Raw genomic sequence first — 43,519 nt, forward strand, 5'->3', positions numbered from 1 at the left:
GACCTGTGTAAACCCCAATGTGCCCCCCCGGTAGCGCAAAAGCATTAACCTGGTCGGATTCGAACAAGACGACATCCCATTGCAAAGATTGATCAGGCAAAACGGCAACAATGCGTTTTGCAACACAATTAACGTAGTCTGTTTGCGCTTTATTTTGACTGATTTTCTCGCTTTGCTTCATGGTGTCAAACGACTGTGCACCCATCTGCTGCATTTGCGCATCAGAAAACAATAAGGTTTGCCCACGTCCGGTCGGGGATTGGTTATTAACACATCCCGCCAATAATGCTGATACTACTAAGGCTAGTGCAATCGGTTTCATGGTATCGTCCTTTAACATGTATTGAGCCAAACTCAACCCTTAATCTGTTTATTTTATACTATTACTGAGGGCAATGGCACCACAGCAATGAGCGCTTAAGCGGGGTTATCGCGAAGATTTACGCTTACTAAAATCACTAATACTTCGTTTATTTGCCGTACGGCGGTTGGCTTGTTTATCGCGTGGCGCACGTTTGCTGTTATCACTAACGGCTTTATCTGTAACAGCAAAACCGCTAAGTTCATTTAACGGTAATGCTTGTGCAGTGAGGATTCTTATCGCGTCTAGGTAATCCATTTCGGCATGGCTCACTAACGATACAGCAACACCACTAAGCCCTGCTCGCGCCGTACGTCCTATACGGTGCACATATACAGAGGCTTGTGGTGGTAAGGTCATATTAATCACGACAGGTAGTGCATCAATATGAATACCACGCGCGAGCACATCGGTAGCCACTAAGACATTAAGTTGCTTATTTTTGAACAAGGCTAATGTTTGGCTACGCAGCGTTTGCTCTTTATCGCCGTGCAATGCTGCACAGCTAATACCAGCCTTAAGCAGTTTTTTACATAATCCATCGGCATCATCTTTGGCATTAACAAAAACCAAAACTTGTTGCCATTGATTTTTCGTAATGAGCTGAATTAACGCCTGGGCTTTGCTGCCTTTATTGACGTGGTAAAGCGTCTGAGCAATATCATCTACTGCACTGTTCAATGCCTGAGCTTCAATACGCAGGCTTTTTGTTGATAAGAGTTGCTCAGCTAATTCATTTAATGCCGTTGGCATGGTGGCCGAAAACAATAATCGCTGCCCAGCGGGCAGTGCTGTAATGATGGCCTTAATGTCATTAATAAAGCCCATATCAAGTAACCTGTCGGCTTCATCGAGTATCAAGCTTTGCACATTACTACATTGAATTACACCTTGTTGTATTAACGCCAGCAAACGCCCTGGAGTGGCCACAATCACATTAGCGGGCATGCTTAATCGTTCAATTTGCAATTCAATCACTTCACCACCACACATTACATCAACTTGCAGATGTAATGGGTTAGCTAATGGGGTTAAGTTTTGCATAACCTGAGTGGCAAGTTCTCTCGTTGGCACCACAACTAGCGTTGATAAACCTGAAATACCTTGCTGACTCATTCGCTGCAAAATAGGCAAACCATAAGCATAGGTTTTGCCGCTACCCGTTTGCGCTAAAGCCAATACATCCTGGCCATTCAATATGGCCGGGATCGCCACTTGTTGAATACGACTTGGCTCAGTAATACTGGCTGGTAATGCTTTCAATAGCGTAGCGCTGAGTGAGAATTGAGAAAATAACATTGATAACGCCTAATAATGACTACGAACTGAAGATGGCCTATTGTACACGTCAATAAAAAAGGCTGCTTACCAAAGTAAGCAGCCTTTCATAGTCGCTAAGAGGTTGCGATTAACTGTTTAAGTCTTGAAAGAACTTTTTTACGCCATCAAAAAAACCTTCAGCTTTTGGGCTGTGCTTTTTTGATTCGCCAGTTAATGTCGCTTCAAACTCACGCAACAATTCTTTTTGTTTCTCATTCAAGTTAACCGGAGTTTCCATCACCACTTTACACAGCAAGTCACCTACTGCGTGGCTGCGGACCGACTTAACACCTTTACCGCGTAAACGGAACATACGCCCAGTTTGGGTTTCTGTTGGTATTTTAAGGCTCACTTTACCATCAAGTGTTGGTACTTCAATTTCGCCGCCCAAAGCCGCTTTACTAAATGAAATAGGCACTTCACAGTATAAGTTGTTAGCATCACGGGTAAAGATTGCGTGTTCACGCACACTGACCTGAACGTATAAATCACCAGGAGGTGCACCAAACTCGCCCGCTTCACCTTCACCAGTTAAACGAATACGGTCACCGGTATCAACCCCAGCAGGAATTTTAACAGACAGCGTTTTGCTCTTTTCAACACGGCCTTCACCATGACATTTACCGCATGGGTCTTTGATAATTTTACCGCGACCATGACAGGTAGGACAGGCTTGCTGCACCGCAAAAAAGCCTTGGCGCATTTGCACTTGGCCTTGGCCATGACAGGTACCACATGTGGTCGCCGAACTGCCTTTTTTAGCACCGCTGCCATCACACAGATCACACGCGGCCAGTGTTGGAATACGTAACTCTTTCGTTAAGCCACGTACGGCTTCTTCTAATGACAATTCTAGGTTGTAACGTAAATCGCTGCCGCGTGCAGCTTGTCGTTGCCCGCCACCACGACGACCGCCACCAAAGATGTCACCGAATACGTCGCCAAAGATATCGCCGAAATCACCTTGACCACCGCCGTGTCCACCACGATTAGGATCAACACCGGCATGACCAAATTGATCATAAGCCGCTTTCTTGTCACTGTCGGTTAAAATTTCGTACGCTTCTTTAATTTCTTTAAAGCTGGCTTCAGCGGCTTTGTCACCCGGATTACGATCTGGGTGAAACTTCATCGCTAAGCGCTTGTACGCTTTTTTAATTTCGCGTTCACTGGTGTCACGTCCAACACCGAGAACTTCGTAATAATCACGCTTTGACATAGTGTTCTGTTTCTCGAAGGTATGAGTAAGTCGCTAAACTTAATTTATACAAACGGGCGTGTGAGGATAACCCCAACGCCCGCTTCAATGGTAACTAACTGAAATGGTTAATTACTTTTTGTCGTCTTTTACTTCTTCGAACTCAGCGTCAACAACATCATCAGCAGGCTTTGATTGACCAGCATCGTGTGCTTGGCCTTCTGCGCCGCCTTGAGCTTGCGCTTTAGCTTGAGCAATTTCCATTAACTTAGCAGACGCTTCTATAAGTGCCTGAGTGGCTGTGTCCATTGCTTCTTTATCTTTGCCTTTGATAGCAGTTTCTAGCTCAGTGATTGCCGCTTCAATCTTTTCTTTTTCGTCGCTGGCTAAATCGTCGCCCGCTTCTTCAACTTGCTTCTTAGTTGCGTGTACTAAGCCATCAGCCTGGTTACGTGCTTGAACCAACTCTTCAAACTTGGCATCTTCGTCAGCGTGAGCTTCTGCGTCACGAACCATTTGTTCTACTTCTTCGTCTGATAGACCAGAGTTAGCTTTAATGGTGATGTTTTGCGCTTTACCGGTTTTCTTATCGGTTGCAGATACTTTTAAGATACCGTCTGCATCGATGTCAAAAGCCACTTCAATTTGTGGTTGACCACGTGGTGCAGGCTCAATCCCTTCTAGGTTAAATTGACCTAGAGATTTGTTGTAGCTCGCTTGCTTACGCTCACCTTGAAGTACGTGAATCGTTACCGCACTTTGGTTGTCGTCTGCTGTTGAGAACGTTTGGCTTGCTTTAGTCGGGATAGTGGTGTTCTTCTCGATAAGCTTAGTCATTACGCTACCCATGGTTTCGATACCAAATGATAACGGTGTTACGTCAAGTAATAGTACGTCTTTTACTTCACCAGAAAGTACACCAGCTTGAATAGCCGCGCCTACTGCAACAGCTTCGTCTGGGTTAACGTCTTTACGTGGCTCTTTGCCGAAGAAGTTTGTCACCGCTTCTTGTACTTTAGGCATACGAGTCTGACCACCAACTAGAATCACTTCGTTGATGTCTGATACTGATAAGTCAGCATCTGCAAGTGCCACTTTTAACGGCTCTAATGTACGTTGAATTAAGTCTTCTACTAATGACTCTAATTTAGCACGAGTGATCTTAACCACTAAATGCTTAGGACCTGTTGCATCTGCAGTGATGTAAGGCAGGTTTACTTCAGTGTGGTTAGTGCTTGAAAGTTCGATTTTTGCTTTTTCAGCCGCTTCTTTCAAACGTTGCATTGCTAACGGATCTTTGCGTAGATCTAAGCCCTGGTCTTTTTTGAATTCATCAGCTAAATAGTTGATTAAACGGTTGTCAAAATCTTCGCCACCTAGGTGAGTGTCACCATTGGTTGCTAATACTTCAAATGTTTGGTCGCCATCGTTGCTGTCGATTTCGATGATAGAGATATCGAATGTACCACCACCTAAATCGTATACCGCAACAATGTTGTCGCCTTGTTTCTTGTCAATACCGTACGCTAACGCAGCCGCTGTTGGCTCGTTGATAATACGCTTAACATCTAGACCTGCGATACGGCCAGCATCTTTCGTTGCTTGACGTTGTGAATCGTTAAAGTATGCAGGAACGGTAATAACCGCTTCGGTAACTTCTTCACCTAAAAAGTCTTCTGCAGTCTTTTTCATCTTTTTCAAGATTTCAGCAGAAACCTGTGGTGGCGCCATTTTATTGCCACGAGATTCAACCCACGCATCGCCATTATCTGCTGCGATAATTTTGAATGGCATGATGTTAACATCACGTTGAACTTCGTCATCTTTAAAACGACGACCAATTAAACGCTTAATAGCAAAAAATGTGTTTGCAGGGTTAGTCACTGCTTGACGTTTTGCTGGTTGGCCAACAATCGTTTCTTCATCGGTATAAGCGATGATTGAAGGCGTTGTACGATCGCCCTCTGCGTTTTCAATTACGCGTGCTTTGCCGCCATCAAGGACAGCCACACAAGAGTTTGTCGTGCCTAAGTCGATACCAATAATTTTGCCCATGGGGTCCTCCAGAATTGACGCTATTACGTCACAAATATGTTATTTGATGTTGATATGGGGATGAACAACGTATTTTTCAACCTGTCGGTTGCTAAATTGGCTGTTCACATTTAGCCACTCATATCAGCCTTGATACCTATATTGGGACAGCAAAATGAATTACAAGGGTATTGATAAAAAATTTATGCCATTTTGCTGATATACCCAAACAACCTGAAGATGCTCGATTTCAGCAAGAATTTACACGCGTTTAGGCAAGGCATTGATTGCGGGTAATGGTTGTTCCCTTTCCAAAATCAATAACGCAGCATAAACGCGTGTAAAACTTGCCCTTTGGGAGTTTCACCGTGTTTCCCTGATTATTAAATCAAGAGCGTTGTTGCGCTAATTTATAAGGTGCCTACATTACCGCATTAACGCGCCTAGTATTGAAAACACGGTGAAGCTCTGAAACACGTATCTTCAAGTTGATTGGGTATATGAGCCGAGTCCATGCGGGTATCAACAAAGGTTTAGCTGGGGTTATTGCCCAGACAAAATGAATTTTAAGCGTATATCCTGCTAAATGTTTGATAAAAAACAGTATCAGAGTTATAACAGAATGTAAGGAAATAAAGGCCAAGCGGAAACAGAGGATATGCGGCAATGGGACTGCCAAGGTGGAATTTAAGCGACAGCGCTGAAAGAAAACTACGCATTGTTATTTTAACAATTGTAGGCTTAATTATGGCCTATGAAAAATTTTACGGTGTCAGTAGTACCCAATACCCGGCAATGTACTTATGTGTATTTGCCCTTATCGCAACCTTTATGACCAATGCAATTCAACGCCGTTATTTTACTTATGTCATGGAATACGCTCAAGCTTTTCGCATTGTTGCCATTCTAATGACCTGCGCCTTTTTCATCATTTGGTTATTTACCACCTATGAGCGCTTTACCTTACCAGCCACACCAAGCCACCTTATTTACACTTTATAAGCGATGATTTGCACAATAAAACAAGGGCGCTAACTTGCGCCCTTATGGTTTGAGCTAATTAATATATTTTATTGCCTGCTAGTATAATCGCCCCAGGCAAGCCACTTATAAGTGGTTAATGCATCGAGTGCCATCGGTCCGCGCGCATGCAATTTTTGCGTACTCACCGCAACCTCTGCACCTAAACCGAATTGAGAACCATCGGTAAAACGAGTACTGGCATTGACATAGACAGCAGCAGAATCAACCTGATTCATAAAGTGGGCTGCTGCGTGTATATCGTCAGTTAAAATTGCCTCAGAATGACCACTCGAATATTGCCTAATGTGCTCAACAGCTGCATCGATATCATTCACCACTCTTATGCCTAACGTGAGTGATAACCACTCAGTTGAAAACGATTCGTCGTGCGCTGGTGTCACATCAAAACCTAAGTCATCTAAATACGGTAATGCATGAGCACAGGCGTGAAAACGTACGCCTAGCGAATGTAGATGCGAGGCGATATTAGGGATAAATGCTGCGGCAACATCCTGGTGTACTAATAAGGTATCTAATGCATTACACACAGTAGGCCGCTGCACTTTTGCATTCGCGATAACATCGATAGCCCGCACTAAGTCTGCTTGTTTATCGACAAACAAATGACAAATACCAATGCCGCCTAAAATCACCGGAATACTCGACTGCTCGGCACATAAACGTTGCAAGTTTTGCCCTCCACGAGGAATAATCATGTCGACGTATTTATCTAAGCGCAGTAAACCGCTAACAATGCTTCGGTCAGGTGAGTCAATCAGTTGTACTGCATCCTGGGGTAACTTTTGACTTGCTAACGCTGAGCGAATAACCTCACTTAATACTTTATTTGATGTGAGCGTTTCTTTACCACCGCGTAAAATAACCGCATTACCGGTTTTAAGGGCTAACACCGCAATATCGACAGTCACATTAGGCCGAGCTTCATAAATCACCCCAACCACACCTAGTGGCACACTACGACGCGTTAACCGTAAGCCGTTATCAAGCACGCGGCTTTCAGCTTCATTTCCAACGGGGTCGGCAAGTGCTATCACGTTATCAATATCAGCAATAATCCCTGCCAGACGGCCTTCATCAAGCATTAACCGATCAATCATTGCCTCGGTTAAACCATTACGTTTCGCATTGGCAACATCTTGCGCATTAGCATGTAATATTTGCTCTTTATGCTCGCCCAATTGATGGGCTATTTCGGTTAACAAAGCCGATTTTTGCTTGGCCGATAATGCCGCTAACGTAAAACTTGCGTTTTTTGCGCGCTGACCAAGTTGGGTTAAATATTCTGTTTCGGTGGCAGACATATGCTTATCCTTAATTATCGAGTACAACCATATCATTACGATGAATGATGGCATCTCCGTAGTCATAACCTAGCAAAGGCTCAATATCATTTGAGTGCTTGCCACTAATTTTAGTTAAATCGTTAGCGCAGTATCGGCTCATCCCTTTGGCCAATATTCTTCCTTGTTGATCGACAATTAATAAGGTGGCTCCACGTTCAAACTTACCTTCTACAGCGATGATCCCTTTAGACAATAAACTGCGACCATTTGCCACCACCGCAGTAGATGCCCCTGCATCAACAATTAACTTACCTTGAGTGGCCGGGCCCGCTAAAATCCACTGCTTACGGCTTTCTAACGGATTTTCGATAGCACTAAAATGGGTACCAACAGATTCTCTAGCGGCAACTTTGGCAATCACATCTGGGTGATGGCCCGACGCAATCACCACTTCGATCCCCGCACGACGAGCGATATCGGCAGCCTCTAGCTTGGTAGCCATGCCGCCAGTGCCTAACCCCGACACTGAGCCGCCAGCTAATAAACGTAAACTGTCATCGATATTGGCCACTTGCTTAATCAGTTGAGCATCTGGGTTAGTACGCGGATCTGCATCAAACAAGCCTTTTTGATCGGTCAATAAAATCAGCAAGTCAGCATCACATAGCAAAGCTGCACGTGCAGATAAGTTATCGTTATCACCAACTTTAATTTCATTGGTCGCCACGGCATCATTTTCGTTAATAATCGGGATAATATTGTGAGCTAATAAGGCATTTAAGGTGTCTCGCGCATTAAGGTAGCGCTCACGGTCCTGCAGATCGGCACGGGTCAGTAATAATTGCCCCACATGTAAACCGTAAATACTAAACAGTTGCGACCAGGCTAAAATTAACTGACTTTGGCCTACTGCGGCCAGTAATTGCTTATTGGCCATGGTGTCGGGAAATACCGGGTATTGTAAGTGTTCACGCCCAGCGGCTATTGCACCAGATGTACACAATACTACCTCAACGCCGGCTCGCATTAACATGGCCATTTGCCTCGCTAACTCTACCATATGCGCTTTATCAAGCTTTTTACTGCCCGATGTCAGCACACTCGTCCCCAACTTCACCACCACACGCCGATAACCCATGACTTCACTCAGTTAACTAAAATATTCGAATTATTTTTATACCCAATAAAGTGAATAATTCATAGTGAAAGCCGCTAATACAGGGCTTTTTTTATTTTTAAGCCATAAAAAAGGGGCCACAGGCCCCTTAAGTCATTTGTGATACAATAAGCTCACCGCGTAATGATGTTGATGGCGAGATTAGCTATAAGCAAATTTAACCAAAAATAATCCAGCAACAACGAGCACTCCAGCATTCAAATCTTTAAAGCGACCGGTCAGCAATTTGATCACCGCGTAAGAGATAAAACCAAGACCAATCGCATTGGCGATGGAGAACGTTAATGGCATAAGCAGACACGTCACGACAACAGGCGCCGCTTCGGTTAAATCTTCCCACTCAACATTAACTAAGCCTGACATCATTAAAATAGCAACGTAAAACAATGTTCCAGCAGTGGCATAAGCAGGCACCATACCCGCTAAAGGCGAAATAAATAATGCCGCAATAAACAACAGTCCAACAATAACAGCCGTTAAACCGGTACGTCCGCCAGCACTCACACCTGCTGTACTTTCAATGTAACTGGTCGTGGTTGATGTACCTAGCGCCGCACCTGCTATAGTTGCCACACTGTCTGCAGTTAATGCTCGTTTAACCCTTGGTAAACGACCTTTTTCGTCAAGTAAACCGCCACGTTGAGCCACTGCCACTAAGGTGCCAGAGGTATCAAATAGGTCGACAAATAAGAAAGCAAAAATAACCGACAACATGCTCACTTCAAGCACGCTAGACAAGTTCATTTTCATGAAGGTTGGCGCAATAGAAGGCGGTAATGAAACCAAGCCATTATATTGCACATCGCCAAATAACAAACCTAATACCGTCACAATTAAAATGCTAAAGATAACCGCCGCTTTTAAGCCGCGCTGTACCATCGCAATAATTAAGAAAAAGCCTAATGCCGCCATTATTGCAGGGAATGAAGTAATGTCTCCCATCGTCACTAATGTGGCGGGACTTGCCACCACAATACCGGCACTTTTAAGGCCAATAAGCGCTAAAAACAACCCAATACCTGCAGCAATACCAAAACGCAATGACATCGGGATGCTGTTAACAATCCACTCACGGATTTTAACCAACGATAAAATTAAAAAGCACACGCCAGACATAAACACCGCACCTAATGCGGTTTCCCAGCTATAGCCCATCTCACCCACTACTGTGTACGTAAAAAAGGCATTCAATCCCATGCCAGGTGCCAACGCAATAGGATAATTGGCTAACAAGCCCATCACCAAACAACCTACCGCAGCGGCTAAACAAGTAGCAACAAATACTGCGCCATGATCCATTCCGGCGTCAGCTAACATCATTGGGTTAACAAAAATAATGTATGCCATGGTTAAAAATGTCGTTATACCTGCGACGACTTCTTGCTTCAGGTTGGTGTTGTGCTCTTTTAATTTAAATAGTTTTTCTAACATGGAACAGGGTTCCTTGGGTAAGGGTTAAAATTAAATAATTGCTTTATTGAAATAGGTAGGATTTAGGCGATTCATTAACCGTGACTAAAATCATAAAATTAGCGTCAAGAAAGCTGACTAACGTTATATACCCAAACAACCTGAAGATGCTCGATTTCAGCAAGAATTTACACGCGTTTAGGCAAGGCATTGATTGCAGGTAATGGTGTTCCCTTTCCAAAATCAATAACGCAGCATAAACGCGTGTAAAACTTGCCCTTTGGGAGTTTCACCGTGTTCCCACTACGTTGTTGCGCTAATTTATAAGGTACCTACATTACTGCATTAACGCGCCTAGTATTGAAAACACGGTGAAGCTCTGAAACACGTATATTCAAGTTGATTGGGTATAGGACGTGGATTATAAGTACTTACAGAGATGATAGCTATAATTGGCCATTTTGTTGAAAGATTACAGTGTTTTATATAGCGGACTAAACATTCGAGATAAATTACAGGCAAAAAAAAGCCTACTCAGAAGAGTAGGCAGACATGTTACAAGCATCCCATATGGGGAAAGGAAAGCTAGCACCACTTAACGTGATGTGGCGATAAATTAATTAATTTACCACCTTGTCTAAAACCGTCAAACGAGACGAACAAAAGGTTGATGGATATTAAAGCTACTTTAAGAGGGTCAATTCTTAAAATTTCATGGCGAAAATACCGCCACGTAAAACTGATACATCAGCAAACCAAGTGTTTTGCCAATAAATTTTGCTGTTACCTGTATAAGACATGGTCTTCTCCTGAATAAAGTTAAGTTGCATAAACCTAGTAAAGCTTGGCTCGGTTCCTTGGAACGTACATTTCTCAAATCCGTTGAGACAACTTGTCACTCAGATCCCTGGAGGCTATATCCATCCTGGATTAACTAGAGCCGAAAAGCACATTGCTTGTCGACGAAATGAATTATACAAAATCGTAATTTAATTACAAGTATTATTTGCTTTAATTCACAAAAAACGCTTAAAAAGTGATTTTATTACAAACGTTTCGTATTGAAACTATGTACAACTATTGTTAACCTAATGTAACCAGGTAACAAAAATCAATAAAAACAGCTAATTAAAACCAATACCATCACACATCAACGAACTGTAATAAAGCAACCAAAGGGTTCGCAGTTGGCTTACCGTAAAGCGGATCGGCCTCAACAGCACTGCCTGCGATATCAATATGAGTAAATGCCAGCGATGTTTGCTGTAAACCAGACGCTTTTAACAAGAAAGCCGCAGGATATTGATGACCGCGCGCAGTAATCGATGACGGACCATTATTCGATGACACCACATCGGCCGCACCATTCTTGTCTGCAACTTTGTCAAAGTCTTCTGGGCGCAAGCGCGACACTTCAAATGGTTCTCCCCATTGTTCACCTACATCGGCCAACAATGTTGCTAAGCCCTGTTGCTTAGCCACATTATTTTCAACTAGCGCGGTGTAACCGCCATAGGCTCTCACTACATGCCCTGTTAGCGTTGCAACCGAAAATAATTGTGGATTAACCGCCTGTTCTGCTTGAATACGTAAATGCGACAGTAAATCGGCAAGCACTAAACGTCCTTCTGCATCGGTATTGCCTATACGAACTCGCACACCTGCATGGCTAGTGATAATTTCGTCAGTGACAAAGGCATCACTACCGATACTGTTTCTAACTAACCCAAGCTCAGCAACCACTTTAATCCCCTTAGGTTTAATAATCGATAATGCTTTCATTAATCCCGCTACAGCTGCGGCACCACCTTTATCACGACTCATACCCGCCATAGAGCCTGCCACTTTTATGTCAGCGCCGCCCGTATCGTAAACAACCCCTTTACCGGCAAAGTATAAGGTTTTAGTTATGTTTCCCTCGCCGACATATTCTAGTTTTACCACCCGAGGATGATGGCGTGCAACATCAAACGAGCTTCTACCGACAGCACTTAATAATGGGTAGTCACTTTTTAATTGCTCAACCTGATCAATCACCGACACCGCTAAACCACTACCAGTAAAAGCATCGACACAGTACTGAGCAAAACCCATGGCAGACATACGTTCGGGTTCAGTACCGCAGAGATCACGTGCTAATACACGCCCAGATTCTGCGGCATTAATCAACATACTGTGAGATGCGCTATTAAGCAGACCGATTGCGGTAAAACTTGGGGCTAATGACTTTGCTTCACGCGCTTCTAGTGGTTGCCATAACTCTTGGCCGCACGCCAGTGCCGCAACTTGCAGTGCATATTGATAACGTTTTTCGCTCACAGCAGGGACAACAAGCAATGGTCTAGTCGCGCCTGCAGCTTTTGCAATAGCAATACCTTCACGCGCAGCTTTGGCAAATACACGCACATCGTTATAAGAGTTATCGGCATCTACAACCGGCGAAATAATTAAACGTCCACCGGCCAGGCCCGGCGCGAACAGTAAAGTCGCACTTTTGCCCACACGCATATCAATTTGGCTAGCATGAGCTGCCAGTAAATTAATTTCATCTTGCTTAATATCAGCAAGGCTCGGCGCAATAACGACCACAGCATCCCAACCTTCACCTTCGAAAATCGCTTCGTCACTGGTGACATCAATAAAAGGCACTTGAAATGCTTGCGCAGTTTGATTTATTTGAGTCATAAAAATCCTTATTCAACACCAGAGTTACTGGTTCATATTTATTTACAGATTTGTGGCCTAAACCTTGGCAAATTGGTGTGGCAATATCAAGTAACGCCGCAGAATATGTTAAAATATTTGTATCATCTGTCGTATCCGACTGAATTCTTCATAGAGGGCGTTTCGTGACTGCATTAACTCAATTATATCCTCAGCCTCTTTGGCAATGGTTTGAACAAATTTGCGCTATTCCACATCCTTCAAAACATGAGCAGGCCTTATCACAACATATTCAACAATGGGCAAAAGCCCAAGGGCTTGCTGTTGTTGAAGATAAAGTCGGCAATTTAATTATTCGTAAACCTGCAACCCCAGGTATGGAAAATTGCAAAACCGTCGTGCTGCAAGCACACATCGATATGGTGCCGCAAAAGAATGCCGATAAAGTACATAATTTTGAAACCGATCCAATCGAAGCCTATGTTGATGGTGACTGGGTTAAAGCCAGAGGCACAACTCTAGGCTCTGACAATGGTATTGGTATGTCGTCTGCGTTAGCCGTTCTTGGCAGCTCTGACATTAAACATGGTCCACTAGAAGTCTTACTGACCATTGATGAAGAAGCTGGCATGACCGGAGCATTTGGCTTAGAGGCCGGCTACCTTGATGCAGACATTCTAATTAACACCGACTCTGAACAAGAAGGTGAAATCTACATGGGTTGTGCCGGCGGTGTAGACGCACAAATTAGTGTACCTATGTCTTGGCAAGCACCAGAGCAAAGTAATGCCAGTTTCTCAATGACCCTATCTGGTTTAAAAGGCGGCCACTCAGGGGTAAACATTCACCTAGGACGAGGCAATGCCAATAAATTGCTAGCTCGCTTTTTGTTTAAATACAGCGATGAGCTAGCCATTGAACTGGTTAGCTTTACGGGTGGCTCACTGCGTAATGCCATACCACGTGAAGCCAATGTGACCTTTATGCTACCAAGCGAAAATGTTGCAGCACTTAAGCAGGCGATAGAAACTTTCCAAGCTTTAGTGCGCGAAGAGTTAGCCATTGCAGACCCAGGCATGTTACTGACCTTAGCTGAGATTGCCGCACCAACAAAAGTGATGGGCGAAGATGCGCAAAATACCTTAATCGATTTACTTCATGCCAGCCCCAATGGCGTTATCCGCATGAGCGATGAAGTGGAAGGTGTCACCGAAACGTCACTCAATATCGGCGTGATTAGCACTGAAGATGAAAGTGTTGAAATATTGTGCCTTATCCGCTCATTAATCGACTCTGGCCGAGAAGAAGTTGCCGGTATGCTGACTGCATTAGCTAACCTTTCTGGCGCAAGTATTGATTTAAGCGGCGCTTACCCTGGTTGGAAGCCAGACACCAGCTCGCCGGTCATGGCCATCGTGCGTGACACCTATAATGATATTTATAAGAAAGACCCAACCATTATGGTTATCCATGCCGGTCTTGAATGTGGTTTATTTAAAGAACCGTATCCGCACATGGACATGGTATCGATAGGCCCAACCATTCGCTACCCACACAGCCCTGATGAAATGGTGAACATCACCACGGTTGGCCAATACTGGGAATTATTATTAGCCGTGCTAGCACGTATTCCTGCAAAAAATGCGTAATGTAAATAAACTCAATTGATAATAAAGGCGACATTGATGTCGCCTTTATTGTTTCTGCGCTATCTAAAATGCCAAGTCGAGCTGAGTCAGGCTGTCTGCGGCCTCATTGGCTTTAGTCACTGTCATGTCTGCTAGGCCAATACTCACACCTATTAATCTTATTCCACGACCTTCAGCGCGTAATAACGCTTGTTCGAGCAGTTGGTAAAACACATTCACCGATATCTCACCACTGCGCTGTTCGATGGTGGTTTGTTTAAAGTCATTAAACTTGAGTTTAACCACTTGCTTGTTCACCATGCGGTCTTTAGCACTGCGCTGTACCCGCGCGCTTAATTCCTGGATAAGTTGCGGTAAGACTTGATGGCATTGCTCTAGAGTGAATATGTCTTTGGCTAAGGTGGTTTCAACGCCAACAGACTTACGCACTCTGTGTGGACTTATTTGCCGAGTATCAATGCCCTGAGCACGCTCAATAAGCACATGGCCAAACTTGCCAAACGCTTCAATCAGTTTCACTTTGGGGTATTGCTGTACATCAAAGCAGGTGACTAAACCAATATCAGCCAGTTTTTGCGACGTGACCTTACCAACACCAGGAATTTTGCTCAAAGGTAAGTCTTTAACAAAATCGCTGATTTGATTTGGGGTTATCACATATTGGCCATTCGGTTTGTTTAAATCCGAGGCAATTTTGGCTAGAAACTTAATCGGTGCAACCCCGGCTGAAGCGGTTAATCCTGTAACAGCAAATATCTCATCGCGTATAGCGTTAGCAATTAAAGTGGCACTGCCTTTATGTTCGGTACAATCGGTGACATCGAGGTAGGCTTCGTCTAACGATAATGGTTCGACTAAATCGGTATAACGGTGGAAAATCTCACGTATTTGCATCGAAACCGACTTGTACACATCCATTCGTCCCGGCACTAAAATTAACTGTGGGCACAGTTGCAAGGCATGATAGCTCGACATTGCGCTGCGCACCCCAAATTTACGCGCCTCATAACTGCAGGTACTTATCACACCGCGGCGATCACTTCTGCCACCGACAGCAATGGCTTTTCCTCGTAACTCAGGAAAGTCGCGCATTTCGACCGCAGCAAAATAACAATCCATATCGATGTGAATGATTTTACGCATTCTGTGACCATCAGTGATTAACTTAACGACAATATTATCACTGTATATAAAAACAGTACACCATCATTATCTCAATCACAGAGACAAAAAAGCCCAAACTGAATTGGGCTTCTTTAAGTATAAGCTAACAATAATTACATTTTAGTTTGTAAGTAATTCTGCAAACCAATGCGTTCAATAAGGCCTAACTGCTTTTCTAACCAGTACATGTGATCTGATTCTGTGTCATCTAACAACACTTCTAGAATTTCACGGGTTTGGTAATCTGCTTTTTCTTCACACAGTTTTATCACACGGCGCAAATCATCTGCCACTTTGTATTCGTAATCTAGGTCATTTTTAAGCATTTCTTGCACATCTTTACCGATGTTTAATGCTTCACGGCTTGCCACATCTGGAGTGCCTTCTAAAAATAGAATGCGCTGAACAAGCTTTGCCGCATGTAACTTTTCATCGTCAGATTCATGCAAAATGCGGGTATACAATTCATTAAATCCCCAATCTTCGTACATGTGAGCATGCACAAAATACTGGTCCATTGCTGATAACTCGCCAGTTAACAATAAATTTAGGGCGTCAATTACTTCAGGATTGCCTTTCATGATAAGTCCTATTAGTCGTTAATTTGTGATTGAAGGTAATTTTGAATACCGGTTTGGCTAATAAGTCCTTGTTGAGACTCAATCCAATCTAAATGCTCTTCTTCGTCTTCGAGCAGCTCTTCAAGCATGTCGCGGCTGACATAGTCTTGCTCTGTTTCGCATACATTAATCGCTTCGCGTAAAATAGCAATTTGCTCAGTTACTGCCGCCATATCACAGCTAAGCATCTCTTGGGCATGTTCACCAATGCGCAATTTATCTAATTGCTGCAAGTTAGGTAAACCTTCAAGAAACAATACCCGTTCAATCAACTTGTCAGCATGCTTCATATCTTCAATCGACTTTTTGTACTCTTTCTCATTCAGCTTTTCTAAACCCCAGTGCTTAAACATGCGCGCATGTAAAAAGTACTGGTTAATGGCTGTCAGTTCGCAAGTCAGTACACGATTGAGTTGACTGATGACTTTAGGATGACCTTTCATAGCAATGTCCCTTGATAAATAGTGTGATCTCGATCGATTTCATACAGGATAGAACACTGTAGATACAAAGGCAAATTTTCCTTTATTTTTCACAAGCTTACAATTGATAACCATTATCATTATAACTAAGTTTTGTAACACGACTCGTTATGAACCCCATAAAAAAAGCCTTCATAATGAAGGCTCTTTACATTGTAAGCTCTAAAATTAGCAGCAATACAGATTAAATGATTCTATTTTGGTTGAGCATGTCTTTACGCTCTTGTTCTTTTTGCATGCGGAGTTTGCGCGCATCACAAGGATTGTCACAGTCACAGGCCTTCTCAATACCTAACACACCTAATCCACCGCAACTGCCTTCTACCGCTTTTTTCTTCACGATATAGCCAACAGACATTAATAAGAAAAATAATAGTAACACCACAAACGCAGCAATAAATGTGCTCATTACGAACTCCAATTAACTCAATCTAGCCTAGTTCTGACCTAATCGTCAGCTATATATACCCAATCAACCTGAAGATGCTCGATTTCAGCAAGAATTTACACGCGTTTAGGTAAGGCATTGATTGCAGGTAATGGTTGTTCCCTTTCCAAAATCAATAACGCAGCATAAACGCGTGTAAAACTTGCCCTTTGGGAGTTTCACCGTGTTCCCACTACGTTGTTGCGCTAATTTATAAGGTACCTACATTACCGCATTAACGCGCCTAGTATTGAAAACACGGTGAAGCTCTGAAACACGGATCTTCAAGTTGATTGGGTATAACCCTGTTTTAGGTTATTTTACATATGCTTTAAATGCATCGCTGTAATAGACCTTAAAACCTTTGTCCTGTTTTTCAATCAGCATTATTGCTAAATTTTTCTCTTTAGCAAGTGCCAATGAAGCTTGTGTACCTAACACCATCATGGCGGTAGCATATCCATCTGCGGTCATACAACTAGAGTGTAGCACGGTTGCAGAAGCAAGTTTATGCTTAATAGGATATCCGTTACGAGGATCGATTAAATGTGAAAAGCGTTCGCCATTTTCTTCATAAAAGTTACGATAATCTCCTGATGTTGCCAATGACATGGTGCCGGGCTCAATCACTTGCTGTACTGCCTGGCCTTCATCGGTCGGTTGCTCGACCGCAATACGCCATGCGATGCCGTCAGCTTTGGTGCCTTTAACATTTAACTCGCCACCAATTTCGACTAAATAGCCACTGACATCATACTTGTCTAAAATTGAGGCAATTTTATCAACCCCAAAACCTTTGGCAATAGATGATAAATCGACATATAAGCCAGCATTGTGTTTAGTCAATGTGGTGCCGTTTATGGCAAGCTCATTAATGCCCATTTTCGCTTTAGCTGCATCTATCTGTGTTTGGGTCGGTACTGAGGTTGGTCGTTTATCCGGTCCAAACCCCCATAAATTAACCACTGGCCCTAAAGTGATATCTAACGCACCGCCAGTTTCTTGATACAAACGCATACCTTCATTAATCACTTTAAGGGTATCGGCAGACACTTTAACACTTTGCTGCACTTGTAATTGATTGAACTTCGACAATTCGGAATCATTGCGATAAGTCGACATTTGGTCGTTAACCACCTCTAACGCCATGTCGATTTCGGCCTGTAATAATTGCGCTTCAGGCAATTTATCATTTGGCACCACTTTGATGTGGTAAGTGGTCCCCATCGTACTACCCGATAAGGCAATCACAGGCTCTGGCGTGCTGCAGGCGCTCACGCAAAAAAGCAATAAGGCGGTTAATAATAACTTGATAGCATTCACGGTCATTTCAAATTTACGCTGGTTAAAGGAATAAAAAAAATTGCAGCCTGCAGACCTGTGTTTAACCACCCTGTCTGCATTGCTGCAATTTTCATGACTTACTTGTCAATGTAATGAGTTACCTCATTAGCCACCGAAATCATCGAGTAAGATGTTTTCGTCTTCAACGCCTAAGTCTTTTAGCATACCAATCACGGCTGCGTTCATCATTGGAGGTCCACACATGTAGAACTCACAATCTTCTGGCGCATCGTGGTCACGTAAGTAGTTTTCGTACAATACGTTATGAATAAAGCCTGTATAACCGGTCCAGTTATCTTCCGCTTGCGGATCAGATAATGCAACGTGCCACTTAAAGTTATCATTTTCAGCCGCTAAGCCGTCAAAGTCTTCTACGTAGAACATTTCACGTTTAGAACGCGCACCGTACCAGAAGCTCATTTTACGTTTTGATTTAAGACGCTTTAATTGGTCAAAAATGTGTGAACGCATTGGCGCCATACCAGCACCACCACCAATAAAGATCATTTCTGCATCGGTATCTTTAGCGAAGAACTCACCAAATGGACCAGAAATTGTCACTTTATCGCCAGCTTTAAGGCTCCAAATGTACGAAGACATTTTACCACACGGTAGAGTTAAGTTACGTGGCGGTGGCGTAGCAATACGCACGTTCAACATAATAATTCCAAACTCTTCTGGGTAGTTGGCCATTGAGTATGCACGAATGGTTTCTTCGTCAACTTTAGACTCTAACTTGAAGAAGCCAAAGTGTTCCCAGTCGCCACGGTACTTTTCAGGTACTTCAAACTCAGCATACTTAACATGGTGAGCGGGTGCTTCAATCTGAATATAACCACCGGCACGGAAAGGCACAGATTCGCCATCAGGGATTTGTAGCTTAAGTTCTTTAATGAACGTTGCTTTGTTATCGTTAGAGATAACTTCACATTCCCATTTCTTGATACCGAAGATCTCTTCATCAAGTTCGATTTCCATGTCAGATTTAACGTTAACCTGACAAGATAAACGACACCCTTGACGTGCTTCACCTTTGCTAATGTGATCGAGCTCAGTAGGTAGAATATCGCCACCACCTGATTTAATGTGCACACGACACTGACCACATGAGCCACCGCCACCACACGCACTTGATACGAAAATACCGTTGTCTGCTAATACGCCAAGTAACTTGCCGCCTGCACCTGTTTTAATTGCTTTATCTGTGTCGCCGTTGATACCAATGATGATATCACCGCTTGCTACTAGTTTTGATTTAGCGAATAAAATCACTAATACCAACACTAATACAATCACAGTAAACATACTCACACCTAGATAAACATCTATTGGAGTAGATTCAAGAATACCCATTCACTTATCCTTAAAGGTTCAAATTAATGCGTCGTCTCAATGCTCTTAAAGAGAAACACCAGAGAATGACATGAAACCTAGAGCCATAAGACCAGCAGTAACAAAGGTAATACCTAAGCCACGTAAGCCATTTGGCACGTCAGAATATTTCATCTTTTCGCGAATACCGGCTAGCAATACAATTGCTAATGCCCAACCAATACCAGAGCCGATACCAAATACCACGCTCTCGCCTAGGTTGTAATCACGTTCTACCATGAAAGATACTGCACCAAAAATTGCACAGTTCACGGTAATCAAAGGTAAGAAAATACCTAACGCGTTGTACAAAGGTGGGAAATATTTATCTAACGCCATTTCCAAAATTTGCACAAGTGCTGCAATCACACCGATAAAGGTGATGAACTTCAAGAAGCTCAAATCAGCATCAGGAACACCTGCCCAAGCTAACGCGCCAGGAGCAAGTAAACCTTGATAGATAATTTGGTTAGCAGGAACCGAGATAGCTAATACCACGATAACTGCAACACCTAGGCCCATCGCAGTAGTCACTTTTTTAGACACAGCTAAGAAAGTACACATACCTAAGAAGAACGCTAGCGCCATGTTTTCAATGAAAACGGAGCGAATTAATAAACTAATATAATGTTCCATTGCGTTTATCCTTTTGCTTCTACTTGCTCTGGCTTATACGTACGGAGCAACCAGATCAGACCACCAATCAAGAAGAACGCACTTGGTGGTAACAGTAATAAACCGTTCGGCTGATACCAACCACCGTCAGAGATTTTACTGAGGATTTCTACGCCAAATATTGAACCATTACCAAACAATTCACGAATAAAGCCTACCGACAATAAGATTGCACCGTAACCTAAACCGTTACCGATACCATCCATAAAGCTCATCAGAGGAGGCGTTTTCATTGCATACGCTTCAGCGCGGCCCATTACAATACAGTTAGTAATGATCAAACCAACGAATACCGATAACTGTTTAGAAATCGAATAAGCATAAGCTTGTAGTACTTGGTCAACCACGATTACTAAAGAAGCAATAATCGTCATCTGCACAATAATACGAACGCTGCTTGGAATGTGATTACGAATAAGTGAGATAAACAGGTTAGAAAACGCTGTTACCGCAGTTAATGCAATTGTCATTACCAATGCTGTTTCCAGCTTAGTCGTCACAGCAAGCGCACTACATACACCCAAAATTTGCAATGCAATTGGGTTGTTATTGATAATCGGTCCAGTCAGAACCTGTTTAAGTTCTTTAACGTCAGCCATTAGCTTACCCCTCCGTTGCGTGCTTTAGCGATAAAGCTTGCAAAGCCTTCTTTACCTAACCAAAATTGCAATGAATGTTGTACGCCGTTACTGGTTAATGTTGCACCAGATAATGCATCCACACCGTAAACAGTGCTCGCCACTGCAGGGTTTTTCGTTACATTGATAGCCAAGTCGCCTTGCTCATCAAATAACTTCTTACCTTTCCACAATGCTTTCCATTTTGGATTTTCAACTTCACCACCTAAACCCGGTGTTTCAGCTTGGTCATAATAGACTAAGCCTTGAATCGTGTTTAAGTCAGCTTCTAATGCTAAAAATGCATACATGGTCGACCATAAGCCGTAACCGTGAACAGGCAAAATAACACTGGTTAATTGACCGGCATCATCACGCACCAAATACACAACCGCTTTGTCAGCTACGCGTTTGATTGAGGCAATGTCATTTTCTGGAATTGAAGAAGTTGCAAAATCACGCGACGCTTTACGTTGATCGTAAGCGTTGGCATCACCTTCTACAAATTCACCGGTTTTTAGGTCAACTAAACGCGCTTCAACATACTGGTTATATTTACTCAGAATGTCTTGTTTAGTGACGTTACCTTCTTTGGTATTAATCAGGCTTGCTGCTTCGAGAATATACTTTTGCTTATCAAGTAGCTTGTTTTCTTGCTGAGTCGGTTTTAAAACAACCGCTGCAGTCGATACCAGCACAGAACAGATAAGACATAAGCCGACAACAACAAATAGCGTTCTACCGAACGAATCTTTATTACTAGCCACGAGCAATCCTCCGCTTGATATTTGCCTGAACTACGAAATGGTCAAATAAAGGTGCAAATAAGTTAGCGAATAAAATAGCTAACATCATACCTTCAGGGAATGCAGGGTTAATCACACGGATAAACACTACCATTGCACCGATTAAGAAACCGTATGCCCATTTAGCTGTATTTGTGAACGACGCAGACACAGGATCTGTCGCCATAAACATCATACCGAAAGCAAAACCACCTAACACTAAGTGCCAGTGCCAAGGCATAGCAAACATTGGGTTAGTATCACTACCAACAACGTTTAACAATGTGGCAATCGCAACCATACCAAGCATTACACCACCCACGATGCGCCATGACGCAATACGGGTATAAATAATAACAAGGCCACCTAGCAAAATAGCAAATGTCGACACTTCACCAACAGAACCAGGAATGAAGCCCATAAAGGCATCTATCCAGTTTGCATTAGAGGTATAGTCAAAAGCACCTTGTGCGGCTTGGCTCAATGCTGTTGCACCAGAATAACCGTCTGCAACCACCCAAGAAGTGTCACCAGACATGCTTAATGGGTAAGCAAAGAACAAGAATGCACGGCCTGCTAAGGCTGGGTTTAAGAAGTTACGACCTGTACCGCCAAAGATTTCTTTTGCGACAACCACACCAAAGGTAATACCTAATGCCACCATCCATAACGGAATCGTAGCTGGTAAGGTTAAGGCAAACAGTACAGATGTAACGAAGAAGCCTTCGTTAACTTCATGACCACGCACCGAGGCAAACAGCACTTCCCAAAAACCGCCGACCACAAATGTGACTGCATATATTGGTAGGAAGAAGCAGGCACCATAAAACATTAATGATGCTATGCCAGAGTCCGCAGAGAGCTGCGCACCAAAGAGTTCGAATAAACCAACTTGCCAAACGTCAGGGGTACCGAAACCGGCAGCCATAGCGATTTGAGCTTGTAAACCTACGTTGTACATACCAAAAAACATTGCTGGGAATGTACAGGCCCAAACCGTAATCATCATACGTTTTAGGTCAAGGTTATCGCGAACATGGGTTTTACCATGGTTCACTTTACCTGGAGTATAAAAAACAGTCGCTGCGGCTTCATAAAGCGCATACCACTTTTCGTACTTACCGCCTTTTTCAAATTGCGGTTCAATACGCTCGATAAAATCTTTCAAGCTCATTAGCCTTCCCTCTCGATCGTATCTAGACAGTCACGTAAATATGAAGCGTAGTCATACTTACCTGGACATACGAACGTGCACAATGCCAAATCTTCTTCGTCTAACTCTAATGCGCCTAAACGAGCTGCGCCATCAAAGTCCCCAGACACAAGATCACGAAGTAGCATGGTAGCTAAAATGTCTAACGGCATCACACGTTCATAGTTACCAATAGGTACCATTGCACGGTCTGAACCACCGGTACTGGTCGTCATGTTAAATAGACGCGATGGGCTTAAGTGACCTAAGAATGCACGGGTAATAGAGAATTTGTCTGAACCAGGCATAGCCCAACCAAACAATTCTTTCTCATTGCCTTCTTCAAGTACACTTACCTGCTGATGGTAGCGACCTAAATAAGCATGAGGTCCTACTGCAGTGCGGCCATTTAATACCGAACCAGAAACGATACGAACACCTTCACCTACTGTTTCATCAGCAGTAAGTTCAGTCATGCTTGCACCTAATACAGTGCGAACTAGGCGAGGTTGTTTTGCTTTAGGACCACCAATAGCCACAACACGCTCAGTGTTTAACACACCTTGAGTGAACAGTTGGCCAATCGCAATCACATCTTGATAACCTATATGCCATACACTGCGAGTCGCAGAAGCAGAAAGAACATGATGAATGTGGGTACCCACTAAACCTGCTGGATGTTTTCCGGCAAATTCTTCAACTTGGGCATTGGCTGCAGGGATATCAGCACCTGGCGCTTTACATAGGTAAACTTTACCTTCAGTTAATCGTGCTAATACCTTAAGGCCGTTAGCAAAATCGTCTTTATGTTGAGCGATGACTACCACAGGATCGGCAGCAAGAGGTTGAGTATCAATTGCAGTAACGAAAATACCTGCTGTAGTAGCATCTACTGCGGGCACTTTACTGAAAGGGCGTGTACGCAAAGCAGTCCACAAACCTGAATCAATCAGATTATCACGAACGGCCTGTACGTCTAACGTGTCTAATTTGTCTGCTTCGTATTGAGCAAAAGCAACGCTATCGTCACCTTCTACAGCAATAACAACAGACTGAAGTACACGTCTTGCACCTCGGTTGATTTCTAATATAGTACCACTGGCTAAAGCCGTATATTTAACGCCTAAATTCTTTTTGTCTTCAAAAAGAACCTGGCCTTTTTGTACTTTATCGCCCACTTTGATTTTCATCGTTGGACGTAAGCCAATATACTCTTCACCCAAAGTAGCTACATGTCTAATGGCTGGGCCATTATGGATAACTTGCTCTGGTCCGCCTGCTATAGGCAGTTCCAATCCTTTCTTAATTGTAATCATATCCACAAGCACTACGTTTGAAGGAAAGACAATGCGCCACGTTCCGCTACAAAAACAAAGTATTAACAAATACTTGCCATTTGAGCTAGCGCAGATTTAACACGGAAATGCGATCGCAATCACGCTGGTCGCGCGCATTTTACCGTAAATATGAGACTATCGCCACGAAAATAATAGGTGTTTTCAAACCAATACCTTTGTCCCGCGACAACATTTAACTTAATCTAACTGAATAACAACACCGTACAAAACTGCAACGGCAGTATGACGGTTTGGCATACTATAGCATTAATATTTATAGAAATAATGTTATCTAATTTGTTCGTGCATAAAAAAACAGCAGCTCAAGCAAGATGTGCTCAGGCTGCTGCCATTAATAATAGACTAAGACTAATTGATAACTAAAAACGCGCCTGGTAACCCAAATAAGCGCTCATTTCTGATTGAGCCTGTAAACCCGCTAGGGTTCGTTTTGCCACAAGCTCTTCATCCAATACGTTTTCAACTCTTAAATACACTTCATGTTGTTTAGTCATGCGGTAGCTCGCCGTTAAATCAACTTTCCATTGGCTGTCGATTGGCTCAATAGCGACAAGGTTGCCTTCATATTCTAATTCTGATTGAAACAGCGCCTGTGCAATCACTGACACATCCCCCATTACCACACCAGAGCTAAAGCTAAACTGCTGCTTAGGTACCCAGGGTAATTGGCTGTCGGCGTCAAAGCAGCCATTAGTATTTGAACAATATCCAATATCTGTTTCGGCTTGGGTGTACTGATATTTTGCTTTAAATGGAATCGAAAAACTATCAAACGCTAAGCTATACTCAGCCGATAAGTCGATGCCTGTCACCGTCACATCTTCGATGTTTTCTTGCAATGCAATTTGCTCGTAATCGCAAATCATGCCAAACATACAACCAATATGTTGGTTATCATAATCATGCATATATGCCGCCATAGATACCGCCAACGCATCTTGCTGATATGCTACAGCCAATTGATATTGCAATGCTTCTTGCGCTGTTTGATCGACATTGCCAGCCGATGCGGCGGTCCAGGCTTGTTTAGCCTGTAATGCGGCAGACCAGGCACCTTGGGTATAGGCCACTTCAACAGAAGGAGTCCAACCATCATCTGAAAAATCAGCTTCTGCAAGGTCATAGTCATCGTTAACATCTCGAGACACGCTTACATGCTCATAACCGAGCCCTAGGTTAACCGACCATTGACCATAATTTAATTGAGCATCAACCGCTGACGAAAACGCCGATGCGTCATCTTTATAGACCACTAACGCTTCTTTATCTGTTGTAGAGCTTAACGATAAATCGTTATTCCACAGCCAATCTTGGCTGCCTAACTCCATTTCAGCTTTGTCAGTGTGATAACGGGCGCTGTAAGTCACTTGATGTTGCCCCTGCATACTCACGCCTTTGGTTTGCACCCCAAAACCGGCAAAATCGTTATCTTGCGATAATGCGCCAAGGTTCATGCCATCTGTAGTAGGGGCGATTTCAAATGCAGCAATCTCACCAAGCGATACGTTGTTAATCATTTCGCCATCAACAAACAACATATCAGCTGTTTTTTGCGAATAAGTTTGGTAATAAAAATCGGTGTCGACCGTAGATGTCTTCGACAATAGCAGCTTATGAGCTAACACATAACGCTGGCGTTCGCCGTCGGTAAAATCGATATTCGCTGCGCCATAGCGTTGATTTGGGACGAGAGAAAAATCATCATTTGTTAAACCTAAAGTGCCTTGCTCAGCATCTTGGCTAGAATACTGGTAACTGAATTCTGTAGATTGCTTATTACGTGCACCTGGTAAACTGTCAGCGCCAATCTTAAACATAATATCTTTTTGAGTGGCATCAGCATCACGTGCTAACTCATAACCCACATCATCTGATGCAGATTGATAGTCTACAGCCAACAACATGCCGTATTCTTTAGTCGTGCCACTAATAATCACGCCGCTGCTGTAATCAGCATCGTCATTTATTTCAACATTAAACTCGCCCGCGTATTTTTTCTCACTGATCGCCACTGACTGGTAGGCTAATTTACCAAATGCAGCTTCAGAGCCGTCTACCACACTGGTCATACTCGATAACGTCACACTTTGTTGCTGTTGCAAGTTAGGCTGAAGTACCAGGTTTTGACCTGAATAAGGTGCTGGCGAAAAGAAAATGCCATCTTGTAGCACGGCCACACCATCTGATACACCACGATGCATTAACTCAACATTGGCGTTCGGTGCACTAGGCAATACCGTTGCCCCAGTTAACCCTAACGCAATATCGCTTTGACGATAATGAAAAGCCTTCTGTGTTGATTGCTGTAAGTCAATCTGGTTATTTGCCTTATCAATCGATTCTGTAACCGTTTCGGCAAACGCTTGAGTTGAATGACAAGCAAACAAGACCGCTGCAGCAATGATTGACAGGCCAAATGGGTGGTTAGACATGGTTATCTCCGTATATGTGTCTGGTCGAGCCAAAATAAAATGTGTCTCTTATTATGCCCGATACAATAACGGTTTCAGTGACATAAAAACAGCATACTGATAACGTTTCATCAATATTATGACTGTTTAGTGACAAAAAAAGCGGCCTAAGCCGCTTTTTATAAGAGTAGAGATCAGTTTAGAGGTTACCTAAAATCTCATCACTCAGTTTTAAGTCATCATTTCGATTGACGCTCACACCTGCTGCAATAATCATACGAGCAATATCTTGCGCTTCTGTTAACGAGTGCATTTCATAAGTGCCGCATTGATATTCATTAAGCTCTGGAATGTCTTTTTGCTCAACCACGTTAGTGACATCGCTCATTGCAGCTAACCATGCATCGGCCACCATACGCTCAGAAGGTTGACCAATTAGACTCATGTAAAAGCCTGTGCGACAACCCATTGGTGAAATATCGATAATTTCAACACCATCACCGTTTAAATGATCGCGCATAAAACCAGCAAATAAGTGCTCAAGAGTATGAATTCCTCGCTCACTTAATATGTCTTTATTTGGCGCACAAAAGCGCAAATCAAATACGGTAATCGCATCACCGCTTGGGGTGCTCATATGTTTTGCAACTCGAACCGCAGGAGCATTCATACGAGTATGGTCCACGGTAAAACTGTCTAATAAAGGCATTGCTCTCTCCCAGAATATAAAATCATGTTGACAATATACGATCTAATATCGAAATAGTATCACTTATCAGCCAAGGTCACAGCCGGAGTTTTTATCGTTTTATTCATCTTAAGAACTATTGATCTTTCAAGGTTATTTAGCATTAGTTAAGTGCGTCTTCGGTATAGTGAAAATAACGTTTAACCGCAGCCTCGTTGGCTAAATAAGCTTGTAATACTTTATTAAACAATGGGTCTTTTGCGGCTTCTTCTGTTAATACTTCATCCCTAGCCTGTTTTAATGCTGCGATAACCTCTGATGGAAAAGGTGTTACTTGCACATTATGCTCAGTGATCAAGGTGTCCATTGCTGCAATGTGGCCTTGAGTATAATCGTCTAGCATGTCTTGATTCACCGCTCGCGCAGCTACTTTAACAATGGCCTGTAAATCGGGTGTTAATGCCGCAAAAGCATGCTTATTAATTAAAAACTCCATGGTCGAACCGGGTTCATGCCAACCAGGGTAATAATAATATTTAGCGACCTGATTTAACCCTAAAGGTAAATCATTATATGGCCCGACCCATTCAGCCGCATCGATTGCGCCAGTTTGTAATGCACCATAAAGCTCGCGGCCAGCAAGTTCGTCAACAGGAATACCACCCAGCCTTTTTAACACTTCCCCACCAATGCCAGGCAAGCGCATTTTAAGCCCTTTAATGTCTTCTGCAGAGTGTATAACACGGTTAAACCAACCGCCCATTTGCATCCCAGTATTGCCACCTGCTAGCGGTAAAACCCCAAACGGTTGATACACTTCTTCCCACAGTGCCATACCGCCACCGTAGTGCAACCATGCATTCATTTGTTGAGCATTTAATCCAAATGGAATCGACGAGAAAAACTGCGCTGCGGGTGCTTTGCCTTTCCAATAATAAGCGGCACTATGGCCCATTTGCACCGTGCCTTTACTGACACCATCAAATACAGACAAGGCAGGCATGAGTTCGCCTGCACCATAAACCTCTATAGATAGACGCCCATTAGACATTTGCTCAACTAATTGAGCAAATCGCTCTGGAGCCATACCTAATCCTGCAAGATTTTTAGGCCAGGATGTCGCTAAACGCCATGTAATGGCTTGATAAGGGATGACAGGAGATTGCACTTCGGATTGTACTTCCGCCTGAGGAGTTTGCACCTCAGGTTGGCAACCTAACAGTAAAGTGAGCCCAATTAGCCAGCAGGTCTGTTTCACCTTACTCATGACGAAATCCTTAATGTCTAAACATAATTTAGGTTTACTCTAACATAATCATAACAACTGACAATGATTGCCGAGTAATAAAAAAACCTCACACATAGGCGAGGTTTTTATCGTTTAACGTATTGAATAAGTTTATACTTTTGACTGTTAGATGCCGTTGTTTCATCACTAATAACTCACTGGAAACGTGACAATAATAGCGAACTAACCTTTGCAGTTTGGTGTCTTAGGCACTTCATCTAAAGCTTGCCATTCTGTTTCGGTATACACATTTATTGATAATGCATGCACGCCATTAGCTAACTCTTCCGCTAGGGCTTGGTTAACTAAACGATGGCGAGCCAGTAAACGTTGTTCGCTAAACTGGTCACTTACCACAACCACTTTAAAATGGGTTTCTGAGTTGGGCGGCACGTGATGACGATTACTTTCATTAATCACCTCAAGATGCACTGGCGCAAAGGCTTGACTCAATTTATCTGTAATGATTTGTTCGACAGACATAGTGATACTCTTGTTAATTCATATCAATGAAATCGCAGAGTACTGGTTTGCACATTAAAGGTCAAACAAGCAGACTAAAACTCACTGCTGGTGCACAAGTTTTTCTCAACTCTTATTTAGCTCACACATCCTCACGCTGTTGGCCAATCTGCCATATCGACACCATCAATATTGGCGGTGTGGTTGCTGTCGTTTTGCTGCAGGGCTTCACCACCTAACCATGCAGCGATAAAGCGACCGTGAGGGTCATAAGTTTGCTGTTGCTTAACAAGATTGAACCGTCTAGACCCTCGAGGATCTGCGCCCACGCCAGCCAAATATTGCCAATTACCCCAATTGACTGCCACATCATAATCAATCAGTTGTTGCTGAAAATAGGCTGCACCATAGCGCCAATCACATTGCAACTCATGGACCAAACAACTGGCGACAATTTGCCGACCACGATTAGACATATACCCTGTCTCGTTTAATTGTTTCATGAGTGCGTTAACGAGCGCATAAGGCGTAGTGGCGGTTTTCCAGGCTTGCAAGCGCTTAGCATAAAAACTGGTTAATGGCTTTTTACCGCTAATCCCAGAGAATCGAAATAATGTGCTCGTAAACTTATGGCCATACCAATGAAAATACTCTCGCCACAATAGCTCGTACTTAATCCATTGACTTGAGTCATTGGCTCCATGTTGAGATTCAAATTGACCGAGTGCCGATATAACTTGGCGAGCAGATATGCTGCCATTAGCTAGCCATGGCGAAAACTTTGTTGAGTGTTCCCAGCCATCGAGCTCGTTACGCACTAATTTATAGCTATGGGCTAAATCAGAGGCAAAATAGCTGTCTAATTGCAACTTGCCTTGGATCTCGCCGCCACAAAATACATTGCTCAACCTATGAGTTTGAGGCAGCCATTTGGGGTATCGCAACCAATCTTGCAACTGTTTATCTTGTGACTGCAGCGCAATCATTGGTGGCAACCAGGAAATGGCATCTGATGGCGCGGTAATATCAATTCCATCAATCAGTTTACGAAACTGACTAAACGTTGCAGGGAGTGCATCTAAATCAAAAGGAAGTTGCTGTAAGTTAAACAGGGTTTGAGTTGCCAAGGTCGAAAACTGAATACCGGTTCGACAATGTTGTTGAACCGCTTGCCATGCTGCTTGTTCATCTGCGCCACTATGATGGCTTCGGTAAACTCGCGTAATACCATGAGTATTTATAATGTGTGGTAAGCAATCTTGCGCCCGAGCATAAACAATATGAAGTTGCTGACCATATTGATTGAGGGAGTCATCTAAAGCCTGCAATGACTCGAGTAAGAATCGTAATCTGTGTTTGCCTACATAGTCAGCTTGATATTGAGCACAACGAAACCACTGCGGATCAATACAATACACAACCATAAGTTGCTGAGCATGCTCGGCAATATCTGTAAATATAGCGTTATCAGCTATACGTAAATCCTCACCAAGCCAATAGAGCGCGTTAACAGTCTGGTTTGGCGTTGTACACCTACCTAAAGGCGAGATCTCAACATTGGCTTTTGTCATTTTATGCACCACTGCAACATGTACTCATATTTATTCAGTACGTAAAAATGGTGGCTCAGGGTTCAATAACAAAATTTTTTACGGCAAATACTTAGCGGTAGTAATGAGGGATAATATGCCTAAAAGTAAAATTAATTCTTGGCTCGGTGACCTTAAGCCGTTTAGGTAAAGCATGCTGCCAGTGCTGTTGCATGCCTGGATGCATTATCAATAAATCGCCCGATTCCAGTGCATACTTTACTTTCGTTTGCGTCTCTTTATGGCGCACAATAAAATCTCTGCAAGCGCCTAAGGTGACCGATGCAATAGCAGAATTAGTGACGATTTCAGGTTCATCATCACTGTGCCAGCCCATACAATCATGCCCATCAGCGTAGCGATTCACTAACACTGAATTGCTTTGAATTTGATGATCGCTTAACAGCTTTAGTCGTAAGCGACTTAATACTTTGGGCCAGGGTAATGCGCTAATGTGCAATTTAGAATAATGATAATCGCAGCCCACATCGCCAAACCAGGCTTGCGTTCGTGGAATAAGATGTTGCTTACCATACACTTCAATCGCGACTTTTTCTAAAGGATAGTGAGCCACCTCATTAAACAACAACTGTTGCTGTTTAGCGGACAAGAAGCCTTTAATCCAGGAGACGGGAGGATTGATTTGCTGATCAATTTGGTGATTATTTAGAGGGTTAACGTGTTGAGCAACAATGGCGTTATCTTGCTCATGAGCTAACTCAGGGTATGGCGCATCAAAATCAAACCCCTGTTGTAAATCTGCCACTATGACTCCCATTAATGCGGTAGCGTTAAAACCAGCGCTTTATTTTTGCAATCCATAAACCCGATATCACAATAAGTGCCATTAACATCAATACGGCAAAATACCCATAGGGCCATTTAAGCTCTGGCATATTGTCAAAGTTCATCCCGTAAATCCCTGCAACTAACGTTAGGGGTAAAAAAATGGCCGTCACTAGGGTTAATGTCATCATTACCCGGTTGGTTTTATGTGCACTCACAGAAATAAAGCCATTGATTAAACTACTGACTAAGCCCTGGTATAAGCTGGCTCTGCTCGATAGCCGTTCAAACTGATTATATAAATAACTCAACTGGGTGTAATCAAACCCAATGTGTTGTTGAGCATCATTACCTAGTAGCTGCTGTAACAATTCTTCATGATAATTAAATGAACGCTTAGCCTTTTGTAATTTACTGCTATATGCCAACAATTCAGCGAGTAAATCATCGCTTGATGACGCAAAAATTTCATCTTCTATATCGTTAAGGCGTTCTTCTAAGGCCAGCATCACCGCCAAATAATCGATAACGATTTGCCGCATAATAGCAAAGCACACCGAGCTCATTTCTGGGGAGTCAATTGAGTTAGCTGCCATCAACTGTTGGCTAACCTTATTGACACTAATCGATGGCTTGAGGTGCTGAGTAATTAAAAACTGGCTATTAACGTGCATCAGCAAATGGCTTCTATCGAGTATTAAATAACTCTCGCGTTCCATCAGCTCGTGAGTGAGTAAATAAGCGTGATCACTGTTGGCTTCTATTTGTGGCGGATGACGCTCACGATGCGCGTCTTCAAAATCGAGATTATCAATCCCAAACTGTGGATGAGCGTTAAAGAAAGCCTGGTTATTAGGGCCACTAATATCAATCCAAATAAGATGTTGATTAGGGTCGTATTGCGTCATTAAACTGTCATCTCCATGCGACAATAAATGACCTTGATTATCAAATAATAAAATGTGGATTGTCATAGCTAACTCGTGTTCAAACCGCATTATAGCCAAGTAAACTAGCTGGCTAACTCTTGAGGTTCACCCTCTTCTATTACCATTTTGATCTGTTGAAAGTGACTATTTACCCAGGCACTGCTAATCGGCCCCCAGGTCGAAATTCGGTAATACCCTTCATTATGTCGCTGTCCTTGCTGAATAAAATCGACTTTAATGCCAATATCTGCAAACGCAGTAATAGCATCTTGTAACGTTCGTCTAGGCATACCCGTTAACTTTTGTAAGCTCAACAAGTTATGCTGTTCTTCATCAAGTAAATGCGCTAAATACAATTTCCGCAAAAAAGCTTTTTGCGATTTATTAATAAGGTTAAGTTGAGAAAACATCGATATAACGCCCTATAAATAATACGACTTTATCTGAAATTACTGCATGTGTTGCCCTGCATGCAAGTAATATCAACAGCTAAGCAATAATCAAACTGCGGTTTGAGATAAACATTTACAACCTGTTAGTCGCAAATTGCCCTAAAACCATGGCAATATGACACGCAGACGGTAACAAAGGTATAACACAATAATGAAAATGGATCCGACACAAAAAAGCCAGCCTTTCGTCGCACAAGCCTCAGATTCTACAGCTGAGTCAGCGGCAGAGTTAACCTTTTACCAACATGGTCATATACTCCGGCCGGCACAATATATCCCATTATCCAGGTTAGCGCTGCAAACTGTCGATGCTAACTATCCTAAATTACTGCTTATCATCAGTGTCAGCATCGCCGTAATAATCACCCTTGTCATTACTGTTTTTGGCTTAGTAAACCCTGATATTCCAACAGGCGTGACCTTATCAATATTGCCAGGTTATGCATTGCTAGCTGCAATTATCATTAAGCTTATCCATATGAAAGCCAAACGGATTGCCTATGGTGTATTTGAGCATGAGCTGGTGTTACGTGAAGGGCTATTTTGGGTGTCAACAACAGCCCTACCTTATACCCGCCTGCAGCACGTTAACTTGTCTCAAGGGCCAGCTGAGCGAAAATTTAATCTGGTGTCATTAAAATGTTTTAGCGCCGGCAGTGGCGTGGCAGAGATTGATTTGCCCGGACTCAATGCTGAACTGGCTGAACATATACGTCAGCACCTGTTAGCTAAAGCTGCATCGAGCCACCAGCCTATAACTGAACCGCCTGAGCATGACAGCAATAGTCCACTACAAAATGACACTCAAACCACCGCAGATGCGGAGCATCAACTCACCACGTCTAAAGCCGAAACATCCGTTGAGGACACACCTCATGGATGAGTTGCCAAAAACACCTCAATCGATAAAACAACCTGATGTTATAGAGGCTGCTACGACTCAGCAGCACAGCAGTGTTGATCTCGCCAATCAACTCAAACAATGGCAAGCATTATCACCCTGGTCGATTATTACTTATATTTTTAGCACCCTAAAAGGCATTCTCAGCAACGGTTATGCGGTGATCCCATTTGTGTATACTGGCTGGCAACAAGGCTTTGATGCACAATGGTTTATCCTGGCTATTAGCGCAATCATCATCCTTGTGAGCATTGCTGCCACCATTGAGTGGCGTAAATTCCGCTTTCGTTTAAACGGCGATCAACTCGAGGTAAAACGTGGGCTATTCTTCACTAAAAAAGATGAAATTCCCCTTAGCCGCATTCAAAATATTCGTTATGAGCAACCTTTTTATTTTAAACCGCTTGCATTGGGCACTCTCGTCATTGAAACCGCCGGTTCCAAAAAAGATGAGGCACAGCTTGTCGCTTTAGACACCCAGCAAGCACAAACACTTAAACGGTTATTGCTTAAATTAAAACAAGCAGAAAACCCGCTAAATCAGCCTACTCAAGCATCAATAGATCATGCACAAAGCACTGTTGCTGACGCCATCTATTCTGAGCAACATGAGTCACAGCCTATTGCTCGTAAGTCGTTTGGCGATTTATTACTTTTTGGCTTTTACCATAATAACTTTATTTGGTTTGCGGTAATTGCTGGCCCCATCGTGGGGCAAATCGATATGGAAAAGATATTTGACTCGCCATTGGCCAAACAATTCTGGTTATGGATAGAAAGTCAAACCCATGAAAATATCGGCTTACAAAGCTTGTTTTTCATTGTCGGTTTACTCTTTTTGTACGGGTTGTTTTCACTCATATCGATTATCGCTGCCGTGTTAAAATATTACCCTTACAAACTAGACAGACATGACGACACCCTTCAGCGCAGTGGCGGTGTGCTGTCACATCAACAAGATGCATTAGCCATTAAACGGGTACAACTTATCCATGCTCAGCAGCCAGTGTTGGCACGCTTGTTTGCACGATGGACCTTGTATTTTAAGCAGGTTAAAGGTCAAGAGGTTGAGCAAAAAACCAAGCAGCACATGTTGGTCCCCAGTGTTAAACCCAGCGAAGTTGAAACAATATTAGCGGCCATGCCCAATCTCAGTGGTGGCGCAACTGCTTTACCGCGCCATTACACCCGTATTCACATTCATTGGTTTACAAAACGGATCATGTTGCCACTTGCAATCGCCATTTTACTGTCGGTTATCGCTTGGTTCGATGGTCGCAACTGGAGTTATTTTGAAATGACATGGTTAATGACCGCTGTCATCATTGGAGTCATCTATTTACGCTATCGAAATTGGGGGTATGTGATTGAAGATAATGTGATTTGGCAGCATACAGGTTTATTAGGTAGGCAGTGGAAACGCATTGCCTATGACAAGGTCCAACATGTCAAAATAACTCAAACGCAAGGACAGAAGCGTTCTAAACTTGCTTATGTGGAAGTCGGTTTGGCCAGCGGCAGTATCGTGTTTCCCTATATCCCTATCCACATTGCTGAGCAGATTATTTCACGTTCGTTACATACTGTGAGTCGTAATACCCAAAACTGGATTTAACGTCATACCGCATACGCAAATAAACTGTATAAACAGACACTTTCTCAACGATATCTCAAATGCTGCCAGTCAACCAGCACTGGTGACTGGTCAGCATTGTTAATTCAACCAGGCTCAAACAGCTAAGAGTTACTTAACCACTAACACCGGGCATTTCGCCTTATTGGCGACTTCTTCTGCGACATTATCATGTAAAAAGTGTGCAAGACCTGTGCGACCATGACTGGCGATAACCACCATGCCAATTTCATCGCTATTGGCTTCAGCCAAAATTTCGGTCACCGCATCACCACGACGGATCACCGTTTCGACCTTTAAATCGGTTTTTAACTGGGCTAATAATTCATGCATTTGCCTAGCGGCAGCATCTTCCATGGTTTTAGCTAATTCTTCTGGTGTAATAGCGAGCACCATATAATTTTCGTCACCAAGAGGTTGATCAACTACATTCAAAATACGAATACCCACATTGTACAAATTTGCCATTTCAATCGCATATCGCAAAGCATGTGAAGCCGTGTCAGAAAAATCTGTAGGCCATAAAATATTACGTGTACGCATGTTGTTACCCTCCTATGCGTGAACAGCTTATGAGTGAATTAACCGCTTAACGATGACAGTAACCATTGTAACTACTGCTAAATAACGCCAAGAAAATCCGAAGATATCAATACAACCCGAAATATCATTACAACCCAATAATCGTATCTGCAAGATTAATCACTCCCCTTTCATATTAAGTGTAGTCATTAATAGGCTGTTTTTTAGTGATCAAAATCAAAAGTGTATCGAAAACTTGCGTTTGATCAAAAACACGCCTAACATCAGACCGACTAATCAGTCGGTCTATTTTTGTACTTATTGACAAATATACTGATCTTGTTGAAAAACCAGGCACGATTAACCGACAACTTACTTCAGCCGGAGAATAATAATGAACATGGCAGTTGATCAGACAGTAAACTCACTCGCACAACTACTCGACACACAACGAAGCCGTTACTTGTCACAACCGGCACCGAGTTATCAGTCTCGCGTTGACAAATTAACTAAACTAAAACGCGCATTACTTGATAACCAACAAACAATCATCGATGCCCTTAATCAAGATTATGGTCACCGCTCAGCAAACGACACCGTCATTTCAGATATTTTGCCGTGCATCAACAATATCAATTACACAATTAAGCACCTTAAATCATGGATGAAACCCAGTCGTCGTCATGCGGGAATGTTGTTGTCACCGTCTAAGGTTTCTGTGCAATATCAGCCATTGGGCGTAATAGGCATTATTGTGCCGTGGAATTTTCCGATTATGTTATCCATGGGTCCATTGACCACAGCCATTGCTGCAGGGAATGGTGCCATGCTGAAAATGTCTGAGTTTACCCCTGCAACCAATGCCGTTTTACGCCATTTACTCGCCACTGTTTTTGCAGAATCAGAGGTTACGATTGTTGAAGGCGAAGCTGAAGTTGCTGCCGAATTTTCATCGTTGCCTTTTGATCATATTTTGTTTACTGGCTCAACGGTAGTGGGCCGTCATGTTATGCGCGCCGCGGCCAACAACTTAACCCCAGTCACCTTAGAGTTAGGCGGAAAATCTCCCGCAATCATTGCCCCAGATATGCCAATGGAGACCGCCGTTGAACGACTCATTTTTGGTAAATGTTTAAATGCCGGGCAAATTTGTGTCGCCCCAGATTATGTGCTCTGCCCTGCAGACAAGGTCGATGCATTTATTGCTGCTTATCGGGCGCGGTTTAACAAAATGTATCCCAACTTTGTTAATAACGACGATTACGGTAACGTAATTAACGATCGTCAGTATCAACGTTTAATGAAAGTGCTCGACGATGCAAAAAGCAAAGGTGCTAAAATTACTTCAGCTACCGATGACCCTATATCAAGCAGTTCTCGCAAATTAGCGACCCAGCTCATTACTCAAACAAGCGACGACATGTTACTGATGCAAGACGAAATCTTTGGGCCACTATTACCCATTATTAGCTATCAAAATGTGTCAGAGGCCATTGGTTATGTTAACCGTGGAGACAGACCGCTTGCGCTTTATTTAATGAGCTTTGATGACAAAACCCAGCAAACTGTTTTACAGCAAACCCATTCTGGCGGGGTATGCATTAACGACACAGTGTTCCATGTCGCCGCAGATGACGCGCCATTTGGCGGCATTGGTCCATCTGGTATGGGCCACTACCACGGTAAAGAAGGCTTTTTAACTTTTAGCCACGCCAAAACAGTATTAAACAGTGGTAAAATCAACAGTGGGGTCTTTGTGCATCCACCTTATGGTGGCGTTATCCAACGCCTATTGATGAAGTTTTTCTTACGCTAACCATGCCCCGTCCCAGCAAATGTATGGCAACACTTGCTGGGTTCAAACCACTTAATATAAGGCATCTTTAAATTAATGAGCAGTACACCGAGTAGCATCACAGATAAGAAACAAGCCATTTTAGATTCGGCGTTGTCACTGTTTGTCGAAAAAGGCTTTAATGCCACATCAACGGCATCAATCGCTAAAGCTGCAGGGGTTGCGACTGGCACGTTGTTTCATCATTTTCCAACTAAAAATGACATAATGAATCAGCTTTTCCTATCCATTAAACAAGAGTTTGCCAACAACATGGTCAGCAATATTGAGCTATGTGGCGACATTGAAAAAGACGCCAATAACCTATGGCAAAAAGCCATTGACTGGGCTATAGCACAACCACTTAAACAATTGTTCTTTTTGCAATACTCAATGTCAGCCGATATTGATGCCGCAGTAAGAAAGCAAGCGATGACCAGTATTTTAGGCTTTGTGGTTGATTTGATTGAACAGGGTAAACAACATGGAGTGATTGCCGATTTTCCCAGTGAATTATTACTCGAAAACTGCCATGGTCAGTACTTAGCGGCTATTCGTTTCTTTACCGACAATCCACAACTCGGTAGTGACGAGCAACATCGCAGTGCAAGCTTTAAACTGTTTTGGCATGCGATGAAAGCCCAGTAACACCTCACTGACCGCAAGCTAAGTTATAACGACCTAAAAACATTAACCATCTAAATCAAAACCCGCTAAATCAACATCATCTGCGGCCGAGTCGTTGTTATCTTCAAAATCTAATTGCGCAGTATGAGCCGTTTGTTGATTCAGTATTTCCTGTTGTCTGGCTTTATGCAGAGCATATTGGCGGCGTCGTTTGCGCTGCATGCATAGCCGAATCACATCTTGCTTTTGTAACTCACTAAACGTCATCCAGTTAAAACGTTCATCACGGCTCCTAAGACACCCAACACAATAACCTCGGCTGTCAGACTGACACACGCCAATACAAGGGCTGGGGACCGCGAAAAAACTTAACTGTTCCATCATCAGTGAGATTAACTCCAGTACATAAAAAGCAGACTATTTCTTGATATGCGATATAGTCATAAAGGCCTAAAAATATACAGGCCAACAATCGTTGTATTTTAAGGTTATACTAATTGAGTTAATTTTGTACATTATTACACGTTTTAGGAGGTCTTATGACAACATCAAAGCGTTCCATGTTAAGAGGAAGCAATCCAGCCTGGCGCAGCCTGACATTAATAATATGTAGCTTATTTATCCTCGCGGCATGCACAACAAAGCCTAAACAAGACTATGATGTTGATTATGATTTCGCCGCACTTAAAACCTTTAGTCAACTCACTATTAAGCAAACTGACGACCCATTAACCGCAGACAGAATCAATGCGGATATTAAGCAAACATTGCTTAATCAGGGTTATGTTTATCAAGCAGACAATGCTGACTTTATTGTTAATTACGCTTTTGTCACTCAAGACAAAGAAAAAGATTCAGGCCTGTCTATTGGCCTAGGTTCCGGCACCTGGGGATCGAGTGGGGGTATTGGCCTAGGCACAAGTATTGGTATTCCACTTGGCAGTGACACCGCAAAAACGCAAATGATACAAATTGATATTGTCGACCCCAAAGATAAGCGCTTAATTTGGCGCGGAAATAGCCAATATCACTTTGATCAAGGTGGCGAAGAAAAAGCCCAGGGGATCAACAAAACCGTCATCGCAATTTTGGCGCAATTCCCACCGCAAAAATAATCACTTCTGGCCGTTGTTAACCGCAAATGCAACAACGGCCATCGCATTGTAAAAAAATCTATTTAGCAATTAACAGCGCCGCGGTAAACTAGCGGTCACTTTACTTTATTGATTTGTTGAAATGACCACCGAAACATATAACCAAGCATTACTGACTTTAGCCCTGGCCGGCATCGATGCCATAAATACATCGGCATCGCAGCATAAATCGCCGAAAACGCCAGCACAAGAAAGCCACTTTTTATGCAATTGGATGGTTGAGTCATTAAAAACCAAGCGTTTTTCTAAGCTAGTCGCAGACGACCTCACGACCTGGATCCGTCAAGCTCGTAGCCAAGGCGCTGGAGCCCAACTTAAACGACTGTTAACTTGCATTGCCGAACAGTATCAACAAGCCAATAATAGCGCTATCGCAACTGGGACCGGACTGAATAATCTGCTCGCTGAATTAACCGCGCAAAAGTGGGTAGTCATTACCGATACCGATATTGATGCTAAACTTAAATTAGACAGTGATGGGCAATCAAGCTTGATCATCTCTGCCAAAGAGTTTAATCAACACATTATCGACAACAACATCGTTAAGCCCATTGCAATGTACATTCGTGGTGACGAGAATCAAGTGGCACGTTTAGCACTCGCTCAAGGTATTTTATTGAGCCAAGGTAATAAGAAAACGACTCTGATTAAACACCACAAAACCTATACCTTACGACCTAAAAACCTGCATCCAAGTTTATGCTTACTGTGTCTTGATCAATATTAGCAAAAGCAAACCTGGGAGCGTATTGTGGGCACGCGTGTAATGTGAGGAAGTACCATGAAAAGAAGCGTTATTGCAGTGACTTGTTTTGTACTCTTTTTTCTATATACGTCAGCGTTTGCCGATACTGTGCTCAAATATAACGTTAATGGTTCCAGTAATTGGGTGCCTTATTACTTACCCGATTCACCTGAAAACCCGGGTATTTTAGGTGAATTAGTGCCCCTATTACTTGCCCATGCCAACATCAAAATTGAAAAGCACAACTTCCCACCAAGACGCACCAACTATGCATTAGACAACGGCTGGCTTGACTTTGATTTTGTTAGCCCGAGTTGGTTTCCTAATGGCGATTTAGGTGAGTTATTTGTGCAGTCGTCTGCCATTATCGCCATTGAAGAGCACATCATTACCCTGGCGTCTAACGCTAAAAATTGGCAAAGTAGCGACAGCTTAACAGGCCAAGAAATTGGTACCGTTGGCGGCTATTTGTATCACAATGACACAGAGTTCACCCGAGTAGATTTCACCTCAGAAAAAGAACTCATCAAAGCACTTTATAAAGACCGAGTTAAAGCGGCGATTTCAGGTGACTTACCCGCACTATATTGGGCTAAACAGCTCAACTGTCCTGTCACGTTTGCCGCGCTGCATTCAAAAGGACATTTAGTGATGCGACTACGTAAAGAACACGCAGCATTACTCCCCAACATTAATGCTGCCATCGCTGAGTTGCAGTCTAACGGCACGATTGATCGTATTATCGACAAATATACTCAACAGGCTGTATTTGATCGCGCTGAATAAGCCTCAGTGCATCTCTAAAACGGGTTAACGCTATAACCTTCATTGGCCAATACAGCGTGAGCCGTTAATGCCGACAACGCCATGTTAACCCCTGGCAATAAGTCATCAGGCTTAATACCGTAATAAGCCGCAGTTTGGCCGCACACATAAAAGCGAACGCCTTGTTTAACTAACTGCGTAATTAAGTCTGTATTAGCATTACTCTTACCTGTGTTGAGCATTTTGTAAAATCGCTCTTGCGTCATATCGCTGGCAGCTTGCCCATGAACGACCATTGCTAATGAAATGTTTTCTAATTTTACTCCTGCAGCCACGTGCATATTAATAAAGCGCGCTAAAGTATCTATACTGCGATTGAGCTCGCCCGGCTTTGCAGCTTGGCCTAAATCAAACGCTACTTTGAATATCATTCCTTCAGGTATAACGAGGCTGCTATTCACCTCTGCAACCTTGCCATAATCTTTTATCACGGAGCCGGATTTAAATGCTTCAATACCTGCATTGGCAGCAAAAGATGAGCATGCTAAAGCAGCACATAACGCTCGCGTGATCATTAAAGATGGAAGGGTTTTCATTGTCATCATGTTCCTTATTATGCCAAGTATCGCATTTGTTTTAGCCGCCATTAAAATAATGGGCATGGCACTTTAACACAGATTAGCACATAGATTTAAATGTGTTTCTGAGTATAATTGCCTCTAAAATAAGCCAAAACTGATTAATATGCCAATACGTCCGATTTGCCTCACTGACTGGTCTAGCATTATGACTATACAAGCTCAATGTTATGTCGAGCTCACGCCAGAGTCCTTAAGTGTAATGCAAAGCAAATGGTTGGCGTCTCCTGCGACCTGTGTGGTTTTCGAGCAAGCACAACAAGTATTAGCCTATGCTTTAGTGCACCCATGGACACCGGGAGATGCACCTTCATTAGCCATTGAGATAACAACACAAGACGTAAACAGTTGGTATTTACATGACATGGCCATTGCGCCCAATGCGCAAGGTTTAGGCATTGGCAAACAACTATTAACACACATACTCAATCAAGGCCGCGCATTAGATATTGACGGCATAGGACTCGTTGCCGTGCAAGACGCACATTCTTACTGGCTGCAACAAGGCTTTAAACCACACGCTACATCAACAAAACTGACTCAATCGCTTAGCAGTTATCCCGCTAACGCCTGTTATTTATATTTAACGTTAGCTTAAATGTAACCAGTTATAATCCCCTCTTGATAGAGGCTAAAAGCAATTTTATTGATAATTTATGGCAAGTTTTTGAGAACATATTGGTGATAGCCTGTTGAACGTGGGACAATTAGCCATTAAGTAAGAGGCTGCACAGGCAACCATTAGATTCTTACAACCTGGTATCGCATGCCTTAATACCCACCTTATGGCAGGACAATCATCCTAGGTATCACATTATTATTTTACAAAGTGCTTTATATTAATTTCAGGAGTTCGTCATGGCGCGCCAAGTGATTTACATTTTTAAAGGTCAAACAAAAACCATTCCATTTAGTTACGACATACACCACGACCTTTATGAAGCGGCGGCAGAGGCTGAGGGAATTGATTTAAAAAAGTTTTTATCCATGGAAAAGCAGATTGCATTGACCTCAAAAAAAGGCGCTAAAGCTGAAAAAGAATTCCGTAAAAGCGAGTTCGCTCGTTTTGGCTTTACCAGCATTAAATTTGTTCGTGAAGATGATGAAGTCTAACCTCAAGTGAGTCGTAAGGAATGTCAATGCTAAACACAGAACACGCAAATTTTCCTCGAGCCAGCTTTGTTCGCAGATGCGGGGCGATTATTTATGATTTCCTCCTTGCCGTTGCTGTTTATATGTTTGCCGGTGCAATTGGCTTTGGTGTCTTTTTTGGCTTACAAAGCAGCGGCCTGATTTCACTCAATGGTTTTGAGCACACCTCTGATTTGCTTAATAACACGCCGCTTTATCACGGACTTTACCAACTATGGCTAGCACTGTGTGTGGTGAGTTTTTATGCTATTTTCTGGAGCCGTGGTGGTCAAACATTGGGCATGAGAGCCTGGCGTTTAAAGGTCCAACACCCTAATGGGCAAAACCTCAGCTTTATTACCGCTTGCGCACGCGTGGTGTGGTCTTTACTCGGTGTGGGTAATTTATGGATTTTAATCAATGCCGATAAACTGGCATTGCAAGACATGATGACCCGTTCAGAAGTGGTACTGTTATCAGTTGAAGCCAATCAAATGCGTAATTGGCACGGCGCATAATATTACTAAATAATGACATAAGCTAATTGCATAAGTTGATGGCATTAGTTGATGGCATTAGTTGATAGTTTTAGTTAATTCCTAAGCAACAAAAATGGCAACCAACTGGTTGCCATCAGATTAATGACAAACCCCCACTTTTTTTAAAAGTGGGGGTTTTCTTTTATAGGTTTATTCGCATTTCAGGACTTTTATTTAAAAACACATCTTGAGCAGCATTGTTGATTATCGACGTCCAACTCTCTTCTTATGAGCTTCATATGCGCTAATA

The 43,519-nt window shown here is 42.9% G+C and carries 42 protein-coding genes (1 of these 42 running past the window's edge); 12 read left to right on the forward strand and 30 right to left on the reverse strand.

Features of this window, described 5'->3' with window-relative positions; genetic code table 11:
• The 4 genes from GQA99_RS15450 to dnaK form a co-directional block, all read right to left on the reverse strand.
• Positions 1-322, reverse strand: the beginning of a protein-coding gene (locus GQA99_RS15450; RefSeq protein WP_160055290.1) for a M48 family metallopeptidase. Its footprint begins 485 nt before the window's first position; 322 of the gene's 807 nt are visible here — the first part of the coding sequence; it begins with the start codon at positions 320-322; the stop codon falls past the left edge of the window.
• 105 nt (positions 323-427) lie between these two features.
• Positions 428-1,660, reverse strand: a complete 1,233-nt coding sequence (locus GQA99_RS15455) for a DEAD/DEAH box helicase (protein WP_160055293.1) — start codon at positions 1,658-1,660, stop codon at positions 428-430.
• A 109-nt stretch (positions 1,661-1,769) separates the two neighbouring features.
• The gene (gene dnaJ / locus GQA99_RS15460; RefSeq protein ID WP_160055296.1) at positions 1,770-2,900 is read right to left on the reverse strand and encodes a molecular chaperone DnaJ; all 1,131 of its coding nucleotides are present in this window, start codon (positions 2,898-2,900) and stop codon (positions 1,770-1,772) included.
• A 111-nt stretch (positions 2,901-3,011) separates the two neighbouring features.
• On the reverse strand, positions 3,012-4,934 hold the full coding sequence (dnaK, locus tag GQA99_RS15465) for a molecular chaperone DnaK (RefSeq protein WP_160055299.1): 1,923 nt from the start codon (positions 4,932-4,934) through the stop codon (positions 3,012-3,014).
• Positions 4,935-5,579: 645 nt separating this feature from the next.
• Between dnaK and GQA99_RS15470 the strand changes: the two genes are divergently transcribed.
• Entirely contained in the window at positions 5,580-5,915 is a 336-nt protein-coding gene (locus GQA99_RS15470; RefSeq protein WP_160055302.1) for a hypothetical protein, read from the forward strand.
• A 68-nt stretch (positions 5,916-5,983) separates the two neighbouring features.
• Here the strand turns inward: GQA99_RS15470 and GQA99_RS15475 are convergent, their stop codons facing one another.
• From GQA99_RS15475 to GQA99_RS15495, 4 genes are all read right to left on the reverse strand, one after another.
• On the reverse strand, positions 5,984-7,258 hold the full coding sequence (locus tag GQA99_RS15475; protein WP_160055305.1) for a glutamate-5-semialdehyde dehydrogenase: 1,275 nt from the start codon (positions 7,256-7,258) through the stop codon (positions 5,984-5,986).
• 10 nt (positions 7,259-7,268) lie between these two features.
• Complete coding sequence (gene proB, locus GQA99_RS15480) at positions 7,269-8,378, reverse strand: glutamate 5-kinase (protein WP_160055308.1); 1,110 nt, start codon at positions 8,376-8,378, stop codon at positions 7,269-7,271.
• A 180-nt stretch (positions 8,379-8,558) separates the two neighbouring features.
• A complete protein-coding gene (locus GQA99_RS15485) occupies positions 8,559-9,848 on the reverse strand; it encodes an NCS2 family permease (RefSeq protein WP_160055311.1) in 1,290 nt (429 codons plus the stop codon).
• 1,122 nt (positions 9,849-10,970) lie between these two features.
• Positions 10,971-12,512, reverse strand: a complete 1,542-nt coding sequence (locus GQA99_RS15495; RefSeq protein ID WP_160055317.1) for a M17 family metallopeptidase — start codon at positions 12,510-12,512, stop codon at positions 10,971-10,973.
• A 164-nt stretch (positions 12,513-12,676) separates the two neighbouring features.
• On the opposite strand from GQA99_RS15495, the gene GQA99_RS15500 reads away from it, so the two are divergent.
• Entirely contained in the window at positions 12,677-14,140 is a 1,464-nt protein-coding gene (locus GQA99_RS15500; protein WP_160055319.1) for an aminoacyl-histidine dipeptidase, read from the forward strand.
• Between the two features lie 63 nt (positions 14,141-14,203).
• Here GQA99_RS15500 and dinB read toward each other — a convergent pair whose 3' ends face one another.
• The 19 genes from dinB to GQA99_RS15595 all read right to left on the reverse strand — a co-directional run bounded on the left by dinB (position 14,204) and on the right by GQA99_RS15595 (position 32,738).
• Positions 14,204-15,283: a DNA polymerase IV gene (gene dinB, locus GQA99_RS15505; RefSeq protein ID WP_160055322.1), complete on the reverse strand. Its 1,080-nt coding sequence runs from the start codon at positions 15,281-15,283 to the stop codon at positions 14,204-14,206.
• A 134-nt stretch (positions 15,284-15,417) separates the two neighbouring features.
• A complete protein-coding gene (gene bfr, locus GQA99_RS15510) occupies positions 15,418-15,885 on the reverse strand; it encodes a bacterioferritin (protein WP_160055325.1) in 468 nt (155 codons plus the stop codon).
• An 11-nt stretch (positions 15,886-15,896) separates the two neighbouring features.
• The gene (bfr, locus tag GQA99_RS15515; protein WP_160055328.1) at positions 15,897-16,367 is read right to left on the reverse strand and encodes a bacterioferritin; all 471 of its coding nucleotides are present in this window, start codon (positions 16,365-16,367) and stop codon (positions 15,897-15,899) included.
• 223 nt (positions 16,368-16,590) lie between these two features.
• Positions 16,591-16,815: a (Na+)-NQR maturation NqrM gene (nqrM, locus tag GQA99_RS15520; RefSeq protein ID WP_160055331.1), complete on the reverse strand. Its 225-nt coding sequence runs from the start codon at positions 16,813-16,815 to the stop codon at positions 16,591-16,593.
• 333 nt (positions 16,816-17,148) lie between these two features.
• Positions 17,149-18,162 (reverse strand): FAD:protein FMN transferase, encoded by a 1,014-nt coding sequence (locus GQA99_RS15525; RefSeq protein WP_160055334.1) that lies wholly within the window; start codon positions 18,160-18,162, stop codon positions 17,149-17,151.
• A 120-nt stretch (positions 18,163-18,282) separates the two neighbouring features.
• Positions 18,283-19,530, reverse strand: a complete 1,248-nt coding sequence (nqrF, locus tag GQA99_RS15530) for an NADH:ubiquinone reductase (Na(+)-transporting) subunit F (protein ID WP_160055337.1) — start codon at positions 19,528-19,530, stop codon at positions 18,283-18,285.
• A gap of 45 nt (positions 19,531-19,575) precedes the next feature.
• Positions 19,576-20,184: an NADH:ubiquinone reductase (Na(+)-transporting) subunit E gene (gene nqrE, locus GQA99_RS15535; RefSeq protein WP_160055340.1), complete on the reverse strand. Its 609-nt coding sequence runs from the start codon at positions 20,182-20,184 to the stop codon at positions 19,576-19,578.
• 5 nt (positions 20,185-20,189) lie between these two features.
• A complete protein-coding gene (locus GQA99_RS15540) occupies positions 20,190-20,822 on the reverse strand; it encodes an NADH:ubiquinone reductase (Na(+)-transporting) subunit D (RefSeq protein WP_160055343.1) in 633 nt (210 codons plus the stop codon).
• The gene (locus tag GQA99_RS15545; protein ID WP_160055346.1) at positions 20,822-21,607 is read right to left on the reverse strand and encodes a Na(+)-translocating NADH-quinone reductase subunit C; all 786 of its coding nucleotides are present in this window, start codon (positions 21,605-21,607) and stop codon (positions 20,822-20,824) included. The genes GQA99_RS15540 and GQA99_RS15545 overlap by 1 nt, the downstream gene beginning before the upstream one ends.
• Positions 21,600-22,799 carry an NADH:ubiquinone reductase (Na(+)-transporting) subunit B gene (locus GQA99_RS15550; RefSeq protein WP_160055349.1) on the reverse strand — a complete coding sequence of 400 codons (1,200 nt, stop codon included), beginning with the start codon at positions 22,797-22,799 and terminating at the stop codon, positions 21,600-21,602. The genes GQA99_RS15545 and GQA99_RS15550 overlap by 8 nt, the downstream gene beginning before the upstream one ends.
• On the reverse strand, positions 22,799-24,133 hold the full coding sequence (locus GQA99_RS15555) for a Na(+)-translocating NADH-quinone reductase subunit A (RefSeq protein ID WP_160055400.1): 1,335 nt from the start codon (positions 24,131-24,133) through the stop codon (positions 22,799-22,801). The genes GQA99_RS15550 and GQA99_RS15555 overlap by 1 nt, the downstream gene beginning before the upstream one ends.
• A gap of 401 nt (positions 24,134-24,534) precedes the next feature.
• Entirely contained in the window at positions 24,535-26,607 is a 2,073-nt protein-coding gene (locus tag GQA99_RS15560) for a TonB-dependent receptor domain-containing protein (protein ID WP_160055352.1), read from the reverse strand.
• A gap of 178 nt (positions 26,608-26,785) precedes the next feature.
• Complete coding sequence (gene luxS / locus GQA99_RS15565) at positions 26,786-27,295, reverse strand: S-ribosylhomocysteine lyase (protein WP_160055355.1); 510 nt, start codon at positions 27,293-27,295, stop codon at positions 26,786-26,788.
• A gap of 142 nt (positions 27,296-27,437) precedes the next feature.
• Positions 27,438-28,541 carry a TRAP transporter substrate-binding protein gene (locus tag GQA99_RS15570; protein ID WP_160055358.1) on the reverse strand — a complete coding sequence of 368 codons (1,104 nt, stop codon included), beginning with the start codon at positions 28,539-28,541 and terminating at the stop codon, positions 27,438-27,440.
• A 204-nt stretch (positions 28,542-28,745) separates the two neighbouring features.
• Positions 28,746-29,045: a BolA family protein gene (locus tag GQA99_RS15575; protein ID WP_160055361.1), complete on the reverse strand. Its 300-nt coding sequence runs from the start codon at positions 29,043-29,045 to the stop codon at positions 28,746-28,748.
• 131 nt (positions 29,046-29,176) lie between these two features.
• A complete protein-coding gene (locus tag GQA99_RS15580) occupies positions 29,177-30,595 on the reverse strand; it encodes a DASH family cryptochrome (protein ID WP_160055364.1) in 1,419 nt (472 codons plus the stop codon).
• A gap of 91 nt (positions 30,596-30,686) precedes the next feature.
• Positions 30,687-31,307, reverse strand: coding sequence for an alpha-ketoglutarate-dependent dioxygenase AlkB family protein (locus GQA99_RS15585; protein ID WP_373291454.1), 621 nt, complete (start codon positions 31,305-31,307; stop codon positions 30,687-30,689).
• Positions 31,308-31,404: 97 nt separating this feature from the next.
• Complete coding sequence (locus tag GQA99_RS15590; protein ID WP_160055370.1) at positions 31,405-32,373, reverse strand: magnesium transporter CorA family protein; 969 nt, start codon at positions 32,371-32,373, stop codon at positions 31,405-31,407.
• Positions 32,374-32,411: 38 nt separating this feature from the next.
• Positions 32,412-32,738 (reverse strand): winged helix-turn-helix domain-containing protein, encoded by a 327-nt coding sequence (locus GQA99_RS15595; protein WP_160055372.1) that lies wholly within the window; start codon positions 32,736-32,738, stop codon positions 32,412-32,414.
• A 193-nt stretch (positions 32,739-32,931) separates the two neighbouring features.
• On the opposite strand from GQA99_RS15595, the gene GQA99_RS15600 reads away from it, so the two are divergent.
• Together GQA99_RS15600 and GQA99_RS15605 are read left to right on the forward strand one after the other, a co-directional pair.
• Positions 32,932-33,663: a PH domain-containing protein gene (locus GQA99_RS15600; RefSeq protein WP_160055374.1), complete on the forward strand. Its 732-nt coding sequence runs from the start codon at positions 32,932-32,934 to the stop codon at positions 33,661-33,663.
• Entirely contained in the window at positions 33,656-35,296 is a 1,641-nt protein-coding gene (locus GQA99_RS15605; RefSeq protein WP_160055376.1) for a PH domain-containing protein, read from the forward strand. Before GQA99_RS15600 ends, GQA99_RS15605 begins: the two co-directional genes overlap by 8 nt.
• Positions 35,297-35,425: 129 nt before the next feature.
• Here the strand turns inward: GQA99_RS15605 and GQA99_RS15610 are convergent, their stop codons facing one another.
• Complete coding sequence (locus GQA99_RS15610; RefSeq protein WP_160055378.1) at positions 35,426-35,857, reverse strand: universal stress protein; 432 nt, start codon at positions 35,855-35,857, stop codon at positions 35,426-35,428.
• Between the two features lie 373 nt (positions 35,858-36,230).
• On the opposite strand from GQA99_RS15610, the gene GQA99_RS15615 reads away from it, so the two are divergent.
• Together GQA99_RS15615 and GQA99_RS15620 are read left to right on the forward strand one after the other, a co-directional pair.
• The gene (locus GQA99_RS15615; RefSeq protein ID WP_160055380.1) at positions 36,231-37,652 is read left to right on the forward strand and encodes a coniferyl aldehyde dehydrogenase; all 1,422 of its coding nucleotides are present in this window, start codon (positions 36,231-36,233) and stop codon (positions 37,650-37,652) included.
• Between the two features lie 75 nt (positions 37,653-37,727).
• Complete coding sequence (locus tag GQA99_RS15620; RefSeq protein WP_160055382.1) at positions 37,728-38,318, forward strand: TetR/AcrR family transcriptional regulator; 591 nt, start codon at positions 37,728-37,730, stop codon at positions 38,316-38,318.
• Positions 38,319-38,360: 42 nt separating this feature from the next.
• Here GQA99_RS15620 and GQA99_RS15625 read toward each other — a convergent pair whose 3' ends face one another.
• A complete protein-coding gene (locus GQA99_RS15625) occupies positions 38,361-38,678 on the reverse strand; it encodes a DUF1289 domain-containing protein (RefSeq protein ID WP_160055402.1) in 318 nt (105 codons plus the stop codon).
• Positions 38,679-38,836: 158 nt separating this feature from the next.
• On the opposite strand from GQA99_RS15625, the gene GQA99_RS15630 reads away from it, so the two are divergent.
• The 3 genes from GQA99_RS15630 to GQA99_RS15640 all read left to right on the forward strand — a co-directional run bounded on the left by GQA99_RS15630 (position 38,837) and on the right by GQA99_RS15640 (position 40,982).
• Complete coding sequence (locus GQA99_RS15630) at positions 38,837-39,412, forward strand: DUF4136 domain-containing protein (RefSeq protein WP_373291453.1); 576 nt, start codon at positions 38,837-38,839, stop codon at positions 39,410-39,412.
• Positions 39,413-39,533: 121 nt separating this feature from the next.
• A complete protein-coding gene (locus GQA99_RS15635; RefSeq protein ID WP_160055384.1) occupies positions 39,534-40,178 on the forward strand; it encodes a DUF2913 family protein in 645 nt (214 codons plus the stop codon).
• A gap of 54 nt (positions 40,179-40,232) precedes the next feature.
• Positions 40,233-40,982, forward strand: a complete 750-nt coding sequence (locus GQA99_RS15640; RefSeq protein ID WP_160055386.1) for a substrate-binding periplasmic protein — start codon at positions 40,233-40,235, stop codon at positions 40,980-40,982.
• A gap of 14 nt (positions 40,983-40,996) precedes the next feature.
• Here GQA99_RS15640 and GQA99_RS15645 read toward each other — a convergent pair whose 3' ends face one another.
• Positions 40,997-41,563, reverse strand: a complete 567-nt coding sequence (locus GQA99_RS15645) for a DsrE family protein (RefSeq protein WP_160055406.1) — start codon at positions 41,561-41,563, stop codon at positions 40,997-40,999.
• A 184-nt stretch (positions 41,564-41,747) separates the two neighbouring features.
• Between GQA99_RS15645 and GQA99_RS15650 the strand changes: the two genes are divergently transcribed.
• The 3 genes from GQA99_RS15650 (at position 41,748) to GQA99_RS15660 (ending at position 43,248) form a co-directional block, all read left to right on the forward strand.
• On the forward strand, positions 41,748-42,197 hold the full coding sequence (locus GQA99_RS15650) for a GNAT family N-acetyltransferase (RefSeq protein ID WP_160055388.1): 450 nt from the start codon (positions 41,748-41,750) through the stop codon (positions 42,195-42,197).
• A gap of 260 nt (positions 42,198-42,457) precedes the next feature.
• Complete coding sequence (locus GQA99_RS15655) at positions 42,458-42,712, forward strand: DUF2960 domain-containing protein (protein ID WP_160055390.1); 255 nt, start codon at positions 42,458-42,460, stop codon at positions 42,710-42,712.
• A 26-nt stretch (positions 42,713-42,738) separates the two neighbouring features.
• Complete coding sequence (locus GQA99_RS15660; RefSeq protein ID WP_160055392.1) at positions 42,739-43,248, forward strand: RDD family protein; 510 nt, start codon at positions 42,739-42,741, stop codon at positions 43,246-43,248.
• Positions 43,249-43,519: the final 271 nt, after the last annotated feature.

Origin of the sequence: Shewanella litoralis (genome assembly GCF_009828585.1) — a bacterium.
Taxonomy (GTDB): Bacteria; Pseudomonadota; Gammaproteobacteria; order Enterobacterales; family Shewanellaceae; genus Shewanella; species Shewanella litoralis.

Coding starts and splice junctions, on each gene's coding strand:
- dinB (WP_160055322.1), bottom strand. CDS start 15,283: ATGCGTAAAATCATTCACATCGATATGGATTGTTATTTTGCTGCGGTC.
- GQA99_RS15645 (WP_160055406.1), bottom strand. CDS start 41,563: ATGACAATGAAAACCCTTCCATCTTTAATGATCACGCGAGCGTTATGT.
- GQA99_RS15610 (WP_160055378.1), bottom strand. CDS start 35,857: ATGCGTACACGTAATATTTTATGGCCTACAGATTTTTCTGACACGGCT.
- GQA99_RS15620 (WP_160055382.1), top strand. CDS start 37,728: ATGAGCAGTACACCGAGTAGCATCACAGATAAGAAACAAGCCATTTTA.
- bfr (WP_160055328.1), bottom strand. CDS start 16,367: ATGAAAGGTCATCCTAAAGTCATCAGTCAACTCAATCGTGTACTGACT.
- dnaJ (WP_160055296.1), bottom strand. CDS start 2,900: ATGTCAAAGCGTGATTATTACGAAGTTCTCGGTGTTGGACGTGACACC.
- GQA99_RS15580 (WP_160055364.1), bottom strand. CDS start 30,595: ATGACAAAAGCCAATGTTGAGATCTCGCCTTTAGGTAGGTGTACAACG.
- nqrM (WP_160055331.1), bottom strand. CDS start 16,815: ATGAGCACATTTATTGCTGCGTTTGTGGTGTTACTATTATTTTTCTTA.
- GQA99_RS15660 (WP_160055392.1), top strand. CDS start 42,739: ATGCTAAACACAGAACACGCAAATTTTCCTCGAGCCAGCTTTGTTCGC.
- GQA99_RS15540 (WP_160055343.1), bottom strand. CDS start 20,822: ATGGCTGACGTTAAAGAACTTAAACAGGTTCTGACTGGACCGATTATC.
- GQA99_RS15615 (WP_160055380.1), top strand. CDS start 36,231: ATGAACATGGCAGTTGATCAGACAGTAAACTCACTCGCACAACTACTC.
- GQA99_RS15595 (WP_160055372.1), bottom strand. CDS start 32,738: ATGTTTTCTCAACTTAACCTTATTAATAAATCGCAAAAAGCTTTTTTG.
- GQA99_RS15495 (WP_160055317.1), bottom strand. CDS start 12,512: ATGACTCAAATAAATCAAACTGCGCAAGCATTTCAAGTGCCTTTTATT.
- GQA99_RS15575 (WP_160055361.1), bottom strand. CDS start 29,045: ATGTCTGTCGAACAAATCATTACAGATAAATTGAGTCAAGCCTTTGCG.
- GQA99_RS15475 (WP_160055305.1), bottom strand. CDS start 7,258: ATGTCTGCCACCGAAACAGAATATTTAACCCAACTTGGTCAGCGCGCA.
- GQA99_RS15470 (WP_160055302.1), top strand. CDS start 5,580: ATGGGACTGCCAAGGTGGAATTTAAGCGACAGCGCTGAAAGAAAACTA.
- GQA99_RS15640 (WP_160055386.1), top strand. CDS start 40,233: ATGAAAAGAAGCGTTATTGCAGTGACTTGTTTTGTACTCTTTTTTCTA.
- GQA99_RS15655 (WP_160055390.1), top strand. CDS start 42,458: ATGGCGCGCCAAGTGATTTACATTTTTAAAGGTCAAACAAAAACCATT.
- GQA99_RS15525 (WP_160055334.1), bottom strand. CDS start 18,162: ATGACCGTGAATGCTATCAAGTTATTATTAACCGCCTTATTGCTTTTT.
- GQA99_RS15555 (WP_160055400.1), bottom strand. CDS start 24,133: ATGATTACAATTAAGAAAGGATTGGAACTGCCTATAGCAGGCGGACCA.
- GQA99_RS15570 (WP_160055358.1), bottom strand. CDS start 28,541: ATGAGTAAGGTGAAACAGACCTGCTGGCTAATTGGGCTCACTTTACTG.
- GQA99_RS15605 (WP_160055376.1), top strand. CDS start 33,656: ATGGATGAGTTGCCAAAAACACCTCAATCGATAAAACAACCTGATGTT.
- nqrF (WP_160055337.1), bottom strand. CDS start 19,530: ATGGGTATTCTTGAATCTACTCCAATAGATGTTTATCTAGGTGTGAGT.
- bfr (WP_160055325.1), bottom strand. CDS start 15,885: ATGAAAGGCAATCCTGAAGTAATTGACGCCCTAAATTTATTGTTAACT.
- dnaK (WP_160055299.1), bottom strand. CDS start 4,934: ATGGGCAAAATTATTGGTATCGACTTAGGCACGACAAACTCTTGTGTG.
- luxS (WP_160055355.1), bottom strand. CDS start 27,295: ATGCCTTTATTAGACAGTTTTACCGTGGACCATACTCGTATGAATGCT.
- GQA99_RS15635 (WP_160055384.1), top strand. CDS start 39,534: ATGACCACCGAAACATATAACCAAGCATTACTGACTTTAGCCCTGGCC.
- nqrE (WP_160055340.1), bottom strand. CDS start 20,184: ATGGAACATTATATTAGTTTATTAATTCGCTCCGTTTTCATTGAAAAC.
- GQA99_RS15590 (WP_160055370.1), bottom strand. CDS start 32,373: ATGACAATCCACATTTTATTATTTGATAATCAAGGTCATTTATTGTCG.
- GQA99_RS15560 (WP_160055352.1), bottom strand. CDS start 26,607: ATGTCTAACCACCCATTTGGCCTGTCAATCATTGCTGCAGCGGTCTTG.
- proB (WP_160055308.1), bottom strand. CDS start 8,378: ATGGGTTATCGGCGTGTGGTGGTGAAGTTGGGGACGAGTGTGCTGACA.
- GQA99_RS15455 (WP_160055293.1), bottom strand. CDS start 1,660: ATGTTATTTTCTCAATTCTCACTCAGCGCTACGCTATTGAAAGCATTA.
- GQA99_RS15625 (WP_160055402.1), bottom strand. CDS start 38,678: ATGGAACAGTTAAGTTTTTTCGCGGTCCCCAGCCCTTGTATTGGCGTG.
- GQA99_RS15650 (WP_160055388.1), top strand. CDS start 41,748: ATGACTATACAAGCTCAATGTTATGTCGAGCTCACGCCAGAGTCCTTA.
- GQA99_RS15600 (WP_160055374.1), top strand. CDS start 32,932: ATGAAAATGGATCCGACACAAAAAAGCCAGCCTTTCGTCGCACAAGCC.
- GQA99_RS15550 (WP_160055349.1), bottom strand. CDS start 22,799: ATGAGCTTGAAAGATTTTATCGAGCGTATTGAACCGCAATTTGAAAAA.
- GQA99_RS15485 (WP_160055311.1), bottom strand. CDS start 9,848: ATGTTAGAAAAACTATTTAAATTAAAAGAGCACAACACCAACCTGAAG.
- GQA99_RS15630 (WP_373291453.1), top strand. CDS start 38,837: ATGACAACATCAAAGCGTTCCATGTTAAGAGGAAGCAATCCAGCCTGG.